At 69.2% G+C, this 56,944-nt stretch carries 48 protein-coding genes (1 of these 48 cut by a window edge); 23 read left to right on the top strand and 25 right to left on the bottom strand.

Annotated elements, in window-relative coordinates; translation table 11 throughout:
• The 4 genes from Q7T09_RS02480 to Q7T09_RS02465 form a co-directional block, all read left to right on the top strand.
• Positions 1 to 1,014: part of an LLM class flavin-dependent oxidoreductase coding region (locus Q7T09_RS02480; RefSeq protein WP_304697386.1), annotated on the top strand (this coding region is incomplete at its 5' end). Its footprint begins 258 nt before the window's first position; the window shows 1,014 of its 1,272 annotated nt.
• Positions 1,015 to 1,025: 11 nt separating this feature from the next.
• Positions 1,026 to 1,802: an alpha/beta fold hydrolase gene (locus Q7T09_RS02475; protein ID WP_304697385.1), complete on the top strand. Its 777-nt coding sequence runs from the start codon at positions 1,026 to 1,028 to the stop codon at positions 1,800 to 1,802.
• Positions 1,803 to 1,900: 98 nt separating this feature from the next.
• Positions 1,901 to 2,248 carry a cytochrome c5 family protein gene (locus Q7T09_RS02470; protein WP_304697384.1) on the top strand — a complete coding sequence of 116 codons (348 nt, stop codon included), beginning with the start codon at positions 1,901 to 1,903 and terminating at the stop codon, positions 2,246 to 2,248.
• Complete coding sequence (locus Q7T09_RS02465) at positions 2,245 to 3,639, top strand: D-arabinono-1,4-lactone oxidase (RefSeq protein WP_304697383.1); 1,395 nt, start codon at positions 2,245 to 2,247, stop codon at positions 3,637 to 3,639. Before Q7T09_RS02470 ends, Q7T09_RS02465 begins: the two co-directional genes overlap by 4 nt.
• Before the next feature lie 113 nt (positions 3,640 to 3,752).
• Here the strand turns inward: Q7T09_RS02465 and Q7T09_RS02460 are convergent, their stop codons facing one another.
• The 3 genes from Q7T09_RS02460 to Q7T09_RS02450 form a co-directional block, all read right to left on the bottom strand.
• Positions 3,753 to 4,814, bottom strand: coding sequence for a GDSL-type esterase/lipase family protein (locus tag Q7T09_RS02460; protein WP_304697382.1), 1,062 nt, complete (start codon positions 4,812 to 4,814; stop codon positions 3,753 to 3,755).
• A 262-nt stretch (positions 4,815 to 5,076) separates the two neighbouring features.
• Positions 5,077 to 6,279: an acetyl-CoA C-acyltransferase gene (locus tag Q7T09_RS02455; protein WP_304697381.1), complete on the bottom strand. Its 1,203-nt coding sequence runs from the start codon at positions 6,277 to 6,279 to the stop codon at positions 5,077 to 5,079.
• 170 nt (positions 6,280 to 6,449) lie between these two features.
• Positions 6,450 to 8,531: a 3-hydroxyacyl-CoA dehydrogenase NAD-binding domain-containing protein gene (locus Q7T09_RS02450; protein ID WP_304697380.1), complete on the bottom strand. Its 2,082-nt coding sequence runs from the start codon at positions 8,529 to 8,531 to the stop codon at positions 6,450 to 6,452.
• Positions 8,532 to 8,704: 173 nt separating this feature from the next.
• On the opposite strand from Q7T09_RS02450, the gene Q7T09_RS02445 reads away from it, so the two are divergent.
• The 5 genes from Q7T09_RS02445 (at position 8,705) to Q7T09_RS02425 (ending at position 14,603) form a co-directional block, all read left to right on the top strand.
• On the top strand, positions 8,705 to 9,481 hold the full coding sequence (locus Q7T09_RS02445; protein WP_304697379.1) for an SDR family oxidoreductase: 777 nt from the start codon (positions 8,705 to 8,707) through the stop codon (positions 9,479 to 9,481).
• A 191-nt stretch (positions 9,482 to 9,672) separates the two neighbouring features.
• Complete coding sequence (locus Q7T09_RS02440) at positions 9,673 to 12,717, top strand: YdbH domain-containing protein (protein ID WP_304697378.1); 3,045 nt, start codon at positions 9,673 to 9,675, stop codon at positions 12,715 to 12,717.
• Positions 12,718 to 12,727: 10 nt separating this feature from the next.
• On the top strand, positions 12,728 to 12,913 hold the full coding sequence (locus tag Q7T09_RS02435) for a YnbE family lipoprotein (protein WP_304697377.1): 186 nt from the start codon (positions 12,728 to 12,730) through the stop codon (positions 12,911 to 12,913).
• A gap of 11 nt (positions 12,914 to 12,924) precedes the next feature.
• A complete protein-coding gene (locus Q7T09_RS02430) occupies positions 12,925 to 13,281 on the top strand; it encodes a YdbL family protein (protein WP_304697376.1) in 357 nt (118 codons plus the stop codon).
• 92 nt (positions 13,282 to 13,373) lie between these two features.
• Positions 13,374 to 14,603: a TetR/AcrR family transcriptional regulator gene (locus Q7T09_RS02425; protein ID WP_304697375.1), complete on the top strand. Its 1,230-nt coding sequence runs from the start codon at positions 13,374 to 13,376 to the stop codon at positions 14,601 to 14,603.
• 60 nt (positions 14,604 to 14,663) lie between these two features.
• Here Q7T09_RS02425 and Q7T09_RS02420 read toward each other — a convergent pair whose 3' ends face one another.
• The 4 genes from Q7T09_RS02420 to Q7T09_RS02405 all read right to left on the bottom strand — a co-directional run bounded on the left by Q7T09_RS02420 (position 14,664) and on the right by Q7T09_RS02405 (position 22,261).
• Positions 14,664 to 16,112, bottom strand: a complete 1,449-nt coding sequence (locus Q7T09_RS02420) for an MFS transporter (RefSeq protein WP_304697374.1) — start codon at positions 16,110 to 16,112, stop codon at positions 14,664 to 14,666.
• A gap of 98 nt (positions 16,113 to 16,210) precedes the next feature.
• Entirely contained in the window at positions 16,211 to 17,659 is a 1,449-nt protein-coding gene (locus Q7T09_RS02415; protein WP_304697373.1) for an MFS transporter, read from the bottom strand.
• A gap of 134 nt (positions 17,660 to 17,793) precedes the next feature.
• Entirely contained in the window at positions 17,794 to 19,317 is a 1,524-nt protein-coding gene (locus Q7T09_RS02410) for an MFS transporter (protein WP_304697372.1), read from the bottom strand.
• Positions 19,318 to 19,651: 334 nt separating this feature from the next.
• A complete protein-coding gene (locus Q7T09_RS02405; protein WP_304697371.1) occupies positions 19,652 to 22,261 on the bottom strand; it encodes a TonB-dependent receptor in 2,610 nt (869 codons plus the stop codon).
• 430 nt (positions 22,262 to 22,691) lie between these two features.
• Here Q7T09_RS02405 and Q7T09_RS02400 point away from each other — a divergent pair, with 430 nt between their 5' ends.
• From Q7T09_RS02400 to Q7T09_RS02380, 5 genes are all read left to right on the top strand, one after another.
• A complete protein-coding gene (locus Q7T09_RS02400; protein ID WP_304697370.1) occupies positions 22,692 to 23,570 on the top strand; it encodes an SDR family NAD(P)-dependent oxidoreductase in 879 nt (292 codons plus the stop codon).
• Between the two features lie 402 nt (positions 23,571 to 23,972).
• Positions 23,973 to 25,337, top strand: a complete 1,365-nt coding sequence (locus tag Q7T09_RS02395) for an alginate export family protein (RefSeq protein WP_370689188.1) — start codon at positions 23,973 to 23,975, stop codon at positions 25,335 to 25,337.
• Between the two features lie 14 nt (positions 25,338 to 25,351).
• Entirely contained in the window at positions 25,352 to 26,626 is a 1,275-nt protein-coding gene (locus Q7T09_RS02390; RefSeq protein WP_304697369.1) for a CmpA/NrtA family ABC transporter substrate-binding protein, read from the top strand.
• A 56-nt stretch (positions 26,627 to 26,682) separates the two neighbouring features.
• Complete coding sequence (gene ntrB, locus Q7T09_RS02385; RefSeq protein WP_370689189.1) at positions 26,683 to 27,513, top strand: nitrate ABC transporter permease; 831 nt, start codon at positions 26,683 to 26,685, stop codon at positions 27,511 to 27,513.
• Positions 27,514 to 27,524: 11 nt separating this feature from the next.
• Positions 27,525 to 28,310, top strand: coding sequence for an ABC transporter ATP-binding protein (locus Q7T09_RS02380; RefSeq protein WP_304697367.1), 786 nt, complete (start codon positions 27,525 to 27,527; stop codon positions 28,308 to 28,310).
• A 6-nt stretch (positions 28,311 to 28,316) separates the two neighbouring features.
• Here the strand turns inward: Q7T09_RS02380 and Q7T09_RS02375 are convergent, their stop codons facing one another.
• Positions 28,317 to 29,294, bottom strand: coding sequence for an NAD(P)H-quinone oxidoreductase (locus Q7T09_RS02375; protein WP_304697366.1), 978 nt, complete (start codon positions 29,292 to 29,294; stop codon positions 28,317 to 28,319).
• 84 nt (positions 29,295 to 29,378) lie between these two features.
• On the opposite strand from Q7T09_RS02375, the gene Q7T09_RS02370 reads away from it, so the two are divergent.
• Positions 29,379 to 29,582: a DUF1192 domain-containing protein gene (locus Q7T09_RS02370; protein ID WP_304697365.1), complete on the top strand. Its 204-nt coding sequence runs from the start codon at positions 29,379 to 29,381 to the stop codon at positions 29,580 to 29,582.
• A 177-nt stretch (positions 29,583 to 29,759) separates the two neighbouring features.
• Entirely contained in the window at positions 29,760 to 30,272 is a 513-nt protein-coding gene (locus Q7T09_RS02365; protein ID WP_304697364.1) for a DUF1465 family protein, read from the top strand.
• Between the two features lie 131 nt (positions 30,273 to 30,403).
• On the opposite strand, the gene rpmE is transcribed toward Q7T09_RS02365, so the two are convergent.
• Positions 30,404 to 30,628: a 50S ribosomal protein L31 gene (rpmE, locus tag Q7T09_RS02360; RefSeq protein WP_293495507.1), complete on the bottom strand. Its 225-nt coding sequence runs from the start codon at positions 30,626 to 30,628 to the stop codon at positions 30,404 to 30,406.
• Positions 30,629 to 30,746: 118 nt separating this feature from the next.
• Here rpmE and Q7T09_RS02355 point away from each other — a divergent pair, with 118 nt between their 5' ends.
• Complete coding sequence (locus Q7T09_RS02355; RefSeq protein ID WP_304697363.1) at positions 30,747 to 32,597, top strand: ABC transporter transmembrane domain-containing protein; 1,851 nt, start codon at positions 30,747 to 30,749, stop codon at positions 32,595 to 32,597.
• An 85-nt stretch (positions 32,598 to 32,682) separates the two neighbouring features.
• Here the strand turns inward: Q7T09_RS02355 and Q7T09_RS02350 are convergent, their stop codons facing one another.
• The 5 genes from Q7T09_RS02350 to Q7T09_RS02330 all read right to left on the bottom strand — a co-directional run bounded on the left by Q7T09_RS02350 (position 32,683) and on the right by Q7T09_RS02330 (position 36,982).
• Entirely contained in the window at positions 32,683 to 33,702 is a 1,020-nt protein-coding gene (locus Q7T09_RS02350) for a glycerophosphodiester phosphodiesterase (protein WP_304697362.1), read from the bottom strand.
• A 67-nt stretch (positions 33,703 to 33,769) separates the two neighbouring features.
• Positions 33,770 to 34,564, bottom strand: coding sequence for an inositol monophosphatase family protein (locus Q7T09_RS02345; RefSeq protein WP_304697361.1), 795 nt, complete (start codon positions 34,562 to 34,564; stop codon positions 33,770 to 33,772).
• A complete protein-coding gene (gene efp, locus Q7T09_RS02340; RefSeq protein ID WP_304697360.1) occupies positions 34,564 to 35,133 on the bottom strand; it encodes an elongation factor P in 570 nt (189 codons plus the stop codon). Before efp ends, Q7T09_RS02345 begins: the two co-directional genes overlap by 1 nt.
• 68 nt (positions 35,134 to 35,201) lie before the next feature.
• Positions 35,202 to 35,849 carry a thiamine phosphate synthase gene (gene thiE, locus Q7T09_RS02335; protein WP_304697359.1) on the bottom strand — a complete coding sequence of 216 codons (648 nt, stop codon included), beginning with the start codon at positions 35,847 to 35,849 and terminating at the stop codon, positions 35,202 to 35,204.
• Between the two features lie 68 nt (positions 35,850 to 35,917).
• Entirely contained in the window at positions 35,918 to 36,982 is a 1,065-nt protein-coding gene (locus Q7T09_RS02330; RefSeq protein ID WP_304697358.1) for a cytochrome ubiquinol oxidase subunit I, read from the bottom strand.
• Between the two features lie 206 nt (positions 36,983 to 37,188).
• Here Q7T09_RS02330 and Q7T09_RS02325 point away from each other — a divergent pair, with 206 nt between their 5' ends.
• From Q7T09_RS02325 to Q7T09_RS02315, 3 genes are all read left to right on the top strand, one after another.
• A complete protein-coding gene (locus Q7T09_RS02325) occupies positions 37,189 to 37,374 on the top strand; it encodes a bacterioferritin-associated ferredoxin (protein WP_304697357.1) in 186 nt (61 codons plus the stop codon).
• Positions 37,375 to 37,475: 101 nt separating this feature from the next.
• On the top strand, positions 37,476 to 37,967 hold the full coding sequence (bfr, locus tag Q7T09_RS02320; RefSeq protein WP_304697356.1) for a bacterioferritin: 492 nt from the start codon (positions 37,476 to 37,478) through the stop codon (positions 37,965 to 37,967).
• A gap of 82 nt (positions 37,968 to 38,049) precedes the next feature.
• The gene (locus tag Q7T09_RS02315) at positions 38,050 to 39,687 is read left to right on the top strand and encodes an MFS transporter (protein WP_304697355.1); all 1,638 of its coding nucleotides are present in this window, start codon (positions 38,050 to 38,052) and stop codon (positions 39,685 to 39,687) included.
• A gap of 164 nt (positions 39,688 to 39,851) precedes the next feature.
• Here the strand turns inward: Q7T09_RS02315 and fba are convergent, their stop codons facing one another.
• The 5 genes from fba to tkt all read right to left on the bottom strand — a co-directional run bounded on the left by fba (position 39,852) and on the right by tkt (position 46,855).
• Positions 39,852 to 40,937, bottom strand: coding sequence for a class II fructose-bisphosphate aldolase (fba, locus tag Q7T09_RS02310; protein WP_304697354.1), 1,086 nt, complete (start codon positions 40,935 to 40,937; stop codon positions 39,852 to 39,854).
• A gap of 30 nt (positions 40,938 to 40,967) precedes the next feature.
• A complete protein-coding gene (gene pgk / locus Q7T09_RS02305; RefSeq protein WP_304697353.1) occupies positions 40,968 to 42,158 on the bottom strand; it encodes a phosphoglycerate kinase in 1,191 nt (396 codons plus the stop codon).
• Between the two features lie 11 nt (positions 42,159 to 42,169).
• The gene (gap, locus tag Q7T09_RS02300) at positions 42,170 to 43,180 is read right to left on the bottom strand and encodes a type I glyceraldehyde-3-phosphate dehydrogenase (RefSeq protein WP_304697352.1); all 1,011 of its coding nucleotides are present in this window, start codon (positions 43,178 to 43,180) and stop codon (positions 42,170 to 42,172) included.
• Positions 43,181 to 43,396: 216 nt separating this feature from the next.
• Positions 43,397 to 44,596: a formate-dependent phosphoribosylglycinamide formyltransferase gene (purT, locus tag Q7T09_RS02295; protein ID WP_304697351.1), complete on the bottom strand. Its 1,200-nt coding sequence runs from the start codon at positions 44,594 to 44,596 to the stop codon at positions 43,397 to 43,399.
• Between the two features lie 291 nt (positions 44,597 to 44,887).
• Positions 44,888 to 46,855, bottom strand: a complete 1,968-nt coding sequence (gene tkt / locus Q7T09_RS02290; protein ID WP_304697350.1) for a transketolase — start codon at positions 46,853 to 46,855, stop codon at positions 44,888 to 44,890.
• A 26-nt stretch (positions 46,856 to 46,881) separates the two neighbouring features.
• Between tkt and Q7T09_RS02285 the strand changes: the two genes are divergently transcribed.
• Positions 46,882 to 47,301 (top strand): DUF4164 family protein, encoded by a 420-nt coding sequence (locus Q7T09_RS02285; protein WP_304697387.1) that lies wholly within the window; start codon positions 46,882 to 46,884, stop codon positions 47,299 to 47,301.
• Between the two features lie 2 nt (positions 47,302 to 47,303).
• Positions 47,304 to 47,630: a cell division protein ZapA gene (locus Q7T09_RS02280; protein WP_304697349.1), complete on the top strand. Its 327-nt coding sequence runs from the start codon at positions 47,304 to 47,306 to the stop codon at positions 47,628 to 47,630.
• A gap of 121 nt (positions 47,631 to 47,751) precedes the next feature.
• Here Q7T09_RS02280 and mutL read toward each other — a convergent pair whose 3' ends face one another.
• Entirely contained in the window at positions 47,752 to 49,596 is a 1,845-nt protein-coding gene (mutL, locus tag Q7T09_RS02275; protein WP_304697348.1) for a DNA mismatch repair endonuclease MutL, read from the bottom strand.
• A gap of 58 nt (positions 49,597 to 49,654) precedes the next feature.
• Between mutL and Q7T09_RS02270 the strand changes: the two genes are divergently transcribed.
• Positions 49,655 to 50,590, top strand: coding sequence for a TraB/GumN family protein (locus Q7T09_RS02270; RefSeq protein WP_304697347.1), 936 nt, complete (start codon positions 49,655 to 49,657; stop codon positions 50,588 to 50,590).
• Positions 50,591 to 50,632: 42 nt separating this feature from the next.
• Here the strand turns inward: Q7T09_RS02270 and Q7T09_RS02265 are convergent, their stop codons facing one another.
• The 5 genes from Q7T09_RS02265 to Q7T09_RS02245 form a co-directional block, all read right to left on the bottom strand.
• Positions 50,633 to 51,190 carry a DUF3035 domain-containing protein gene (locus tag Q7T09_RS02265; RefSeq protein ID WP_304697346.1) on the bottom strand — a complete coding sequence of 186 codons (558 nt, stop codon included), beginning with the start codon at positions 51,188 to 51,190 and terminating at the stop codon, positions 50,633 to 50,635.
• Positions 51,191 to 51,271: 81 nt separating this feature from the next.
• Entirely contained in the window at positions 51,272 to 51,757 is a 486-nt protein-coding gene (lspA, locus tag Q7T09_RS02260) for a signal peptidase II (protein ID WP_304697345.1), read from the bottom strand.
• Between the two features lie 2 nt (positions 51,758 to 51,759).
• Complete coding sequence (gene ileS / locus Q7T09_RS02255; protein WP_304697344.1) at positions 51,760 to 54,672, bottom strand: isoleucine--tRNA ligase; 2,913 nt, start codon at positions 54,670 to 54,672, stop codon at positions 51,760 to 51,762.
• Between the two features lie 172 nt (positions 54,673 to 54,844).
• Positions 54,845 to 55,936: a S1C family serine protease gene (locus Q7T09_RS02250; RefSeq protein ID WP_304697343.1), complete on the bottom strand. Its 1,092-nt coding sequence runs from the start codon at positions 55,934 to 55,936 to the stop codon at positions 54,845 to 54,847.
• An 89-nt stretch (positions 55,937 to 56,025) separates the two neighbouring features.
• Positions 56,026 to 56,944: bifunctional riboflavin kinase/FAD synthetase (locus Q7T09_RS02245; protein WP_304697342.1), on the bottom strand; the 919-nt coding region annotated here is incomplete at its 5' end.

Genomic DNA, 56,944 nt, shown 5'->3' with positions numbered 1-56,944 from the left:
CGCACCAAGGACGCGGCCATCGTGGTCCTGGGCAACTCCATCGCGCTGTACAATCCGCCGATCCGCGTGGCCGAGGAGTTCGCCATGCTGGACTGCATCTCCGGCGGGCGTCTGGTGGCGGGGTTCCCGGTGGGGACCTCCATGGACACCAACTACTGCTACGGCCAGATCCCGTCCCTGACGCGGGAGAAGTACCAGGAGGCCCATGACCTGATCATCAAGGCCTGGACCACGCGGGAGCCCTTCGCCTGGAACGGCCGCTACAACAAGCTGCGGCACGTCAATATCTGGCCGCGCCCGATTCAGGATGCGCCCCACCCGCCGGTCCATATCCCCGGCGGCGGCTCGGTGGAGACCTACGACTTCTGCATCGACAATACCTACTCGTATTCCTACCTCAGCTTCTCCGGCTACCTGCGGGCCCAGGCCCTGATGGACGGCTACTGGCGGCGGGTGGATGAGCGCGGGGTGGACAAGAGCCCCTACCGCGCCGGCTTCGCCCAGACCATCCTGGTGGCCGACACCGACGAGGAGGCCGAGCGACTCTATGCCGAGCACGTCAGCTATTTCTACAATCGCTGCCTGCACGTCTATCCGGGCTTCGCCGATGCGCCCGGCTACCGGACCATCAAGACCATCCAGACCGGGGCCCTGTCGCAATACGCCCCGCCGCGCGGCGGCTACACCCAGCTGACCTGGAAGGAACTGACCGAGCAGGGCCATGTCATCGCCGGCTCCCCGGAGACCGTCCGTCAGCGGATGGAAGAACTGATCAAGGGCCTGAACGTCGGCAACATCTTCTGCCTGATGCACGTGGGCAACATGCCCGCCGACAAGTGCATGTATTCCACCAAGCTGTTCGCCGAGAAGGTCATGCCCAAGCTGCGGAACATGTTCCCCGACTGGGGCGACGACAACCGCTTCTGGACCAGCCCGCTCGACAAGCGGCTCGCCGCCGGCCGCCTGCCGAAGGAGGCGCCCACCAGCGCCGAACTCGCCAAGACCTACGCGTGAAGGAGGCGATCATGGACCTCAAGACCGTTCAGACCCAGCACGTCCCCGTCCGCTACCTGGAGGGGGGCTCGGGCCCCGACCTCGTCTTCCTGCACGGCGCGGGCGGCGTCACGGCCGAGGACCCCTTCCTCAACGCCCTGGCTGAAAGGCACCACGTCTACGCCCCGCTGATCCCCGGCTATGGCGACAGCGACGAGTGCGCCGAGATCCGCGACATGCTGGATTTCACCCTCCACACCTGGGACGTGGTGGAGGCCCTGGGCCTGAAGAATCCGATCCTGGTGGGCCACTCCATGGGCGGCATGATCGCCGCCGAGATGGCCGCCATCGCGCCAAACGACGTCACCCGCCTGGGGCTGATCTGTCCGGCGGGGATGTGGAACGACGACCATCCCGTGGCCGACATGTTCTCGCTGATGCCCTACGAGATGCCGCAGTACCTGTTCCACGACGCCGCGGCGGGCGCGGCCATCCTGACCGCCGGCCGCAATGTCGAGGACCCCAACTTCCTGCAGACCTATCTGGTGACCAACGCCCGCCAGTTGGGCATGGCCGGCCGCATCCTGTTCCCGATCCCCGAGCGGGGTCTCTCGCAGCGGCTGTACCGGATCAAGGCCAGGACCGTGGTGGTCTGGGGCGACTCCGATCGCATGGTCCCGCCCTTCTACGCCCACGGATTCAAGAAGGGGATCAAGGGCGCGGAACTGGTCTCCATCCCCGAGGCCGGCCACATGGTCATCCTCGAGAAGACCGCCCAGGTGGTGGAGGCGATCGGTAGGTTAGGCTGACTGTGGCCCGGGCGGCCATCCCCCCCTGACGCCGCCCCCGAGTCGCGTCTAAGCTCCCCCTTCTCGAAAAGAGGGCATCGCGCCCCGGGGGAGGACGCTTGAGACACCTGTTGCTGCCGGCCGCGCTGCTGGCCCTGACCGCCTGCGCCAAGCCGGCCGGGCCGCCCGCCGACTATGCCAGCCTGGCGCCCGCCGACCCGCGTCTCGCCTCCCTCTACGAAGGCGCCTGCAAGACCTGCCACACCAACCCGGCCGCCGGCGCGCCCCTGACCCACGACGCCCGGGCCTGGCGGCCCCGGTGGCATCAGGGGGAGGCCGTGCTGCTGGACCACGTGGTCCAGGGCTACCGCGCCATGCCCGCCGGCGGCCAGTGCGCCGCCTGCACGCCCGACGACTTCAAGGCCCTGATCGCCTTCATCGCCGGCCACGAAGGAGACAGGTCATGATCAGCCGTCGCAACGCCCTGCTGGTCGGCGCCGCCGGCGTGGTCGTCGCCGGGACCGGGGGCGTCTTCCTGGCCACCCGCGAGAAGCCCGAGCCGGCTTCGCCCCCCAGCGTCAATCCGCAAGGGCGGATGCTGTGGCGCAACTGGTCGGGGATCGAGAGCGCCTATCCCGCCGTCCGCAGCGCGCCGAAAACCGAGGCGCAGGTCGCCCAGACCTTGAAGACCGCCGCGGCCCCCATCCGCCCCGTCGGCGCCGGTCACTCCTTCACCGGCCTGGTCCCCACCTCCGGCACGCTGATGACCCTCGACCAGGTGGCCGGGATCGACCGCTGGGAGGGAGACGAGGCCGTCGTCTGGACCGGCACCCGCCTGGGCGCCCTCGGCCCCGCCCTGGCCGCCAGGGGCCGGGCCATGCCCAACCTGCCCGACATCAACAAGCAGTCCCTGGGGGGCGCCATCGGCACCGGCACCCACGGCACGGGGACGGCCTTCAAGGCCATCCATGGCGACATCACCGCCCTGCGCCTGGCCACGGTGGGCGGCGAGATCCTCGACTGCGACGCGACCCACAACACCGATATCTTCAACGCCGCCCGGGTCTCTCTCGGCGGCCTCGGCGTCATCACCCAGGTGCGGTTGAAGACCGCCCCCAACCCGCGCCTGCACCGCCATGTCTGGCTGGAGCCCCTGGAACAGACCCTCGCCCAGGCCGAGACGCGCTGGGCCAAGCACCGCAACTACGAGTTCTACGCCGTCCCCTTCACCGACCTGGCGGCCAACATCACTCACGACGAGACCACCCTGCCGGCCACCCCGCCAGGCGCCTCCAGCGACGACGCCTTCCTCGAGGCGCTCAAACAGCTGCGCAACCTGCTTGGGTTCTCGACGCCCCTGCGCAAGGCCGCGGCCAAGGCCCTGCTGGGCTCCACCAAGCCGGAGGAGGCGGTGGGCGAAGGCTGGAAGCTGCTCTCCACCGAGCGTCCGGTGCGATTCAACGAGCTGGAGTTCCACCTGCCGCTACAGACCCCGCTGACGGCGCTGAAAGAGGTGGTGGCGGCCCTGGAGACCCACCGCAAGGACGTCTTCTTCCCCATCGAGGCCCGCCGCATCGCCGGCGACGACGCCTGGCTCTCGCCCTTCAACGGCGGCCCCAGAGGCTCGGTGGCTGTCCACTGTCACTACAAGGACGACTACAAATTCCTGTTCGAGCTGATTCAGCCGATCTTCCTGGCCCACGGCGGCCGCCCCCACTGGGGCAAGCTCCACAGCCTCAAGGCCCCGCAGCTTTCCAGGCTCTATCCGGACTGGGCCGCCTTCCAGGACGTCCGCCGCCGTCTGGACCCGCAGGGCAAGATGCTGAACTCGTATCTGAGGGAGTTGTTCGGGGCCTAACCCTCTACGTCATCCCGGCCGCAGCGAAGCGAAGAGCCGGGACCCAGGGGCCCAGCCCGCCGCCCCTGGCTCCCGGGTCTCCCCGCGGTCGCCCGGGATGACGGGATAAGGAACTACCCCCGCACCAACGCCCCATCTCCGCTCAGCATAAGCGCGTGGAACCGCTCCCCCATCAGCCGATAGCCCTCGGTGTTGGGGTGCAGGTCGTCGGGCAGCAGGGCGGCGTCGGCGGGGCCGAACAGTTCCAGGCCGTCGAGATAGCGGATGGCGGTGTCCCCCGTCGCGGCCCGAGCGGCGACGACATCGGCCAGCAGCTGACGCATCCGCTGCAGGCTGGGCCCGTCGCCGACGCTCTCGCGCGGCGGCGACCAGATCGGCGAGACGATCAGCAGCGGCGTGGTGGGGTGTTTCTCGCGGATGATCGAGATCATGGCGTGGGCTGAATCGAGGAAGGTCCGCTCCTTCAGCTGCCCTTCGCCATGCACATTGATCCCCAGCTTCAGGACGATGGCGTCGGCCCTCTGGTCGCGGAGGATCCGCGCCGCCTGACCGCTCAGCAGGCAGGACCCGGCCCAGCCCAGGTTCAGGTGATCCAGGTTCGCCAGCCGGCTGGCCACGGCGGGCCAGTTGGCCGTGGCGCCCTCGGCCTCCATGCCGTGGCTGATGGAGCTGCCGTGGAACAGGACGCGCCTGCGCCGCTCGGAGGCGGGCTCCAGGCCGGCGCGGTCGTCGATGGCCAGGCCGGTGATCGCCACCGTCGCGGCCTGGGGCAGCCACAGCTCCACGGTCTTGGTCCTGGCCGGCAGGCCGGTGAATTCGATGGTGAAGGCCGGGTCCCCGCTGAGCTTGCCGTCGGCCTCCATGACAGCGCCGCCCTCGCCCCAGCCTCGGCCGAAGAAGGCGCCGTCCACATAGAGGTCATAGGCGCCCCGCTTCTCCCCGTCATTGGCCTGGGCCAGCAGGTGCTGGGTGGCGGAGAGCCGCACCGTGGTGCTGTCGGTGGAGAACCGCAGCCGGCACCCCGTGGCGCAGGACCCCACCCAGCGGGTGAAGGCGTCATAGAAGGGCAGCTCCTTCACCGGCAACCGCATCGGCTGCAGCGACCCCTCGCGGCGGCGGATGTCGATCTGCCCATCCATCAGGGTCTCGATGGCGGTGAGGGGGACGGCTTGCATGCGGGACTCCGACGTTGAGCGGCCAGTCTAGGACATTCGCTGACCGTGACGAGACTCCTCCTCGCCCCCGCTTGCGGGGGAGAGGTTGGGTGAGGGGGCCTCCGCGCAGCGGAGGTCTTTCGGCGCCCGGAGCGACGACGGCCTTTCAGCAAGAGCCCTCACCCTACCCTCTCGCAGGCGGGAGAGGGGGAGCCTCCCGAACGCGCCCACGAAAAAGGGCCGCCCTCGCGGACGGCCCTTCGTCAGTCTGAAGCGATGAGGCTTAGAAGATCTCGAACAGCCCTGCGGCGCCCATGCCGCCGCCGACGCACATGGTCACCACGCCGTACTTGGCGCCGCGGCGCTTGCCCACGTGCAGGATGTGGCCGGTCGCCCGGGCGCCGGTCATGCCGTAGGGGTGGCCGATGGAGATGGCGCCGCCGGAGATGTTGTACTTGGCCGGGTCGATGCCCAGCTTGTCGCGGCAGTAGAGGCACTGCGAGGCGAAGGCCTCGTTGAGCTCCCACATGTCGATGTCGTCGATCTTCAGGCCGTTACGCTCCAGCAGCTTGGGGATGGCGAAGACCGGGCCGATACCCATTTCTTCCGGGCCGCAGCCGGCCACGGCCATGCCGCGATAGGCGCCCAGCGGGGTGAGTCCAAGCCGCTCAGCTTCCTTCCGCTCCATGAGCACCACGGCGGCGGCGCCGTCGGAGAGCTGTGACGCATTCCCGGCGGTGACGTACTTGCCTTCCTTGACATAGATGCCGCCCTTGAAGACGGGGGCCAGCTTCTGCAGGTCGGCCAGGGTGGTCGACGGACGGTTGCCCTCGTCCTGGGTGAGCGTGACTTCCTTTTCGGAGAACTCACCGGTCTCCTTGTTCTGCACCATCATGATCGAGGTCAGCGGCGCGATCTCGGCATTGAACACCCCGGCGGCCTGGGCCGCGGCGGTGCGCTGCTGCGACTGGAAGGCGTATTCGTCCTGGGCCTCGCGGCTGACGCCGTAGCGCTCGGCCACGATCTCGGCGGTCTCCAGCATCGAGGTGTGGATTTCCGGAACGTGCTCGTTCAGCCACTTATCGCTGGTGCGATAGCGGTTCATCTTGTCGTTCTGGACCAGGCTGATGCTCTCCAGCCCGCCGCCGACCGCGACATTGGCGCCATCGTTGATGATGTACTTGGCCGCCGTGGCGATGCCCATCAGGCCCGAGGAGCATTGGCGGTCCAGGGTCATGCCCGAGACGGTGTTGGGCAGGCCGGCGCGCAGGGCGGCCTGACGGGCGATGTTGTTGCCGGTGGTGCCCTGCTGCATCGCCGCCCCCATCACCACGTCGTCGATGGTGGCCGGATCGATGCCGGCGCGCTTGACGGCCTCGGCGATCACGTGGCCGCCCAGCTCGGCGCCGGAGGTGTTGTTGAACGCGCCGCGATAGGCCTTGCCGATCGGCGTGCGGGCGGTGGAGACGATGACGGCTTCACGCATGAAGAAGATGTCCTTGGTTGGGGAGGAGGGGCGACCGAAGACCGGGCCTCAAGTCCGCTCACCCCGGCGAAGGCCGGGGCCCAGATCCTAAAGCTCGGTCTTGGCGCGATTGTCCTGAATTCGGTTGGTGGAGCTGGGTCCCGGCCTTCGCCGGGATGAGCGGTGAATACCTAGAGGTCGGAGAACTTCTTGCCGTCGGCCACCAGCTTTTCCAGCAGCGGCGAGGGCTTGAACGTATCGCCCATGGTGGCCTGGAATTCCTTCATCTTGGCCAGCACCTTGGCCGGGCTGACCTGGTCGCCGTACCACATGGGGCCGCCGCGATAAACCGGCCAGCCGTAGCCGTTCTGCCAGACCACATCGATGTCCGACGAGCGGATGGCCTTGCCCTCCTCGAGGATCTTCACGCCCTCGTTGATCATCGGGAAGATGCAGCGCTCCAGGATCTCCTCGTCGCTGATCTTACGCGGATTGGCGCCCGACTTGACGATGAAGTCGTGGATCACCTTCTCGGTGAAGGGGCTGGGCTTGGCGTTGCGGTTCTCGTCGTAGTCGTAATAGCCGGCGCCGGTCTTCTGGCCGCGGCGGTCGGCTTCGCAGAGTACGTCGCGGATGCTCTCGCCGTTGGACTTCTCCTTCACCCAGCCGATGTCCAGGCCGGCCAGGTCGCTCATGGCGAAGGGGCCCATGGGGAAGCCGAAATCGTAGAGCACGCGGTCGATGTCCCAGGGCATCGCCCCTTCCATCACGAGCTTCTGGGCCTCGCGCTGGCGCTGGCCGAGGATGCGGTTGCCCACGAAGCCGGGGCAGACGCCCACCAGGACCGCGACCTTGCCGATCTGCTTGGCCAGCTTCATCGAGGTGGCGATGACGCTGTCGCTCGTATGGTCGGCGCGGACGATCTCCAGCAGCTTCATGACATTGGCCGGCGAGAAGAAGTGCAGGCCGATGACGCTCTCGGGGCGCTTGGTCACCGAGGCGATCTCGTCGATGTTCAGGCCCGAGGTGTTGGTGGCCAGGATCGCGCCGGGTTTGCAGATGGCGTCCAGCTTGGCGAAGATGTCCTTCTTGATGTCCATCCGCTCGAACACCGCCTCGATGACCAGGTCGACGTCCTTGAAGCTGTCCTCCATGGACAGCGAGCCGGTGATCAGCGCGCAGCGCTCCTCGACCTGGGCGGGCGTGATGCCGCCGCGCGAGGCGGTCCGCTCGTAGTTCTTGCGGATGATGCCAAGGCCCTTGTCCAGGGGCTCCTGCTTCTGCTCGACGATCACCACCGGGATGCCGGCGTTGGCGAAGTTCATGGCGATGCCGCCGCCCATGGTGCCGGCGCCGATGACGCCCACCTTCTTGATGGGGATCAGCGGGACATCGTCGGCGATGCCGGGAATCTTCTGGGCCTGGCGCTCGGCGAAGAAGGAATAGCGCTGGGCGGCCGACTGGCTGCCGCTCATCAGTTCGCCAAACAGCTTGCGCTCGACGGCCAGCCCCTCCTCGAAGGGCAGGTTCACGGCGGCCTCGATGGTCTGGATGTTGTATTCCGGGGCCAGGAAGCCGCGGAACTTGCGCGCATTGGCCTTGCGGAAGTCGGCGAAGATCTCGGGCTTGCCGCGGGCGGCTTCGACCTTGGCGTTCTGGTCGCGGATACGGGTCAGCGGCCGGCCCTCGGCCACCACCTTGCGGGCGAAGGCCAGGGCGCCCTCGCGAAGCTTGCCTTCCTCCACCAGTTCGTCGGCCAGGCCGCCGGCAAGGGCCTCCTTGGCCGGCACATGGCGGCCGGTGGTCATCATTTCCAGGGCGCGCTCGGGACCCACCACGCGGGGCAGGCGCTGGGTGCCGCCGGCGCCCGGCAGCAGGCCGAGATTCACTTCGGGAAGACCAAACTTCGCGGACGGGACCGCGACGCGGAAGTGGGCGCAGAGGGCCACTTCCAGGCCGCCGCCCAGCACCGTGCCGTGGATGGCGGCGATCACCGGCTTGGGCGAGTTCTCCATCATGTCCTGCACGTCGGTCAGGCTGGGGCCGGCCATGGCGCCGCCGAACTCGGTGATGTCGGCTCCGGCGATGAAGGTGCGGCCCTCGCAGATCAGCACGATGGCCTTGGCGGCGGGATCGGCGCCGGCGGCCTTGAAGCCTTCGAACAGGCCCTCGCGGACCTTCGCCGACAGGGCGTTCACCGGCGGCGAATTCAGGGTGATGACGGCGATGTCGCCATCGAGCGTGAGGTCGGTCACGGAGTTGACGGCGGTCATGGGCGCATCCTCGGCTTGTCGTTTCAGGGCCGCTTCTAGGCAGGGCGGCTGGAGAGATTCAAACGGGTGTTACAGGCCACGCCGACCCGGTGCGAGTCAAATGTGCGTAGGGTTTTCGTGACGGAAACACGGGTCTATGACCCAGCTTCAACGCTGAAAAAGGGAAGCGCCTGATGGCTCTGGATCTGTTCTCTCTGAAGGGCCGCGTGGCCCTGGTCACCGGCGGCTCGCGCGGCATCGGCAAGATGATCGCGGCCGGCTTCATCGAGCAGGGCGCCAAGGTCTATATCTCCTCGCGCAAGCCCGGCGCCTGCGACGAGACCGCCGCCGAGCTGGGTCCCAACTGCATCTCCCTGCCGCAGGACGTCTCGACGGTGGAGGGCTGCCAGGCTCTGGCCAAGCGCTTCGGCGAGCATGAGGCCAAGCTCGACATCCTGGTGAACAACGCCGGCGCCGCCTGGGGGGCGCCCTTCGACGAGTTCCCTGAGAGCGGCTGGGACAAGGTGATGAACCTGAACCTGAAGTCGCCCTTCTTCCTGACCCAGGCCCTGCACGGCGCCCTGAAGGCCGCCGCCAGCCACGAGCAGCCGGCCAAGGTGATCAACATCTGCTCGATCGACGGCATCCGCCTCAATCCGCAGGAGACCTATTCCTACCATGCCAGCAAGTCGGGCCTGATCTACCTGACCCGCCGGATGGCCGCGACCCTGATCGAGGACAGCATCAACGTCACCGGCATCGCGCCGGGCGCCTTCGCCTCGGAGATGAACCGGGTGGCCCGCGACCAGGGCGACGAGATCGCCAAGCGCATCCCCTCGCGCCGCATCGGCCGCGACGAGGACATGGCCGCGGCCGCCATCTACCTGGCCAGCCGCGCCGGTGACTACGTCGTCGGTGAAACCATCGCCGTCGATGGTGGCGTCGCGCTGGCCTCCCTCGGAGGCCTCTGAAGTCGATGATTTTATATATATATCAAATAGATAGTTGAAGGCCTCACCCCGGCGGTCGCCTGACCTGCCGGGGTGATGTCGACGAAGGTGGGGTTTGGTCTCTCACGGCCGACCGACATGTGCAGGGAACGGCCCTGCCCGCGCCGCTTTTGCGCTAGAGTCTTGCCTTCCCGCGGCAACAACGGCGCCCCTTGACCGACCCAGCGATCATCCCCCGGCGAACCTGGCGCACCGTCCTGATCCTGGCCGTCGTCGCCCTGGTCCTGGTCATGGCGCTGGCCTATGCCGGCCGCCGGATCATCGCCCGGGAGGCGCTGACCGGCTGGCTGCGCTCCCAGGGGGTGGAGTCCGAAGTGCTCTTCTCCACCTTCGGCCCCGGCGGCTTCACCGGGACCCTGCGCATCGGCCCCGCCGCCAACCCCGACCTCACCGCCCAGGTGGCCGAGGTCCGCTACGGCCTCACCGGCTGGTGGGTCGGCAAGCCCTTCGGGGTCACGGTCACCTCGATCCGCCTGGCGAGCCCGGTGATCCACGGCCGCTGGAGGGCCGGCCGCCTCACCCTGGGCGAGCTCGACCCCCTGATCGAGGCGCTTCGCAAACGCCCCCCGCGCCCCGACATCCGCCAGCCGGCCATAGCGATCGAGAACGCCCGCCTGCGCCTGGACACCGACTATGGCGCCCTCCTGGCCCGCGCCAGCGCCCGGCTGGACAACGGCCGTCTGCTGCGCCTGGACGCCATCTTCGCCCCCGCCGAGCTCAAGGGCGCCGACCGCGCGGTCCGCCTGGGCCCCGGCGAGCTGCACCTGGTGACCGTCGGCGACCAGCTGGTCTCGGCCCTGGAGGTCAGCGTCCGCGACCTGACCCTGGGCCAGATCGCGGCCCAGGACGCCATCCTGCGGCTCACCGCCCGCACCGCCTATCCCGACCTCAAGGCCAGGCGCGGCGACGGTGGCCTGACCCAGACCCTGAAGCTCGAGGCCCGCCGCCTGGCCTATGGCGCGACGGCCCTGCGGGACGCCAGCCTGCAGGCCAGCTTCACCGGCCAGTCCGCCGGCTGGATCGACACCCTCTCGGTGACCGGCGATGGCGCCGCGGTCCTGGGGGCGGCCCGCGCCGATCTGGCCGGGGCCCAGATCCGGACCTTGCGCGTCGCCGCCGATGTGAAGGGCCTCAACTGGACCCGGCGGGGCGGGGACCGGGTCGCCGCGGGCCTGACCACGCGGATCGGCGCCGAGGCCCTGACCCGCGACAAGCTCGCCCTGACGCGGCTTAGCGGCGACCTGCGCGGCTCGGCTGTCCTGGCCGCCAAGGGGGGCGACCTGGCCCTGGCCGGATCGGTCTCCACCCACGGCGACTGGTCGGGCCTGGGCGCCGCCAGCGCCAGTGACGCCCCGGAGATCGCCGCCCTGAAGCGCGCCGCCCGTAGCTTCGGCGCCGCCACCAAGGGCCTGTCCCTCACCGCCCGCGACGGCGGCCTGACCCTCGCCCTGACCGCCCCCCTGACCGTACGCCCCGCCGCCGGCGGCGGCCTGGCTGTCGTCCAGGCCCTGGGCCGGGCGCCCCTCTACGCCAAGGGCGCCGGCGCCCTGAAGCTGGCGGTCAGTGGCGGTGGCCTGCCGGAGCTGGACCTCGCCGTCGACCGCTACCACCTGACGCCTGGCGGCCTCACCGCCCAGACCCGTCTGAGCGCCGTCACCGGCGTCGGCCCGGTCCGCGACGGCCACGTCGCCGCCCAGGGCGAGCTGCGCCTGGCGGGCGGGGCTCTGGCCTTCACCGCCAGCCGCTGCGCCCCGGTCTCCGGTCGGCTTGAGCTCGGGACCAACGACGTGGAGGCGATCGCCGGCGAGCTCTGCCCGACGGCCGCCCCGCTCTTCACCCTGGCCCACGGCGACTGGCGTATCCGGGCCGGCGCCAAGGGCCTGTCGGCCAAAGTCCCCTTCCTGCAGGCCGCGCTGAGCGAGGGCGCCGGCGGCCTCGACCTGGGAACCACCAACGGGCGTCTGACCGGAACCCTCGACCTCGCCGCCGGCCAGGTGGCCGACACCAGCCCCGACCGCCGCTTCCATCCGGTCCGCGCCACCGCCAGCGCCCGGGTGGCCGGCGAGGTCTGGCGCGCCCAGATCGCCGCCGCCGATCCTGCCGGCCACGCCCTGGGCCAAGGCGACCTGACCCACGACGGCGCCACCGGAATGGGCGCGCTCACCTTCGACACTGGGCCGCTGGCCTTCGCCGAGGGCGGCCTGCAGCCCGCGGCCCTGTCCCCCCGCGCCGCCCTGGTGGGCTCGCCGGCCACGGGCCAGGCCCGCTTCCATGGCGAGGTCGCCTGGACCAAGTCCGGCTCGACGAGCGGCGGGGTGCTGGACATCCCCGGCCTGGATTTCCGCAGTCCGGCCGGCCAGGTCACCGGCCTGGCGGGTCAGGTCGCTTTCACCAGCCTCTCGCCCCTCACCGCCGCCCCCGGCCAGCGCCTGACCGCCCGGAAGATCGACGCCCTGGCCGGCCTGACGGAGGCGGAGGCGACCTTCGGCATCGCCGGCGAGGCGGTGAACGTCGCGGCCCTCGACATGGCGCTGGGCGGCGGCCAGGTGCGGCTGGAGCCCTTCAGCCTGCCCTTCGTCGGCGGCAAGAGTTGGAAGGGGATCATCGCCTTCACCGACGTCCAGCTCTCGGACCTGGTGGAGGCCTCCCCCTTCGCCGCCCGCATGGACCTCACCGCCAAGGCCAGCGGGACCATCCCCTTCCTGGTCACTCCCGATGGCGTGCGGGTCTCCGGCGGGACCCTGCACGCAGTCGGTCCCGGTCGCCTGTCGATCCGCCGCGACGCGCTGAGCGCGGTGGTCGCCGACGGCGCGGTGGCCGCGGGTCCTCTGGGGGACAAGACGCCGCCGCCCACCACCGACACCTTCACCGACTTCGCCTACCAGGCCATGGAGAACCTGGCCTTCCAGAGCCTGGACGCCCAGATCAACAGCCTGCCCAAGGGCCGCCTGGGGGTGCTGTTCCACATCAAGGGGGAGAACGCCCCCCCGACCCACCAGGAGATCTGGCTGACCCCGCAGGAGGTGCTGACCCGCAGCTTCCTGAAGAAGAAACTGCCCCTGCCCTCGGGCACCAAGGTCGACCTGACCCTGGACAGTTCGCTGAACCTGGATCAACTGCTGGGGGACTTCGCCGAATATCAGAAGCTGCGCGGTTCAGACCCCGTTCAGCCGCCGCCTGCGACAACCAGACCATGAGGCCGCTGAGATGACATCGCCCCGTTCCTTCGCCGCGCTCGCGGCGCTCGGCGTCGCCCTCAGCTCTTGGGGATGCGCCACCGTGCATGTCGATGTGAAGCCGATCACGATCTACGCCAAGCTCGACGCCGATGTCCGCCTGCGGCTGGACGACGACGTCAAGGCGCTGATCAAGCAGAATCCGGACCTGTTCTAGGGGCCATGACCATGACCTTCCAAAAGATGCTGATCCCCCTCGCCGCCATCGTCGGGACGATCATTGCGGGCCCGGCGCTGGCCGCCAGCGCCAAGGCCACCGTCGACGCCGCCAAGTCCGCGGGCGTCGTCGGAGAGCAGAACGACGGCTATCTGGGCCTCGTCCAGGGCGAGGGCGGCGATCCCACGGTCGAGGCCGCCGTGGCCGAGATCAACGCCGGCCGCGCCCAGCTCTACCGGCAGGCCGCCGCCCGGAACGGGGTGACCCCGGAAGCCGCCGGCGCCGCGACCTATGCCAGCGTCGTCCAGCTCAAGCTGCGCCCCGGCGACTACTACCAGACCCCCGAAGGCGCCTGGGTCCAGAAGTAGCTTCCCCGCCGACCATTGGCCCCTTCGCGACGTTCCGATAGAGAGGGATGTTCGCGACGCGCCGGAACCGGCCGCGCGGGGCTGGAGGGGAGATGGCTGACCGCAACGTCGCCCGGTCGACGGACCGCTTTGAGAAGAAGCGCGACGCCATCCTCGACGCCTCCACCGTGATCCTCAACACCCAGGGCGTGAAGGGCCTTACCCTGGGCGTGGCCGCCGCCGCCGTGGGCCTCTCCACCACCAGCGTCACCTACTATTTCAAGCGCAAGGACGACCTGGCCGCCGCCTGCCTGATGCGCGGCGTCGAGTGGCTGACCCAGGCCGCCGAGACCGCCCTGCGGGAGCCCACCCCGACCCTGCGCCTGCGCCGCCTGCTGGACCTCCATCTGGAGCGCCTGCGGCTGACCGCCACCGGCGAGCTGCCGCCCCTGCCGGTGCTGTCGGACATCCGGGCCCTGAACAATCCGCGCCGCACCGAGGTGTTCGACGCCTTCATGAAGCTGTTCCGCAAGGTGCGGAACCTGTTCGAGGCGCCGGAACTGGCCTGGCTCGGCCGCGGCCGCCGCACGGCCCGCACCCACATGCTGATGGAGCAGCTGTTCTGGGCCGCGGCCTGGCTGCCGAAATACGATCCCGAGGACTATGGCCGCATCGGCGACCGGATGTTCGACATCCTCACCGGCGGCCTGGCCATGCCCGGCGCGCAATGGGCCCCGGCGCCCGCGCCCCTGGCCGAGCTGGCGGCGCCCGACTCAGGCGAGCTCTCCCGCGAGACCTTCCTGCTGGCCGCCACCCGCCTGATCAACAGCCGCGGCTACAAGGGCGCCTCGGTGGACAAGATCTCCGCCGAGCTCAACGTCACCAAGGGCTCCTTCTACCATCACCACGAGGCCAAGGATGATCTGGTGGTGGCCTGTTTCGACCGCACCTTCGAGGTGATGCGCCGGGTCCAGCGCCTGGCCATGAGCCTGCCGGGGGACCAGTGGGCCAAGCTCTCCAGCGCCGCCGCCGCCCTCGCCGAATATCAGCTTTCCGAATACGGCCCCCTGCTGCGCACCTCGGCGCTGTCGGCCCTGCCCGAGGCCATGCGCGAGGAGCAGGTGGCCCACTCCAACCGGGTCTCCGACCGGTTCGCCTCGATGATCTCCGACGGCATCGCCGAGGGCTCGATCCGCCCGGTGGATCCCTTCATCGCCGCCCAGATGCTCAACGCCACCCTGAACGCCGGCGCGGAACTGGGCTTCTGGGTCCCCGGCGTCACCCAGAAGGCCGCGCCCTCGGTCTTCGCCCGGCCGATGCTGATGGGAATCTTTGCGCGGTAAGCGTGACAGTCGGAAGTGGACGCCGGTTCCGGCGCCCGTCACGCGCCAAGCAAGAAGGCCTCAGCCCAGTTTGCCGGTCTCGCTGGCGGGCTCGCCCTCGTTGACCAGGTCGGCGGCCGCGGCCAGCTGGCGCAGGGATTCTGCGTGGCTTTCCCGGGTGATGCGGTAGCCGTTCATGAAGGTCACGCACAGGCCGTAGAGCACCACCAGGACCGGGACGTAGATCATCCCGAGCCGGGCGATGATCTCCGGGTCCACCTCACCGGGCTTGGCGCCCTGCGGGAAGGCGGCGGCCTTGAGCAGCATGGCCGAGGTGAAGATGCCGATGCCGGTCACCGCCTTGGCCACGAAGGCCGAGGCCGCGAAGAACAAACCCTCCGACCGGCGGCCGGTGCGCAGTTCACTGTCCTCCACCACGTCGGCGATCATCGAGGAGGTCAGGATGTTGGCGGTGATTGTGGCGCCGGTGGAGACCACGTTCTGGGCGAACAGCAGCGGGAAGAGCAGCGGGCTGCCGTTCTCGGGGAACAGCCCCAGCAGCCGCAGGACGATCGGCGTGCAGCCCACGGCGAGCCCGATCAGCAGCAGGGTCATGGCCGAGCGCTTCTTGCCGAACTTCCGGGAGAAGGCCGGCGCCGCGGCGAAGGCGAACAGGGCCGAGGTCAGGCTGGCGAAGGTGAACAGCGCGATCTGGGCCGAGCTGAACTCCCAGAAGAAGGTCGTGAAATAGAGGCTGATGGACAGGGTCAGGCCGCCGGCCATGGCGGCGAACAGGTTGGCCGTCAGGATGCGCAGGAAGGAACGGTGGGACAGGGTGCCGAACATCTCCCGGGCCAGCATGGGCAGGGAGAGCTTGCGGTGCGGCGCCTCCCGCAGGAACGGGATCTGGCTGTGGGTGCCGCCGGCGGAGACCAGGATGGCCAGCAGCATGAGCAGGGCCGCGGCGATCCCGTAGTGGGCGTAGCCCTCGACATTGAGCTGACCCACCTTGTGGCCGGCGTCGGGGCGCAGGAAGATCTTCAGGGCGGCGAAGTACATCACCAGGCCGCCGATCCAACCGAACAGGAAGCGGTAGCTGAGCAGCTTGGTGCGCTCGTCGTAGCCGGTGGTCAGCTCTGCGGCCAGCGCCGAGGAGGGGATCTCGTAGCAGGTGATGAAGCTGCGGATCAGGATGGCCGTGCCGATCAGATAGAAGAACAGCCCCTGGTGATCCAGCGACTTGGGCGGGTTCCAGAGCAGCAGGTAGGAGACCGCCACGGGGATCGCCGCGGCGTACATGAAGGGATGCCGGCGGCCCCACCTGGAGCGCAGATTGTCCGACAGCTGGCCGACGATGGGGTCGAGGAAGGCGTCGACGAACAGGGCGATCATGATCGCTAGGCCCACCGTCTGGGCGGGCAGGCCCATGACCTGATTGTAGAAGATCAGCAGGAAGTAGGAGAAGCCGTTGTCCTTCACCCCGAAGGCCACCGAGCCGAAGCCGTAGAACAGCTTGGTGGGCAGGCTCAACCGGCGTCCGGTTTGAGCGTCTGGTACGGCCTGCGTCATTGGTCCTCCGGGACTTCTGTTCTGTTCTGCAAACCTAGCCCGGTTTTTGAAAGCCGTCTCTAGATGCTGGAAGCGCCGTCGACGACGGGTCGCGCCTCCTCGATCCGCGCCCGCTCGGCCACCGCCGCGGCCGCCGCCAGGGTGGCGACATTGGAGGCGTGACGGCTCTCGTCGATCTTGTAGGGCAGCAGGACGGCGATGGAGAGCAGGCTCATGCCGGTGTTGATGGGCAGGAAGATCAAGGCCAGGCGGCGCATGATCTCCGGGTCCACGGTTCCGGCCGCCGCATGGGTGGGGAAGGCCACCACGGTCAGCAGCACCCCGGAGAGGAAGACCCCGATGCCGCCCGTGAACTTGGGCAACAGGCCGTTGGCCGCCAGCAGCAGGCCCTCGGAGCGGACCCCGGTCTTGACCGCGGCGTCCTCCACCACGTCGGCGATCATCGAGGAGATGATGATGAAGCCGGAGATGGCCAGGGTGGTGGCGATGAAATAGTCCACCAGCAGCAGGGTGAGCACCATGCCGCTGTCGGCGGGCGCCAGGTTCAGCAGTTTCAGCGACAGGGGCACGGCCGAGGTGAAGACCGAGCAGACGAAGAGCGTCAGCATCGCCCGCTTCTTGCCCCAGATCCGCGCCGCGGGACCGGCCACGGCGACGCCGGAGACGGAGGCCAGCACCCCGGCCATGGAGATGAAGGAGATCGAGGCGGCGCTGACCCCCCAGAGCTCGATGTAGAAGTACTGGCTGAGTGCGCCGCTCAGACCGCCGGCGACGCCGGAGCAGAGGCCCGAGATCATCACCACCACCAGGGAGCGGTTGCCGATGGTGCCGATCACCTCCTTGACCACCTGGCTCAGGGGGACCTGGCGCACGGGCGGCTGGTACAGGCCCTTGATGTGGCGGTGGGTGCCGAGCGCCGAGACGATGATGGAGGCGGCCATCACCCCGCCGGCCAGGATGCCGAAATTGGCGTAGCCGGTGCGGTTGAGGATCCCGCCCGCCGCCGGCGACAGGAAGACCTGGTAGAGCACCACGTTCATCCCCAGGCCGCCGACCACCCCGAAGAAGAAGCGGTAGCTGAAGAGGGTGGTGCGCTGGTGGTAGTCGCTGGTGAGTTCCGGGGCGAGCGCCGCCGAGGGGATCTCGTAGAGGCTGACGCACAGGCGCAGCAGCACCAGCATGCCGATGACGAACACCCCGGTGGTGGCGGGCGGCCAGGTGGCCGGTGAGTTCCAGAAGGCGATGCAGGCCGCAGCGATCAGGGGCGCGGAGGCGTACATCAGCGGATGGCGCCGGCCCCACCTGGTCCGCAGCTTGTCCGACCACTGGCCGATGGCCGGGTCGATCACCGCGTCGAGCATCAGGGTCAGCATGATCGCCGTCCCCACCCACATGGCCGGCAGGCCGATGACCCGGTTCAGATAGGGCTGCAGCAGGGACGAGGAGAGGCCAAGCGTGGCCACCCCCACGGCGATGGAGCCCACCCCGTAGGAGAGCTTGGTGGACATGCCGAGCCTCGGCGTTTCTCGAAGGGTCGGTATGTCGTCGGACAAGGTGGTGCTCTTGGGCTTGAGGGGCGGAGACTAGGTCGTGCGAATCGGCGGCAGGTTAGGGTGGGAACGGCGTGCGTCGATCATGCCCGTCACCCGCGCGGGGCGATGGGGGCCGCGCCGCCGGCCACGCCGGGCAGGCCGCCGATCTGGTCGTCGGCGCCCGACAGCTCGGCCAGGGCCGCGGCGTCCTTCAGCTTGGTGAGGTTGGACTCGTGGGTCGCCTTGTCGATCTTGAAGGCGAACAGGCAGAGGATGGCCGAGCCGTACAGCGCCGTGGCGAGCGGCAGGTAGATCAGGGCCAGCTCCCGCAGGATGTCGGGATCGACCTGGCCGCGCTTGGCGTTGGCGGGGAAGTTGACGAAGGCCAGCAGGCTGCCGGAGACGAAGATCCCCATGCCCGAAACGATCTTCTTGAACAGGTTGTCGGCGGAGAACAGCAGGCCCTCGGACCGTCGCCCGGTCTTGACCTCGGCGTCCTCCACCACGTCGGCGATCATCGAGGAGAGCAACACCCCGGTGGCCACCGCCATGGCCCCGTTGAAGAAGGTCTCCACGAAGATGATGTAGAACATCGCGTCCGAGCCCGGGGGCGGGGCGATCCCCATCAGGGTGATGGTCAGCGGGGTGATGCCGGTGGCCAGCGCGCCGGTGAACAGGGTGATCGCCGCTCGTTTCTTGCCGAACAGGGCGCCCGCCCGGGGCGCCAGCATCACCCCAGCGACGCTGGCGGCCACGCCGACGATGGTCAGGAGCGAGAGCTGGCCCTGGGTGAGCTGGAAGAAGTAGAGGGCGAAATAGAGCTCCAGCCCGTTCTTCAGTCCCATGGCCACGGCGATGAACATGCCGGCCACCGCGGCCACCACGAAGGAGCGGTTGTTCAGGGTCGCGGCCACTTCGCGCGCCATCAACCGGAAGCCGATCTTCCGCACGGTCGGCTGGCGCAGATAGGGGATCTGCTTGAAGGTGCCGGTGGTGGAGACGATGATCACCGTGAAGATCAGCAGTGCGGCGAACACCGAATAGCCGAAATAACCCGCCCGCTCGGTGATGCCGCCGGAGCCGTCCGGCCCCTCCTTCATGAACACCTGGTAGACCATCAGGGTCATGCCCAGGCCGCCGATCACGGTGAACAGGCCGCGGATGGCGATCAGGCTGGTGCGCTCGTTGTAGTCGTGGGCGAGCTCCGGCGCGAGGGCGGAGGAGGGCAGTTCGAAGAAGGTGTCGAACAGCCGGATCACCAGCAGGCAGGCCAGCATGTAGCCGAACAGCTCGCCCTGGCTCCAGCCGCTGGGCGGGTTCCAGATCAAGAAGAAGGCCAGGCTGACCGGCAGGGCCGCGGCGTACATGAACGGGTGTCGCCGGCCCCAGGGGGAGCGGAAGTTGTCGGAGATCTGCCCCACCAGCGGGTCGCAGAAGGCGTCGAAGATCAAGGCGATGAAGATGGCCGTGGAGACCATCTGCGGCGGCAGCCCCACCACCTGATTGTAGAAGATCAGCAGGAAGGTCGAGAGACCCCGCGCCTTCACCGCATTGGCCACGGCCCCCAGGCCGTAGAGCACCTTGGTGGTCAGCCCGACCGGGGGACGCGCGCCCGTAGCGAGAGTGGCGCTCATCGAAGGCCCCGGAGAGCGCCGCGGGAGACGGGAAGGGGAGAGGCCGGAAACGCCGTCGAGAGTCCGCGCGTCATCGGCGCAGGGGGGCCGCGATCCACCGTCTTCCTCCCGCCGCGTCGTAGGTGCGCGGCCTGTTTATGGTCTCTTTGGAATGAACCGTGCGGGAGGTCCGCCATGGCGTCAACGGCTTTGATCTTACAGTTCTGACACAATGCAAGCCCTTGCCAGCCAAGGGTTTGACGCAGGCGTTCGCAGCGTTCGCGACCTGTTCCCTCGGCCGCCTTTCGATCGTCGGGGATGGCGGGCGCGCCACGAAGGGCGCGCCCGGTCCGCCCTACCAGCGGTACTGCAGCTCCACCCCATAGGTCCGCGGCGGGACCAGGACATAGGTGCGGTTCAGGTTGTAGGCCCCGCCGGCGTTGAAGCCAGTCTGGCGGGTCGCCGTCAGGGTGTCGAAGTCCTGCTCGTCGGTCAGGTTCTTGCCGTAGAGGATCACCGTGTAGCGGTCCGCCGCGTCTTTCCAGGCCAGGCGCGCGTCGATCTGGCTGCGGGCCGGCGCCTGGTAATAGGGCCGGTCGAAGATCGAGGAATAGACCTTGTCGCGCCAGACATAGCTCACCGATCCCGTGATGGAGCCGGGCTCGAACTCCCAGGTGTAGTTGGCGTTGAAGCTGATCTTATTGCGCGGCGCCACCGGCAGGTGATTGCCCGAAAGGTCCTGGCCCCGGGAGGTCGGCGCACCGGTGATCGGATCGACCGCGCCGAGCGCGCTCACCGGCTTTGCGCCGGGCGCCACGGCGGCCGGATCGGCCCCGTCGGTGATGCAGCAGGACTCCCGGATGGTGGCGTCGAGATAGGAGTAGTTGAACAGGAGCTGCAGGTTGGCGATCGGCTGCCAGATGCTCTCCAGCTCGAAGCCGAGACTGCGGGCCTTGGGGATGTTGTAGAAGATCGAGGTCGACGGTCCCACCGGCGGCTGGGTGCTCACGGGCACCTGGGCGTCCTGGTAGTCGTAGTAGAAGGCCGAGACATTGGTCTGCAGCGCGCCGCTCCAGTCCTTCTTCAGCCCCAGCTCGTAGGCGTTCACGTGCTCGGAGTCGGTCTCCGGGAAGGCGGTGATGGTGCCCGAGTTGAAGCCGCCGGCCTTATAGCCGCGGCTGTACTTGGCGTAGGCCAGCGTATTGGTGTCCGGCTGCCATTCCAGGCCCAGCGTTCCGGTCCAGGCGCTCCAGGTGTCGTGGAGCCCGCGGCGGCGGACGCCGGTGGCGGCGTCGGTGACGGCGGGGCCGACGACACCCTTCTGCGGGTCGGTGACGCCGGCGGGCCGGGCCCCTGAGAAGGTCGAGGTGGTGATGTCCAGCACGGGGGTGAAGGACCCGAGGACGCGCGGATCCACCGCCGCCGAGCAGCCGAAGCAGAAGAGGCGGCCGGACTCCACGCCCTTCTTCTTGTCGGCGGTGTAGCGCAGGCCGGCGGTGAGCTTCAGGGTCTCGGTGAACCGCCAGTCGATCTGGCCGAAGGCGGCCTGGGACCAGGCTTCCATCGCCTGGTCGGTATAGTAGATGATCCGCCTGGGATTGGCCGCGGCGGCCGACGGCGTGGCCAGCTCGGCCTGGTCGGGCAGGGTGATCTCGAAGGGCTGCTTGTACTTCTCGTTGTAGAGATAGGCCCCGACGATCCACTGCAGCGGCCCATCATTTGTGGAGGCCAGGTTCAGCTCGTGGCTGAACCACTCCTTGTTCTCCTGATAGAGGCTGACCACGTTGGGCCGCGCCACCAGGGGCCGGCAGATTCCAAGCGCCACATAGGTGGGGTTGCAGGCGCTGGGCGAGGTCAGGCCGGGGTTCAGCGGGATCGTGTAGGACTTGATCGCGGTCCCGTCGAAGTCGCTCTGCAGGGCGTACCTGTAGTGCTGGAAGCCCCCCACATACTTCAGGTCCATCCCATCGAGATGGTAGGTGACGTTGGCGGCGATCTGGTCGTTGTAGTCGGTCAGCCGGTTGAAGGTCTCGCCGTTGGTGGAGAAGGCCGTCAGGTCGCCGGTGGTGACGAAGGCGCCGTTCCGGGCCGGGCCCAGGGTCACCAGGTTCTGGCCGAAGGCGAAGCCATAGCCGGCGCCGGGCGACAGGCTGCCGGGCGTGATCAGGGCGGTGTCCAGCGGTGTCAGGCCGCCGCCGGTGCGTCCGCCCGGCGCCGAACGGTTGTCGTACTTGCTCCTGGCCACCTTCAGCCAGAAATCGGCATGGTCCCCCAGCTCGCCCTCGAACTGAGCCTCGAAGTATTTTTCGTCGCGGATGTCCCCCTCGTCGGGGCCGCCGGAGATGTTGTGGAACCAGCCCTCGTCCTGTTTGGTCATCGAGGCGCCGAGGCGGACGCGCAGGCCGTCCGTGATCGGACCCGACACCGTGCCCTCCAGGACGCGCCGATTGTAGTTCCCGTAGCTGCCGCGGATCTCGCCGGAGAAGGCGTCGGTGGGGCGCTTGGAGATGGCGTTGATCGCCCCGCCGATGGAGTTGCGGCCATAGAGCGTGCCCTGGGGCCCGCGCAGCACCTCCACCCGGCCGATGAACAGGGGCGAGCGGCCGACCTCGACGGTCGATGAGGTGTAGACCCCGTCCACATAGGTGGCGACGCCGGGCTCGGAGGCGAGGTTGTTGGTCAGTCGGCCGATGCCGCGCAGGCTGATCCGGTCGTTGCCGGCCGAATAGGCCAGGCCCGGCGTGAAGTTGGTGATGTCCTGGACCGTGCTGATCCCGATCAGGTCACGCTTCTCCGAGGTGAAGGCCGAGACCGCCACCGGTACATCCTGCAGGCTCTGCTCGCGCTTCTCGGCGGTGACCACCAGCTCCTCGATGGTGGTGGCGCCGCTCTGGGCCTGGGCGACGCCCGTGAGCGCGACGGAGACCAGGGCGGTGGCCGCCAGCAATTGGAATCTACGATACATCCTAGGAATCCTCCCCCTATGGCTCTTCGGCCTGACGCGGCTTCCACGTCATCTTCGAATTTGCGGTACGCATTCCGCGCCGTCAATCTCTGACATTCCCTTCAGTTCTGGCTGGGGAATGAGTCTCCACGCTCGGAAGGCGTGAAATATTTCGAACTTAGGGTGCGCAGAGTCGGTCGCCGGATAACCCGTTACGCCTTATAAATACTAGGATTGAGTATTGTCCTGATGAGTCCGGGGCGCCCCTTGGCCATGGCCGCCAGCGCAAGCCTGACCTATCCAAAATATATCGTTGATGGGGCAGGTCGCCCGGTGAGGCGAGGGCTCGGAGACGGCCCGCCATTCTTCGAAGAACGGGTTTGCGCCGAGGGTGGGCGAGGCCCATTCTCCGCCGCAGGGATCGCCTGATACGGCTCGTGGGGAAGCGCATATGGACCGCCTGAACAAAAAAATCGCCGTCATCACCGGCGGCTGCTCCGGCATCGGCCTGGGGACGGTGGAGCTCTTCGTGGCGGAGGGCGCCAAGGTTCTGGTGGGCGACATAGACGACGCGGCGGGCGCGGCGCTGGAGGCCCGCTTCGACGGCCAGGTCCGCTATCGCCACTGCGACGTGATGCAGGAGAGCCAGATCGAGGGGCTCATGGCGGCTTGCGCCGAAACCTTCGGGGGGCTGGATATCTTGTTCAACAACGCCGGCGCCGGCGGCTCTCCCGCCCGGCTGGAGGACATGACCGGCGAGGCGTGGGATCTCAGCCAAAACCTGCTGCTGCGCTCGGTGGCGCTGGGCATGCGCTACGCCCTGCCGCACATGAAGGCCCGCGGTGGCGGCGCGATCGTCAATACCGCCTCCATCGCCGGGACCCAGGCCGGCGCCGGGCCCATCGCCTATTCCGTGGCCAAGGCCGGCGTCATCCACCTGACCAAGGTCGCCGCCGCCGAGCTGGCCCGCGACGGGGTTCGGGTGAACGCCATCTGCCCGGGCCTGATCCTCACCAACATCTTCACCCCCAGTTCGGTGATGCCTGCGGGTCTGGCCACCATGGTCAAGCAGGGCATGGCCCAGACCGCCCCAGACGCCCAGCCCATCGCCAAGCCCGGCCTGCCGGAGGACATCGCCAACGCCGCCCTGTTCTTCGCCAGCGACGACAGCGCCTTCGTCACCGGCGTCAGCCTGCTGGTGGACGGCGGCATGCATGTGGGCCCCCGCACCGCCTGGGATCCCGCCCTGCGCGCCGAACGCCTCGCCCAGATGGAGGCCCGCCGCGCGGCGTTCGAGGCCGGCCAGGCCGAGGCCGCCCAGCCGGGGTGAGCCTTCGCAGGTGCGGCGAAAATGGCGTTCACACCTCGGGCCGGAGCCTCGCCGCCGGACCCTCGGCGCGCGCCAGATCCGTCGGAAGCCCCACACACACGGGCCTCCAACGCACCTCAAGCGTCGAAAACGCGCGAAATGCGGGCAGAGGCGCCGGTCATCCTGCTTTGCTGCTGTGCAATATGACCCTGATCGCGGGCGATCCCCCCAGATAGCGCTGTTTTCCGATTGCCGACGCGATCAGCCGGCCCCCTCCTGAGGGCGACACGCGGGACAACGAGGTTCCGCGAGGGCCCGAGAGGGCCGCCGACGGCGACCGTCGGATGCATGGACAACGACGTCCGGAGAGGCCGCTCAGCGGCTTCGCCGGGCGTCTTTTTTTTGGCCTTGGGGGATTGAGGCATGACGAGAACCAAGACGAGGCTCGCCCTGGGAACGGGCGTTGCGGCCCTGCTCTGGGCGGGACTGGCCCAGGCGCAGACCGCCGAACCACCGCTGGAGTCGGAACCGGCGGCCGAGGTGGCCGAACCGCCGGCCCCGCCGGCGCCCGAGCCGACGCTCAGCGACCAGATCGCCGCCGGCAAGCTGCTGCTGGAGGTGCGGGCCCGCTACGAGACCGTCGACCAGACCCGCACCGCTACCCTGCGCGACGAGGGCCGGGCCTTCACCGTCCGCACGCGGCTCGGCTGGGAGACCGCCGACTTCAAGGGCTTCAAGGGCCTGATCGAGTTCGAGGATGTCCGCCAGATCGGGCCCGAGCACTTCGCGGTCAACGTGCCCGGGGCGGCGACCCCGCCCCTGAACGGCGCCGACAAGGCCCGCTATCCCATCATCAACGACCCCGACGTCACCGAGCTGAACCGAGCCCAGCTCACCTGGACCCCCAGCGCCGCCCTGCAGGTGACCGCCGGACGCCAGCGCATCCTGCTGGATGACCAGCGCTTCGTGGGCAATGTCGGCTGGCGCCAGGATGAGCAGACGTTCGACGGCGTGCGCGCCGACGTCGCGCTCGGCCGGGTCAAGGCGACCTACGCCTATGTCACCGATATCAACCGCATCCTCGGCGAGCTGAAGGACTGGGACAGCGACAGCCACCTGCTGAACGTCACCTGGTCCCCGGGCGAGGCCCTGCGCCTGCAGGGCTTCGTCTACGCCCTGGATTTCGGCAATTCGGCGATCAATTCCTCGATCACCAAGGGGGCCAAGGTCTCCGGCAAGACCTGGGTCGGGCTCTACCAGCTGGCCTACAACGCCACCTACGCGGTGCAGAGCGACTATCGGGGCAATACGCCGGCCTTCGACCTGGCCTATGTCGGCGCCGACCTGGCAGGGACCTTCGACATCTACAGCCTCAAGCTCGGCTACGAGTCCCTGGAGGGGGACGGGGCCCGCGGCTTCACCACCCCGCTCGCCACCGTCCACGCCTTCCAGGGCTGGTCGGACGCCTTCGTCTCGGCCGGCGGCAACAAGAGCTTCGCCGACGGGATCGAGGACAAGAACCTCAGCTTCAACGTCAAGCCGCGGTTCAAGAAGACCTACCTGTTCAACAGCGACATCCTGGTCCGCTACCACGACTTCGACGACCAGAGGACGGGGGCCGACCTTGGTCACGAGTGGGATGTCCAGGTCACCGCCGCCATCACGCCCAAGCTGTCGATCCAGCTGAAATACGCCGACTTCCAGCGCGAGGCGGCCGTCCCGATCGGCACGCTGGCGCCCCCGCCCTCGCGCGCCAAGGCGTGGCTCACCCTCGAATACAAGCTCTAGGGGACTTGCAGATCATGACCCACAAGACCGACCTGACCCGCCGCAACGCCATCCTGGCCGCCACGGCCACCCTGGCGGCCGCCAAGGCCGCCTTCCCCTCCGGGGCGCATGCCGCCGGGGCCGGGCCCGAGGTGGCCAAGGCCCGCCTGGGCTTCATCGCGCTCACCGACTCCTCGCCGATCATCATCGCCAAGGAGCGGGGCCTGTTCGCCAAGCACGGCCTGCCCGACGTGGAGGTGGTGAAACAGGCCTCCTGGGCCGCGACCCGCGACAACCTGGTGCTGGGCTCTGGCGGCGGCGGCATAGACGGCGCCCACATCCTGTCGCCCATGCCCCTGCAGTTCACCCTGGGAGTCCAGACGGGCGGCAAGCCCCTGCCGATGTACATCCTGGCCCGCCTCAACACCAACGGGCAGGCCATCTCGGTGGGCAATGACCTGAAGGCCGTGAAGGTCGGGCTCAACGCCGCCGGCGCCAAGGCCAAGTTCGCCCAGCTCAAGGCCGCCAAGAACCCGGCCAAGATCGCCATGACCTTCCGGGGCGGGACCCACGACCTGTGGATCCGCTACTGGCTGGCGGCGGCCGGCATCAATCCGGAGACCGACGTCTCCACCATCGTCATTCCGCCGCCCCAGATGGTGGCCAACCTCAAGGCCGGGACCCAGGACGCCTTCTGCGTGGGCGAGCCGTGGAACGGCCAGACCGTCAACCAGAAGATCGGCTACACCGCGACCACCACCAGCGAGATCTGGATGAACCACCCGGAGAAGGCGCTCGGCATGCGCGCCGACTGGGTCGACCGCTATCCCCGCGCCGCGCGGGCGCTCACCGCCGCGGTGCTGGAGGCTCAGATCTGGTGCGACAAGATGGGCAATCGCCCGGCCATGTGCTCGATCGTCTCGGGCCGCCAGTACATCAACGTGCCCATGGGCGACATCCTGCCCCGGCTGCAGGGGACCATCGACTACGGTGACGGCCGCAAGGTCACGGGCTCGCCCCACGTCATGAAGTTCTGGGCCGACAACGCCAGCTTCCCCTTCAAGTCCCACGACCTGTGGTTCGCCACCGAGAACGTCCGCTGGGGCGTCCTGCCCCAGGCCGCCAACACCAAGGCCCTGGTGAACAGGGTCAACCGCGCCGACATCTGGCGCGCGGCGGCGGCCTCCATCGGCCAGGCCGCGCCGGCCGCCGACAGCCGGGGCGTGGAGAGGTTCTTCGACGGCAAGGTCTTCGATCCCGCCAATCCGGCCGCCTACCTGGCCAGCCAGTCGATCAAGAAGCTGGTCTAGGGGGTGGTGCGATGAGTTTCCCCAAGCCTGCCTTCACCGCCAGCGAGCCGATCGCCATGGACCTCCGCGAGCCCCCGCCCAGGCCCTTCGCCGGCCTTGCTCGCCGCGCCAGCGCCACGGCGGCCGCCGTCCTGCCGCCGGCCCTGACCCTGTTGATCATCATGGTGGTCTGGCAGCTCCTGTGCGGCGACTCCTATGAGGGCCTGCCCTCGCCCTCGCGCATCTGGGCGGAGTCCCGCGAGCTGATCGTCGATCCGTTCTTCGATCGGGGCGGGGTGGACAAGGGCCTCTTCTGGCACATCGCCACCAGCCTCAAGCGGGTCGCGCTCGGTTTCTCCATCTCGGCGGTCTGCGGTGTGCTGCTGGGGGTGCTGATCGGCGCCAACCGCTGGGCTCACCGGGGCCTGGATCCCATCTTCCAGGTGCTGCGGACCGTGCCGCCGCTCGCCTGGCTGCCGATTTCGCTGGCGGCCTTCCACGAGGCCAATCCCTCGGCCCTGTTCGTGATCTTCGTGACCTCGATCTGGCCCATCGTCATCAACACCGCCGTCGGCGTGCGCAATATCCCCGACGACTATGTCAACGTCGCCCGCGTCCTGCGGCTGTCGCCGGTGGAATACTTCTTCAAGATCCTGCTGCCGGCCACCACCCCCTACATCTTCACCGGCCTGCGCATCGGGGTCGGCATGAGCTGGCTGGCCATCGTCGCCTCCGAGATGCTGCTGGGGGGCGTCGGCGTCGGCTTCTTCATCTGGGACCAGTACAACGCCTCGCGCATCTCCGACATCGTCGTGGCCCTGGCCTGGGTGGGCCTCACCGGCTTCCTCCTCGACCGCGTCGTGGCGCTGGCCGGCCGCATCGTCTCGCGCGGCAGCGCGCTGAGCTAAGGAACCTGACCATGGCCAAGGCCTATCTTTCCATCGAGGGCGTCGGCGTCACCTTCCAGAAGGGGGCGAGCACGTCCGAGGTGCTGCGCGACATCAACCTGCAGGTCGACCAGGGGGAGTTCGTCTCCATCATCGGCCACTCGGGCTGCGGGAAGTCGACCCTGCTCAATGTGGTGGCTGGCCTGATCCCGGTGACCACCGGGGCGGTGATCCTCGACCGCGAGGCCGTGGAGGCGCCGGGGCCGGAGCGGGCGGTGGTGTTCCAGAATCACTCCCTGCTGCCCTGGCTGTCGGTGCAGGAGAATGTCCGCCTGGCGGTGGACAAGGTGTTCGCCGGCAAGAAGTCCGCCGCCGAGCGCCGCGACTGGACCCTGCACAACCTGGACCTGGTGAAGATGACGGAGGCCCGGGACAAGCGGCCCTCGGAAATCTCCGGCGGCATGAAGCAGAGGGTGGGCATCGCCCGGGCCCTGGCCATGCAGCCCAAGGTGCTGCTGCTGGACGAGCCCTTCGGCGCCCTGGACGCGCTCACCCGCGCCCACCTGCAGGACAGCGTCATGGAAATCCAGACGGCGCTGAAGAACACGGTCCTGATGATCACCCACGACGTCGACGAGGCGGTGCTGCTGTCGGACCGCATCGTGATGATGACCAACGGGCCGCGGGCGACCATCGGCGACATCCTGGCCGTCGACCTGGCCCGGCCCCGCGATCGGCTCGCCGTGGCCGGGAACCCGACCTATGTCGGAGCCCGGGCCTCGGTGATCGAGTTCCTCTACGCCCGCCGCGCGGCCTGACGCCCGTCAGGCCGTCAGCATCACCTTGCCCACATGGGCGCCGTCCTCGAGGTGGGCGTGGGCCTTGCCGGCCTGCGCCAGCGGGAAGGTGGCGTCGATGCGCGGGCGGATCTTGCCAGCCTCGATCCAGGGCCAGACGGTGGCCTCCACGGCGGCGGCCAGGCGCGCCTTCTCGTCGGGCGCCCGGGGCCGCAGGGTCGAGCCGGTGATCACGGCGCGCTTCATCATCATCCTGCCGATCGGCAGGGTGACCTCGCCGCCCCCCTGGCTGGCGATGAAGACAATGCGGCCGCCCGTCTTCAGCGCGTCCAGGTCCTTGGCGAAATAGTCGCCGCCGACCATGTCCAGGATGACGTCGCAGCCGCCCTCGCGCTTGGCGACCTCGGCGAAGTCCTCGGTGGTGGCGTCCACCGCCACGTCGGCGCCCAGCGCCTTGGCGGTGGCGGCCTTGTCGGCGCCGCGGGCCGTGGCGATCACCTTGGCGCCGGCGGCCTTGCCCATCTGGATGGCCATGACCCCGATGCCGGAGGTCGCGCCGTGCACCATCAGGGTCTCGCCGGCCTTCAGGCCGCCGTGCTCGAACACATTGGCGAAGACGGTGAAGACGGTCTCGGGCAGGGCCGCGGCCTCCAGCAGGGACAGACCTTTGGGGATCGGCAGGGCGTGCCGGGCGTCCACGACGGCATATTCCGCATAGCCGCCGCCGCCCAGCAGGGCGGTGACCTGGTCGCCGGCCTTCCAGCGACCGGCGCCGGTGACCACCTCGCCTGAGACCTCCAGGCCCATGGTGTCGGGCGAGCCGGGGGGCGGCGGATAGAAGCCCATGCGCTGGATCAGGTCGGGGCGGTTCACCCCGGCGTGGGCCACCTTGATCAGGATCTGGCCCGGGCCCGGCACGGGACGGGGAAGCTGCACGGCCTTCATGTCGGCCGCCGAGCCCTTGCCGCCCTCGACGGCGATCGCCGTCATGTCCGTCTGGCTCATCCTGTGGCCTCCCTGGTCTTGCGCGCTGGTGTCGTTGGGGGTTCAGATAGGCGCAGAAACGGAACCGGCAAAGGGAGGTCTTCGATGGAGGAGCCCGCAGAGGTTCGGATCGGCCGCGGCCAGCGGCTGACGGAAGCGGTCCGCGAGGACCTGGAGCTCTATGGCGTCGCCGAGCTTGAGGAGCGCATCGAGATGCTGCAGGGCGAGATCGTCCGCTGCCAGGCGCAGATCGAAAGGAAGCGGGCGGGGCGCGAGGCCGCCGACGCCCTGTTCGGATCGAAGGGGTGACAGCCTGAAGGGGAAGCCGGTTCGGGCGTCCGGCCCCGGTTAGGGGGCGGTTAGGGGCTGGTTAGGCATAAGGGGGCGTATCTGTCGCATCAGGACGGTGTTTGGCACGGCGGTTGCAACGGCTAGGACCAGACGGCGCATCTGTGCGCGGACGAATTTGTCAGGGACTGTAGGTTCATGAGCGACGGGACTTTGCTGGCGGGAGCGTGGCGGGCGGACGTGATCCAGGACTTCGCCCGTTCGGAACTCTTCGACCGCACCTTCCAGGAGGGCATGGACCTCGTTGAGGAGACCGCCGGCTATCTGGACGGCTCCGGACGACAGGAATCCAAGCTGCTCTCCCGCAATGCGGCGCTGGCCTATGCCGGCGAGAGCATGCGGCTCACCACCCGGCTGATGCAGGTGGCCTCCTGGCTGCTGGTGCAGCGGGCCGTCCGCGAGGGCGACATGCCCCCCGAGGGCGCCTGCGACGAACGCTACCGCCTGGGCGCCGAGGATGTCTGCCGGGCGCCGCCGGAGACCAACGAGGACCTGCCCAGCGGTCTGCTGCTGCTGCTGGACCGCTCCGAGCGCCTCTATGAGCGGGTCCGCCACCTGGATCGCCGCATGTATGTCGAGGACACCGACGTCGAGACGCCGAACCCGGTCCAGACCCAGTTCGACCGCCTGCGCACCGCCTTCGGCGGCTAGATATTCTGAGGTGAAGGCCTCCGCCGGGCGGAGGCCTTTCGCCGATCACCAGACAGCAAAAAACGCCGCGTGATCCACGCGGCGTTTTTCGTGACCCAAGTCGCGCGCGCCGGCGAGCCGGCGCGGCGCTCTTACTTGCGGGTGAAGGCGCCGAACTTGGCGTTGAAGCGCGAGACGCGGCCGCCACGGTCCAGCAGCTGCTGGTTGCCGCCGGTCCAGGCCGGGTGCGTCTTCGGATCGATGTCCAGGTTCAAGGTCGCGCCTTCCTTCCCGTAGGTGGAGCGCGTGCGGTAGGTGGTGCCGTCGACCATCACCACATTGATGAAGTGGTAGTCGGGGTGGGTGTCTTGTTTCATCGCGCGGGCATCCGACGTAAAGGAGCGGCCATATAGAAATCGCTCCGCCGGCAGGCGGATCGAACGGAGCCGCGCCTATACAGGAAAAGGCGGGGCAAGAGCAAGGGCGTGGGTTTTCATGAGTGATTTTGGGTCCGGGCCGGCTGTCGATGGCCGACCGACCGTGGGCGCCTCCCTGGCCCAGGATATCTCCGAGGCCGCCGAGCGCCGGCCCAAGAGTCGCAACATCAAACCCCTGGCGGCCCTGACCCCCTTTCTGAGGGCCCACCTGGGCGATGTCGGCCTGGCCGGGGTCTTCCTGATCACCGCGGCGGCCTCGACGCTCGCCCTCTCCGGCGCCGTGCGGCTGCTGGTGGACCACCTGACGGACGCCCGGACCACCGGGGCCTCGGTGGATCAGTGGTTCTGGCTGATGGGGGTGGTGGCCGTCGCCCTGGCCGCCTCCTCGGCCCTTCGCTACTTCTTCGTCACCAAGCTTGGCGAACGGATCGTGGCCGATCTGCGCAAGGCTGCCTACGCCCACATCCTGACCCTCGATCCCGCCTTCTTCCTGCACATGCGCACCGGCGAGGTGCTGTCGCGCCTGACCACCGACATCCAGATCGTCGAGAGCCTGATCGGCACCTCCATCTCGGTGGCCCTGCGCAACCTGCTGATGCTGATCGGGGCGCTGATCCTGATGGTGATCGTCAGCCCGCACCTCACCGGCATGGTGGTGGTGCTGATTCCGGTAGTCCTGGCGCCGCTCTTCCTGTTCGGCCGCAAGGTGCGCAAGCTGACCGCCTCCACCCAGGACCAGTTCGCCCAGGCCGTGGGCCACGCCGGCGAGACCCTGGACGCCCTGGAGACCGTCCAGGCCTTCGGGCGCGAGGCCGCGGGCGCGGCGGTGTTCGGCGGGGCCGTGGAGGCCTCCTTCCGCACCTCCCTGCGCCGCATGACCGCCCGGGCGGGGATGATCGCCGCGGTGATCACCCTGGTGTTCGGCGGGGTGGTGGGAATCTTCTGGCTCGGCGTCCATGCCGGCCTGCGGGGCGACATGACCTGGGGCGCGCTCTTCCAGTTCGCCTTCCTCTCTGTGATGGCCGCCGGCTCCGTCGGCGCGCTGGGCGAGACCTGGGGCGACGTCCAGAAGGCGGCCGGCGCCATGGAGCGGATCAGCGACCTGCTGGCCGCCCGACCGGGCATCGCCGCGCCCGCCGTGCCCAAGCACCTGCCGGCCCCGCCGCGGGGCGAGATCGAGTTTTCCAACATCACCTTCGCCTATCCCGGCCGCCCCGACCTGCCGGCCCTGCAGGGCTTCGACCTGCGCGTGGCGCCCGGCGAGCGGGTGGCCCTGGTGGGCCCCTCCGGCGCCGGCAAGAGCACGGTCTTCCGCCTGCTGCTGCGCTTCTACGATCCCCAGTTCGGCACGGTGAAGGTCGACGGCGTCGACCTTCGCCAGGCCGATCCCGCCGAGGTGCGCGCCCGCATGGCCCTGGTGGCCCAGGACTCGCCGCTGTTCTCCGGCTCGGCCCTGGACAATATACGCTTCGGCCGCGAGGGGGCCGACCTCGAGGCGGTCCGCGCCGTGGCCCGCGCCGCCCAGGCCGACGGCTTCCTCGACGCCCTGCCGCAGGGCTTCGACACCCCGCTGGGGGAACGGGCCCGCAGCCTTTCCGGCGGCCAGCGCCAGCGCCTGGCCATTGCGCGCGCCCTGATCCGAGAGACCCCGATCCTGCTGCTGGACGAGGCCACCAGCGCCCTCGACGCCGAGAACGAGCGCCTGGTCCAGAAGGCGTTGGAGGAGGCCATGGAGGGCCACACCACCCTGGTCATCGCCCACCGCCTGGCCACCGTGCTCAAGGCCGACCGCATCGTGGTCATGGACAAGGGCCGGGTGGTGGAACAGGGCTCCCACCACGAGCTCCTCACCCGCGGCGGCCTCTATGCGCGGCTCGCCTCCCTGCAGTTCGGCAACGCGGCCGCTTAGCCCCTAAGTCTCAGTGTCATCCCGGTCTTCCGCGTGCCGCGGAAACCGGGATGACACTCTAGGGGGCGGTCGAGAAGCTGGGCAACTAACCTCGCGCCTTCACGGCCAGCCCCGGGAAGTCGCTGAACAGGCCGTCGACGCCGGCGGCGTAGAGGGCCTTGTAGACCGCCGCCACGTCGCCATGGGCGGCCTTGTCGGTCCCGTGGCGCAGCGCCTCCGGCAGGAAGCGGTTCTCGGCCCGCACAGTCCAGGGATGCACCAGCAGGCCCGCCGCATGAGCGTCGGCCACCAGGGTCGTGGCGGGGCCAAGGCCGCCCTCCACGGCGGGGATCACCAGGGACCAGTCTGGGCCCACCCCGTCGGCATAGGTCGCCATCTCCCTCAGGCCCGCGGCCGTCACCAGGTGCTTGGAGTCGTCGGCCACCAGCCGCACCCGCCGCGCCGAGGATAGCCTGGCGAAGGTCTTGAGCGGCGCGGTCTCGAAGCACTGGACGAAGACCGGGGCGGTTCGGCTGTCGAGCCCATTGGCCTTCAGCGCGTCGGCCAGGCGCTGTTCGATGGGCAGGCCGATGCTGGCCAGGAAGCTCGGGTGCTTCATCTCCGGATAGACGCCGATCGTCCGGCCGACCCGTTTGGTTTCGGCGCTGGCCAGGTCCACGACCTCCTGGAAGGTGGCGATGGCCTCGCGGCCGTCGAAGGCGGCGCTGGCCGGACGCAGGTCCGGCAGCCGCTCGCGGGCCCGCAGGGTCTTCAGTTCGGTGAGCGTGAAGTCCTCGGCGAACCAGCCCTCGACCGTCTCCCCGTCGACGATCTTGGTGGTCTTGCGGTTGGCGAACTCCGGACGGGCGGCCACGTCGGTGGTGCCGCCGATCTCGTTCTCGTGGCGGACCACCAGCACCCCGTCCCTGGTGAGCACCAGGTCCGGCTCGATGAAGTCGCAGCCCTCCTCTATGGCCAGGCGATAGGCCATGGGGGTGTGCTCGGGCCGCTCGCCGCTGGCGCCGCGATGGGCGATGACGATGGGGCGGGCGGCGCCGGCGGCGAGGGCCGGGGTGGCGGCGAGCGCGGCGGCGGCGGCGGAGAAGGCGCGTCGGGTCAGGGTCATGGCTCCGATCTAGCCGGCGCCTGTGACGGTATCGTCAAGCCTGGACCAGGACGAGTCGAAGCCGGGGTCAGGCCGCCGCGCGCAGGCGCTGCAGGATCAGGGGGTGCAGTTCCAGGTTCGAGGCGCAGATGCTTCCCGAGCCCAGCACATCCTCGTCGCCCTCGGCGCTGGTCACCTTGCCGCCGGCCTCGCTGACCAGCAGCAGGCCCGCCGCCAGGTCCCAGGGCTTCAGGTCGCGCTCCCAGTAGCCGTCGAAGCGGCCGGCCGCCACGAAGGCCAGGTCCAGGGCCGCGGCGCCGAACCGGCGAACGCCGGCCACCCGCTGGCTGATCTGGTGCAGCTCCTTCAGGAAGGTGGCGTGCTGGCCGTGGCCCAGGAAGGGGATGCCGGTGGCGAGCACGCTCTCGTTCAGGTGCTGGCGGGCGGCGACCCGCAGGCGCTTGTCGTTGACGAAGCAGCCCTTGCCCTTCTCGGCCCAGAACAGCTCGTTGGTGACCGGGTTGTAGGTCACCGCCGCGACGATGGCGCCCTCGCGCTGCAGGGCGATGTTGATGGCGAAGTGGGGGATGGCGTGCAGGAAGTTGGTGGTGCCGTCCAGGGGGTCGACGATCCAGGTGTGGGTCTTGTCGGTGCCCTCGATCAGGCCGCGTTCCTCGCCGAGGAAGCCGTAGCCGGGACGGGCCTTCTGCAGCATCTCGAAGATGGTCTGCTCGGCCTTCAGGTCGGCGGCGGAAACGAAGTCGGCGGCCCCCTTCTTGGAGACCTGCAACTCGGTCAGTTCGCCGAAGTCGCGGTTGAGGCCGCGGGCCGCCTTGCGGGCGGCGTCGGACATGACTTTCAGGAGGGCGGTTTGGGTGGACATCAGTCGGCCCGCCGCACGTATTCGCCGGTCTCGGTGGCGACCAGGACGCGTTCGCCGGCCTCCATATAGGGCGGGATCAAGATGCGCATGCCGTTGTCCGCCTTGGCCGGCTTGTAGGAGGAAGAGGCCGTCTGGTTCTTCACCACGGCGTCGGCCTCGACGATGGTCAGGACCACGTGGTCGGGAAGGGTGATGCTGATAGGGCGCTCCTCGAAGAGCTGCAGCTTCACCACCATGCCGTCCTGCAGGAACCGGACCTGGTCATCGCCGACGAAATCCTTGGCCAGTTCGATCTGCTCGTAGTTTTCCTGGTCCATGAAGACCAGCATGTCGCCCTGCTCGTAAAGGAAGGAATAGTCCTTCTGGTCGAGGTGGATCTGCTCGACCGTGTCGGAGGTGCGCCAGCGTTCGTTGAGCTTGCGGCCATCCTCGATGTTCTTCAGTTCGCACTGGGCGAAGGCGCCGCCCTTGCCGGGCTTCACGTGCACGACCTTCACGGCCACCCACAGTCCCCCGTCATGCTGCAGGATGAATCCCGGCTTGATCGAGACGGCGTTGATTTTGGACATGGGGTTCTTTGCGAAAATTCGAGGCGCGGAACCTAGTGGGAGCGGCCCCCTAAGGCAAGGCGAGGGGGTTAGGCCCTGTCGGCGACGCCGAGCGCGATCTGCGCGTTCAGCGCCTTCACCGCCGCCGCCGGTCCCTCCGGATGGCTCCACACGCCGGCCGAGACCGCCAGGAAATCCGCCCCGGCGGCGGCCAGGCCCCTCGCGGTGTCCACCGTGATCCCGCCGATGGCGACGCAGGGGGTCTCCATCACCTCCTGCCAGATGGACAGGATCTCCGGCTCGGCGCGGGTCGGCGCCTCCTTGGTGTTGGTGGGGTAGAAGGCGCCGAAGGCCACATAGTCGGCCCCGGCCTCGGCGGCCTCCATGGCCAGATGCCGGCTGTCGTGACAGGTCACCCCGATCATGGCGTCCGGCCCCATGACCTTGCGGGCCTGGGCCAGCGGCATGTCGTCCTGGCCGATATGGACCCCGTCGCACTTGAGCCTGGCGGCCAGGGCCGGGTCGTCATTGAGGATCACCGCGGCTCCGCGGGCCAGGATGATGGGCGAGAGCACGTCCACCGCCGCGGCGATCACCTCTTCGGGCTGGTCCTTCAGCCGGATCTGCACCGCGGCCACGTCGCCGGCGTCCAGGGCGTGGGCCAGGGTCCTGCCGAAGTCGGCCAGGTCGTCGATGCGGGGCGGGGTGATCAGGTAGAGGCGGCAGGGCGGGGTCATGGGCTGTCCAATACCCCATCCCATCCCGTCATGGGGAGGGGCAGATCGCCGGGGCGTTTGGCGGGTGCTCAGGGACGGGCGGCGTCGGGCGGTTGGCCGCTCACCGGGCCCTGGCCGATCAGGCGCAGGACGTACAGGGCGCCGAGACCAAGAACCAGGCCGTGCAGGGCCAGGACACCCAGCAGGGCGAGCGGAGCCATGGCCGAGGCGGTCCCGCAGGGCGCGCGCCACAGGTCGTGGACCGCGAAGGCCTGGCGCCCCCGTTCCGTGACCGCCCAGCCGGCGACGAGGCAGACAAATCCGCTTGGCGCCATGGCCATCGCCGCGATCAGATAGGTGCGGGTCCGCTCCAGGCTGTTGCGCCAGGAGAGCCAGGCGCCCCAGGCGCCCAGGCCGATCATCGCGACGCCGAGCCCGACCATCACCTGGTAGGCCCGGGAGGCTTCGAGGATCGCCGCGTCGCCGCCGTCCCAGCCGCCGCCTGTCACCAGCTGCAGGGGCGCGGCTATGGCCACCAGGCCCACCCCCATGCGCAGGGCGGTGGAGGACTCGACCTCCTCCGGATCCCTCACCACACGCCAGGCCGAGGCCGCCCCGACCACCAGGGCCGTGGTCAGGTAGGAGGCCAGCGCCAGGTGGGCGAAGCGGGACGGGAAGCCCGGCGACAGTATCGCCGCCCTCCAGCCGGCGGCCGAGACGAGCCAGAAGGAGAGCAGCAAGGCGCCGATGGCCGCCAGGACGGTGGCGGCGAGATGCAGCCGTGGGTCCATCTTCCGCCAGCCCGACAGCATGATCGCCAGCAACCCCGTCTCCAGGAAGGCGGCGGTGAGCAGGGCCGAGGCCTGCCGCGGCGCCGTCATCGGGGCGAGGGTCGCCGAGAGCAGGCTCCAGTTGGCGGCGATTTCACAGCCCAGCCCCGCCAAGGTCACCACGCACATGCCCAACGAGACGGCGAAGATCCTCAGCCAGAAGGCGTAGAGCGTCTCGAAGACCCTGTTCCCGGAACCCAGCCACAGGCCCTCCAGCACCGCGAGGTAGGCGGCCAGCCCCACGGTGAAGCCTGGGAAGGCGATATGGGAGGCGGTCAGGGCGGCGGCCTGCAGCCGTGACAACAATAGGGCGTCGACCTCCATGCTCGCGGCCCCTTCGCGAGGTGGCGGTGACATGTCTCCGCCAGCCCGGGCGCGCACTCTCATCCCGGATAACGTGTGACGCCAAGCGCGGGCGCAGCGACAAACCGTCGCGCCCGTTCCGCGAGACCTCGAATCTAGATGATAATGAGTTGCAACGGCGTTCGCATCTGATAGAGGTGGAGGCGTAGTCGGAGGGAAGAGTCCCCGTGTACGTCTGTAACTGCAACGGCATCCGCGAGCGCGACGTCCGCGCCGCCATCGAGGGGGGCGCTCAGCGCCCGGCCGAGATTTTCCGCGCCTGTGGGGCCAGGCCCCAGTGCGCCCGCTGCGTCTGCGACATGAAGCAGATGGTCGACGAACAGGACGAGGCCCTGCGCTACGCCGCCGAATAGCCCGCCGCTGGCGGGGCCGTATCACGATCGAACATAGGCTTTGACAGGTCCCGCCGCCCGCCTGAGGTTGCGCGCCTGGCGGGCATTTCACGGAGGCTCACATGCAGGGCGACAAGGCGATCATCCAGCTGCTCAACGCGGTCCTGACCAATGAGCTGACCGCGGTGAACCAGTACTTCCTGCATGCGCGGATGTACCAGAACTGGGGTCTGGCCCGGCTGGGGGCGGTGACCTACGAGGAGTCGATCGGCGAGATGAAGCACGCCGACAAGCTCATCAAGCGCATCCTGTTCCTCGACGGCCTGCCCAACCTGCAGGACCTGCACAAGCTGAAGATCGGCGAGACCGTGCCCGAATGCCTGGCCGCCGACCTGGCCGTCGAGGTGGGCGGTCGCGCCGACCAGGTTCGCGGCATCAAGCTCTGCGAGGACTCGGCCGACTATGTCAGCCGCCAGATCCTGCGCGAGATCCTCACCGACACCGAGGAGCATATCGACTTCCTGGAGACCCAGATCAGCCTGGTGCGCCAACTGGGCGAGCAGAACTATCTGCAGAGCGCCATGGGCGAACTCGCCGGAGGCGAAGGCCACTAAGTCGGCCCGGGTTCTCCCGGACGGTCGACAGCCGCGCAATTGAAGCTAGGCTCCCGGCTCGAAACTTCGGGGGAAGGGCGGCATGGCTCAGGAAAAGCGCGCGAGCGGCAATGGCATGGTGATCGCCGGGGCCTCGGTGGGCACGGTGTTCGAGTGGTACGACTTCTACCTCTACGGCTCGCTGGCCGGCTTCATCACCCAGCACTTCTTCTCCGGCGTCAACGAGACCACCGGCTACATCTTCGCCCTGCTGGCCTTCGCCGCGGGCTTCGCGGTGCGTCCCTTCGGAGCCCTGGTCTTCGGGCGCCTGGGCGATCTCTGGGGCCGCAAGAACACCTTCCTGGTCACCATGCTGCTGATGGGGCTGTCGACCTTCGCCGTCGGCCTGCTGCCCGGCTATGACCAGATCGGCGTCGCCGCCCCGGTGGCCCTGATCGTCATGCGCCTCATCCAGGGCCTGGCCCTGGGGGGCGAGTACGGCGGGGCGGCCACCTATGTCGCCGAGCACGCGCCGCCCGGAAAGCGCGGCCTCTATACGAGCTGGATCCAGACCACCGCGACTCTGGGCCTTTTCCTCAGCCTGATCGTCATCCTGGCGGTGCGCTCCAGCCTGGGGGAGGAGGTGTTCAAGGCCTGGGCCTGGCGCATCCCCTTCCTGGTCTCGGCCCTGCTGCTCGGCGTCTCGCTGTGGATCCGCCTGAAGCTCAACGAGAGCCCGGTCTTCCAAAAGATGGTCGACGAGGGCACGACCTCGAAGAAGCCGCTCACCGAGGCGTTCGGCGAGTGGGGCAATCTCAAGCTGGTGCTGCTGGCCCTGGCGGGGCTCACCGCCGGCCAGGCGGTGGTCTGGTACACCGGCCAGTTCTACGCCCTGTTCTTCCTGGAGAAGATGCTCAAGCTCGACGGGGCGCTGGCCAACACCCTGGTGGCCTTCGCCCTGATTCTGGGCGTGCCCTTCTTCGTGGTGTTCGGCTGGCTGTCGGACAAGATCGGGCGCAAGCCGATCATCCTGCTGGGCTGCCTGCTGGCGGCCCTGACCTACTTCCCGATCTTCAAGGCCCTGACCGCGGCCGCGAACCCCGCCCTGGCCGCCGCCACCGCCAGCGCCCCGGTCACCGTGATCGCCGACCCGGCCGACTGCGCCTTCCAGTTCGATCCCGTCGGCAAGACCGCCTTCACCTCCTCCTGCGACGTGGCCAAGTCGGCGCTCGCCACCGCCGGGGTCTCCTATTCGAACCAGGCCGCCCCGGCCGGGACGCTGGCCGTGGTGAGGATCGGCGCCGTCGAGGTCGCGAGCCTGGACGGGACCAAGCTGCCCAAGGCGCAGTTCGCCGCCGCCAAGACCGCCTGGGCCAAGACCCTGACCGCCGCCCTCTCCGACGCCGGCTATCCGGCCAAGGCCGACTCCGCCCTGGTCCACAAGCCCGCCGTGGTGGGGCTGCTGTTCCTGCTGATGTTCTATGTGACCATGGTCTACGGGCCCATCGCCGCGGCCCTGGTGGAGATGTTCCCGGCCAAGATCCGCTACACCTCGATGTCGCTGCCCTACCACATCGGCAACGGCTGGTTCGGCGGCTTCCTGCCCACCACCGCCTTCGCCATGGTCGCCGCCACGGGCAATATCTACTACGGCCTCTGGTACCCCATCGTCATCGCCGCCGTGACGGTGGTGGTGGGCGTCTTCTTCGTGAAGGAAATGCGCGGGGCCAACATCGACTAGGCGCCCCAAATTCCTCCCCCAGCGCGTAGCGCGTTTCGGGGGAGGTGGATCGTGGCCGAAGGCCGCGAGACGGAGGGGGCTTCGGCCGTTGAAGCGGCAAAGCCCTAACCCCCTCCACCGCTACGCGGTCCCCCTCCCCCGCAGGGGGAGGAAGTAGCTCAGTGCTACTCCGCAGCCTGGCGCGTGACGCCGATCTTCGGGGCCAGTTCGCCCGAGGCGTAGCGCTTGGCCATGTCGGAGAGCGGGATCGCCTTGATGCTCGAGGCGTGGCCGGCGGTTCCGAACTCCTCGAAGCGCTGGACGCAGACCTTGCGCATGGCTTCCTTGGCGGGCTTCAGATAGCTGCGCGGATCGAACTCACCGGGCTTCTCGGCGAACACCTTGCGGATCGCGCCCGTGATGGCCATCCGGTTGTCGGTGTCGATGTTGATCTTGCGGACGCCGTGCTTGATGCCGCGCTGGATCTCTTCCACCGGCACGCCCCAGGTCTGGGGCATCTCGCCGCCGTACTGGTTGATGATGTCCTGCAGGTCCTGCGGCACCGAGGAGGAGCCGTGCATCACCAGGTGGGTGTTGGGCAGGCGGCGGTGGATCTCCTCGATCACCCCCATGGCCAGGACGTCGCCGTCCGGCTTGCGGGTGAACTTGTAGGCGCCGTGGCTGGTGCCCATGGCGATGGCCAGCGCATCGACCTCGGTGGCCTTCACGAACTCGACGGCCTGGTCGGGATCGGTGAGCAGCTGGTCGTGGCCGAGCTTGCCCTCGAAGCCGTGGCCGTCTTCCTTGTCGCCCATGCCGGTCTCCAGGCTGCCCAGCACGCCCAGCTCGCCCTCGACGCTGGCGCCGACCCAGTGGGCCATGTCCACCACGTTGCGGGTGACCTTGACGTTGTAGTCGTAGTCGGCGGGCGTCTTGCCGTCGGCCTTCAGCGAGCCGTCCATCATCACCGAGGTGAAGCCGTACTGGATCGCCGTGGCGCAGGTGGCCTCGTTGTTCCCGTGGTCCTGGTGCATGCAGATCGGGATGTGCGGGTACATCTCGGCCATGGCGTCGATCAGGTGCTTCAACACGATGTCGTTCGCATAGGACCGGGCGCCGCGCGACGCCTGCATGATCACCGGCGAGTCGGTGGCCTCCGCGGCCTCCATGATCGCCAGCGCCTGTTCCATGTTGTTGATATTGAACGCCGGCACGCCGTAGCCATGCTCGGCGGCGTGATCCAGAAGTTGTCTCAGTGTGACCCGGGCCATGTGTCCCCGCGCTCCATCAAAATCGTTAGTCTAATTGGCCAGGGCCGCCACGCCGGGCAGCTCCTTGCCTTCCATCCATTCAAGAAACGCGCCGCCCGCCGTGGAGACGAAAGTAAAGTCATCCGCGCAGCCGGCTGCATTCAGAGCCGCGACTGTATCACCGCCGCCGGCCACCGCCACCAACTTGCCGGCCTTGGCCAGGCCTGCCGCGTAACGCGCCGCGCTCACCGTGCCCTTGTCGAAGGGCGGCATCTCGAACACGCCGAGCGGGCCGTTCCAGATCAAGGTCTTGGAGTTCTCCATGGCCCGGCAGAGCCGCTCCACGGTCTCGGGGCCGGCGTCCAGGATGCGCTCGTGCTCATCCACCTCGCCCAGGCCGCGCACGCGGGCCGCAGCGCCGGGGGCGAGGGCCTCGGCCACCACGATGTCCAGCGGCAGGAAGAGCTTGCAGTTGTTCTGGCCGGCCAGGCGGATGATATCCCGCGCCGTCTCGGCCAGGTCCTTCTCGCAATAGGACAGGCCCACGTCGTGGCCCTGGGCGTAGAGGAAGGTGTTGGCCATGCCGCCGCCGATGGCCAGCTTGTCCAGCCGGGTCACCAGGTTGCGCAGCAGGTCGAGCTTGCTGGAGACCTTGGAGCCGCCGACGATGCCCATCACCGGCCGCTCGGGATGGCCGAGCGCCTTGTCCAGGGCGGTCAGTTCCAGCCGCATCTGCTCGCCCGCATAGGCCGGCAGCAGGTGGGCCAGGGCCGCCGTGGAGGCGTGCGCCCGGTGGGCGGCGGAGAAGGCGTCGTTCACATAGAGATCGCCGTTGGCGGCGAGCGCCTTGGCGAAATCGGGATCGTTGCTTTCCTCGCCCGCATGGTAGCGGACGTTTTCGAGCAGCAGGACATCGCCCGCCTTCAGGGCCGCGATCGCCGAGGCCGCCGCCGGACCCACGCAGTCGGGACCGAAGGCGACGGGCGCTCCCAGCACCTTGGCGAGCGCCGGGGCGATGGGCTCCAGGCTCATGGAGGGCACCACCTTGCCCTTGGGCCGGTCGAAGTGGGCCAGCAGGATCACCTTGGCCCCGCCGGCCCGCAGCTTCTCGATGGTGGGGACCGCGGCGCGCAGGCGGGTGTCGTCCGACACCTGCCCGTCGTGCATCGGCACATTGAAGTCCACGCGAACCAGGGCGCGTCGGCCCTTCAGGTCGGCGTCGTCGAGGGTCCGGAAGGTCATGATCTGATCTCTTAGATCAGTTTCGCCATGGCCATGGCGGTGTCGCTCATGCGGGTCGAGAAGCCCCACTCGTTGTCGTACCAGGACAGCACCCGGCAGAGGCCGCCGTCGACGATCTGGGTCTGGGGCAGGGCCACGGTCGAGGAGGCCGGGGCGTGGTTGAAGTCGATGGAGACCAGCGGGTCCTTGGTGACGGCCAGGACGCCCTTGAGCTGGCCCGAGGCGGCGGCGGCCTCGAAGGCGGCGTTGATGGCCTCGACGGTGGTGGTCCTGCTGGGCACGAAGGTCAGGTCCACCACCGAGACATTGGGGGTGGGCACGCGGATGGAGGAGCCGTCCAGCTTGCCCTTCAGGGCCGGGATCACCAGGCCCAGCGCCTTGGCGGCGCCGGTGGAGGTGGGGATCATCGACATGGCCGCGGCCCGCGCCCGGTAGAGATCCGAGTGCATCGTATCCAGGGTCGGCTGGTCGCCGGTGTAGGAGTGGATCGTCGTCATGTAGCCACGCTCGATGCCGCACAGGGCCTGCAGCACATGGGCGACCGGCGCCAGGCAGTTGGTGGTGCAGGACGCGTTGGAGACCACCAGGTCCTCGGCGGTCAGGGTGTCGTGGTTCACGCCATAGACGATGGTCTTGTCGGCGTCGGTGCAGGGGGCCGAGACCAGGACGCGCTTGGCGCCGGCGGTCAGGTGGGCCGAGGCCTTTTCCTTGGTGGTGAAGAGGCCGGTGCACTCGAAGGCGATGTCGACGCCGAGATCCTTGTGCGGCAGTTCGGCCGGGTTGCGGATCGCGGTGACCTTGATCTTGCCGTGGCCGAGATCGATGGTGTCGCCGTCGACGGTCACCACGCCCGGGAAGCGGCCATGCACGCTGTCGTAGCGCAGCAGGTGGGCGTTGGTCTCCACCGGGCCCAGGTCATTGATGGCCACGACCTCGATGTCCGTGCGGCCATGTTCGACGAGCGAGCGCAGGATGTTCCTGCCGATGCGGCCGAACCCATTGATGGCGACGCGGACGGTCATGGAGATCTCCTCAAGAGCTGAACCGATACTTGGATTTGCGCGCGGTTTTTCGGGTTGGGGGCGCTTGAGTCAACCCCTGGACCGATCAAGTCTTGCCGCAAAGTGTGTCCGACCCTGGATTTCCGACCGCCGAGGCCGCAACAGCGTCCCTCGGGCGGCCGATCCGGCTAATTATATGATCTTGAGGCGTTTCCTCCGCGGAAGGCCGCGGTGGGGTCAGCCCTTGACCACCGCCACCCGGTCGGCGGCCAGCTTGGCGTTGGCGCGCGCGGTGTCGGTGTCGGCGGCGCGGGCCAGGGCCACCCCCATGCGGCGTCGCTCGAAGGCCTCCGGCTTGCCGAACAGGCGCAGGTCCGCGCCGGGCACGCTGAGCGCCTCGGCGACGCCCTCATAGGCCACGCCCCGGGCCTCCATCCCGCCATAGATCACCGCGCTGGCCCCAGGCTCGCGCAGGCTGACGTCCACCGGTAGGCCGAGAATGGCGCGGGCATGCAGGGCGAACTCGCTCTGCACCTGGGTGGCCAGCGTCACCAGGCCGGTGTCGTGGGGCCGCGGGCTGACCTCGGAGAACCACACCTCGTCGCCCTTCACGAACAGCTCGACCCCGAACAGGCCCAGCCCGCCCAGGGATCCGGTCACCACCTGCGCGATCTCCCGGGATCGCGCCAGGGCGGCCGGGCTCATCGCCTGGGGCTGCCAGCTCTCCACATAGTCGCCCTTCACCTGCCGGTGGCCGATGGGGGCGCAGAAGGCGGTCAGGGTGGTCCCCTCGGGACCCCGATAGCGGACGGTGAGCTGGGTGATCTCGAAGTCGAAGGCGACCCGGCCCTCGACGATCACCCGGGGCTGCTCCACCCGGCCGCCCTCCAGGGCGTATTTCCAGGCGGCGGAAATGTCCTGCGGCCGTTCCACATAGGACTGGCCCTTGCCCGAGGAGCTCATCACCGGTTTCACGAAACAGGGGAAACCGGTGACCGCCTCGGCGGCCGCCGCGAGTTCGGCCTCGCTGGAGGCGAAGGCGTAGGCGCTGGTGGGCAGGCCAAGCTCCTCGGCCGCCAGCCGGCGGATTCCCTCGCGGTTCATGGTCAGCTGGGCGGCCCGGGCCGTGGGGATGACGGTGGCCAGGCCCTCGGCCTCGATCCGCACCAGCTCGTCGGTGGCGATGGCCTCGATCTCCGGCACGATCAGGTGCGGGCGCTCAAGCTCGACGAGCGCCCGGAGCGCCGCCGCATCGGTCATGGCGATCACGTGGGAACGGTGGGCCACCTGCATGGCCGGGGCGTCGGCGTAGCGGTCCACCCCGATCACCTCGCAGCCCAGTCGCTGCAGCTCGATGGCCACCTCCTTGCCGAGCTCCCCGCAGCCGAGAAGCATCACCTTGACGGCGGAGGGCGAGAGCGGCGTGCCGAGGCGCATGGTGGTGGCTCCGTCAAAGGGTCGAAAGAAGACTAGACCACGAACCACACGAACCACACGAACAAGGGTGCCGCGCTCAAAACCTTCTCCCCTTGCGGGAGAAGGTGGCCCTGCGGAGCAGGGTCGGATGAGGGGTCGATAGGCCTCTCGGGTTAGGCCTTCGCCATTCGCGCGGAGAAGGGAGCGCGACCCCTCATCCGGCGCGCTCTTGCGCGCCACCTTCTCCCGCAAGGGGAGAAGGAAAGCTGCTTACTTCATTCGTGTGGTTCGTGTGGTTCGTGGATAAATCTTTTACAGCTTGCCCTTCGCCGCCGCCGCCACGGCCTCGGCGGTGATGCCGAACTCCTTGTAGAGCCGCTCGGCGGGCGCGCTGGCGCCGAAGCCGGTCATGCCCACGAAGACTCCGTCCTCGCCGATGAACCGCTCCCAGCCGAAGCCGACCTGGGCCTCGACGGCGACGCGGACCGGCGCCTGGCCGATGACCTGCGCGCGGTAGGCCGCCGGCTGGGCGGCGAACAGCTCCCAGCACGGGGTGGAGACCACCCGCGTGGCGATCCCCTCGGCTTCCAGCAGGCCGCGGGCGGCGACGGCCACCGAGACCTCGGTGCCGGAGGCGAAGAGGGTCACCTGGGCCGGGCCGCCTGCGGCGACCAGCTCATAGGCGCCCTTGGCCGACAGGTTCTCCGCGGCGCTGTCGCGCACGGCCGGGACCTTCTGGCGCGACAGGGCCATGACCGACGGCGTGGTCTTGGTGGACAGCGCCAGCTTCCAGCACTCGGCTGCCTCGATGGCGTCGGCGGGGCGATAGACGTTGAGGTTGGGGATCATCCGCAGGGCGCCGACATGCTCCACCGGCTGGTGGGTCGGCCCGTCCTCGCCGACCCCGATGGAGTCGTGGGTCATGACGTGGATCACCCGGGTCCCCATCAGGGCGCCCAGGCGAATCGCCGGGCGGCTGTAGTCGGAGAACACCAGGAAGGTGCCGGAGAAGGGGATCACCCCGCCGTGCAGGGCCATGCCGTTCATCGCCGCGGCCATGCCGTGCTCGCGCACGCCGTAGTGGACGTAGCGGCCGGAATAGTCGGGCAGGTCGAAGGCCTTGGCGCCCTTCACATAGGTGTTGTTGGAGCCGGTGAGGTCGGCCGAGCCCCCCACCATCTCCGGGATCGCCGGCACGAGCTGCTCCAGCGCCGAGCCGGAATGCTGGCGGGTGGCGGCCGCGGGCTTGGAGGTGGCGGCCTCGGCCATGTAGGCGTCGATCCGCTCGAAGGCGCCGGCCGGCAGGTCGCCATTGATGGCGCGCTCGAACTCGGCCTTCAGGTCGGACTTGTCCAGCTTGCCCTGCCAGGTCTTGCGGGCCTTGCCGCCCTTGCGGCCGGCCGAGCGCCAGGGCTTCAGCACCGCGTCGGGCACAACGAACGGTTCTTCCTTCCAGCCCATGGCCAGGCGGGCGTCGGCGATCTCGTCGTCGAACAGGGTGTAGCCGTGGCTGTGGGGGTCGCCTTCCTTGCGGCCGGCGCCCTTGGAGATCTTGGTCTTGCAGGCGATCAGGGTCGGCCGGTCCTGGCGGGTCGCCCAGCGCAGGGCCGCGGCGATCTTGCCAAAGTCGTGGCCGTCGACGGCCTTCACCGCCCAGCCATAGGCCTTGAAGCGGGCCAGCTGGTCGCCGGTCTCCGAGATGGTGGCCTCGCCGTCGATGGTGGTGTTGTTGTCGTCGAACAGCACCGTCAGCTTGTTTAGGCCAAAGCGCCCGGCGATGGAGGCCGCCTCGTGGCTGACCCCTTCCATCAGGCAGCCGTCCCCGGCGATCACCCAGGTGCGGTGGTCCACCAGGTCCTCGCCGAAGCGGGCGGCCAGGTGGCGCTCGGCCATGGCCATGCCGACGGCGGTGGCGATGCCCTGGCCCAGGGGCCCGGTGGTGGTCTCGACGCCGGGCGTGTGGCCGTATTCCGGGTGGCCGGGGGTGTTGGAGCCCCACTGACGGAAGTTGCGGATCTGATCCATGGTCACCGCCTTGAAGCCGGTGAGGTGGAGCAGCGCGTAGATCAGCATCGAGCCGTGGCCCGCCGACAGCACGAAACGGTCGCGGTCGGCCCAGTCGGGCTTGGCGGCGTCGTACTTCAGGAACTTGGTCCAGAGCACCGTGGCGACGTCGGCCATGCCCATCGGCATGCCCTGGTGTCCTGATTTCGCCTTGTGGACGGCGTCCATGGAAAGGACACGGATCGCGTCGGCCATGGTCTGGAGCGGTGCGGGCATGGGGCTTCCGGTGAGTCTGAACGGGAATTGCGGGCGGGGTCGCACGCACGCAACATCGGGTCAAGGAACGTGACGGGTTCCGGCGGCCGCCCGGCCCGGTCTATAGATTAACAGTCACACCTTCGGAGCGTCGAATGAACCGGGAGTCTGCGGGCGATAGCGCCCTCGACCAGGCCGCAAAACGGCTGGATCGCGCGGTCGCCCAGCTGGAACAGCGTCTGGCGGCCCGTGCGCCCCAGGCCGGCGAGGAGCCTGGCGGCCTGTTCGATCAGGACCGCGCCCAGCTTGCCGACCAGCTCGACCGGGCCCGCGCCCGCGAGCGCGCCCTGGAGGAGGCCGGCGCCGAGGCTTCCGCGGCGCTGGGTCGCGCCATCGCCGAGATCCAGGCGGCGCTGGCCGAGGCGCCGCAGGACGAGGTTCCCGCCCCCGAGAGCGAGGAAGCCTAGCCATGGCCCAGATGATCATCGAGGTGAACGGCCGGCCCTATTCGGTGGGCTGCGAGGATGGCCAGGAACAGCACCTGCTCGAACTGGCGAGGCTGTTCGACCGCCAGGTTCGCCAGGTCTCCCAGGACATGGGGCAGCTGGGCGACACCCGCCTGTTCCTGATGGGCGCCCTGCTGTTGGCCGACGAACTGTCCGACGTGAAGGCTCGGCTCGCCACCGTCCAGGCCGACCTGGCCCGCATGCAGTCGGATCAGGCCCGCATCGAGGTCCGCGCGACGCTGGCCCTCGACAACGCCGCCAAGCGCATCGAGAAGCTGGCGGCGGAATAACACTTCCGCTCACCCCGGTGAAGGCCGGGACCCAGGTCGTAGGTCACATCCTGAGCCAGGAATCCTGAATTCGGCAGATGTAGCTGGGCCCCGGCCTTCGCCGGGGTGAGCGGCAGGTTTGCTACCGCCGCCCGAACAGCCGCTCGATGTCGGCCAGCTTCAGTTCGACGTAGGTCGGCCGCCCGTGGTTGCACTGGCCGGAGTGGGGGGTGGCCTCCATCTGGCGCAGCAGGGCGTTCATCTCCGGGGCCGAGAGCCGCCGGCCGGCGCGGACCGAGCCGTGGCAGGCCATGGTGGAGCAGACCTCCGCCAGCCGTTCCTTGAGCGCCAGGGCCTGGCCGTTCTCCGACAGGTCGTCGGCGATGTCGCGGATCAGTCCGGCCACGTCGGTCTCCCCCAGCAGGGCCGGGGTCTCGCGCACCAGCACCGCCCCGGGACCGAAGGCCTCGACGGAAAGGCCCAGCGCCATCAGTTCGTCGGCCCTGGCGATCACCCGCTCGGCCTCGGCGGGATCGAGCTCCACCACCTCGGGCAGCAACAGGGCCTGACGGGTCACCCCGCCCGCGTCCATCTGCAGCTTCATCGCCTCATAGACCAGCCGCTCGTGGGCGGCGTGCTGGTCGACGATGACGACGCCGTCGCGGGTCTGGGCGACGATATAGGTCTCGTGCACCTGGGCCCGGGCCGCGCCCAGCGGGAAGTCGACGGGATCGAACACCACCGAGGCGGCCGGCGCCTCCCGCAGGCCTGGGCCGGGAACATAGCTGGAGGGCTCGTAAGCGACCTCGGCGCGGGCCGAGACCTCGGTCAGGCCCGGGATCGCCTGGGCCGCCGCCTGCGCCCAGCCGCCCATCCGCCAGGCCGAGAAGCCCTCCGCCGAGGGCTGCGGCGCGTAGCCGGGACGGAAGCCCGAGAGCGCCTCGCTGGCCACCGAGGTCGAGGCCCGGTGCCCGGCGCCGGCCAGGACGTGGCGCAGGCCACTGACGATCAGGCCGCGCACCATGGCCGGGTCGCGGAACCGCACCTCGGCCTTGGCGGGATGGACGTTGACATCCACCTGGCTGGGATCGAGCTCCAGATAGAGCGCCACCAGGGGATGGCGGTCGCGGGCCAGGAAGTCGGCATAGGCGCCGCGCAGTGCGCCCTGCAGCAGACGGTCGCGCACCGGCCGGCCGTTGACGAACAGGTACTGGTGGGCGGCGTTGCCGCGATTGTAGGTGGGCAGGCCGGCGAACCCCGACAGCCGGATACCGTCCCGCTCCTGGTCGATGGCGAGCGCATTGTCCTGGAATTCGCGGCCCATGATCGAGGCCAGGCGGGCCAGGCGGCCCTCGGGCCCCTTGCGCTCGGCGGGCAGGCGCAGGGTGCGGCGGCCGTCCAGGTCCAGGGCGAAGCTGACAGCCTCGTGGGCCATGGCCTGGCGCTTGATCTCCTCGGCGATGGCCATGGCCTCCGAGCGCTCGGACTTCATGAACTTCAGCCGCGCGGGCGTGGCGTAGAACAGGTCGCGCACCTCCACCCGCGCCCCGTGCGGGCCGGGGAAGGCCGAGGGCGAGACCGCCCCCATGGCGCCGCCCTCCACCAGGATGGCGTGAGCGTCGGCCGATCCACGAGCGCGGGAGGAGATGGACAGCCGCGCCACCGAGCCGATGGAGGGCAGGGCCTCGCCCCGGAAGCCCAGGGTGTGGATGTGCAGCAGGTCATAGTCCCCGTCGTCGTCGGGGCTGAGCTTGGAGGTGGCGTGGCGCTCCACCGCGAGCGGCAGCTCCAGGGGCGACAGGCCCGAGCCGTCGTCGGCCACCAGGATGCGGGTCAGGCCCCCGCCGTCGGCCTGGACCTCGACGTTGGTCGCCCCGGCGTCCAGGGCGTTCTCCACCAGCTCCTTGACCGCGCTGGCAGGCCGCTCCACCACCTCGCCGGCGGCGATGCGGTTCACGGTCTCGGGCGGCAGGCGGCGGATGGTCATGGTGAAGCCTAGATCCTCAGCTTCGATATATAGGACGATTCCAGCCGGTATGAGGCCCATGACCTTCGCAAGAACCCTGGTCCTCGCCGCCCTGGTCCTGGCGGCGCCCGCCGGCGCCCAGACGCCGGACCCCGACGCGACCCTGGTGGAGGAGCTGGTGGTCACCGGCCGCCTGCCGGGGCCGGCCTGGTGGCGGGTCTCCGACGCCGACACCACCGTCTATGTCCTGGGCGCCCCCTCGGTCATGCCCAAGTCCCTGCCCTGGGACCAGAGCGTGCTCGTCCGCCGGCTGGAGGGCGCCAATCGGGTGATCCTGCCCTTCAACCAGGTCAGCGTCAGCCTGCTCACCGTCCCCGGCGCGGCCTTCAACCTGCTGCGCCTGAGATCGAAGACCCCCTATGAGGAGACCCTGGCGCCGCCCCTGCGGGCCCGGTTCGCCGCCGTGCGGACCCAGGCCGGCAAGCCCGCCGACCGCTATCGGGTCAAGAACGGCCTGGCCGCCGGCCTGATCCTGGTGGACGACTACCGCCAGGCCGCCCAGCTCACCGCGGCCGACCCGGCCAAGACCATCCGCCGCCTGGCCAAGGCCCGCCGGCTGAAGGTGGAGGAGAAATCCTATGACGGCGCAGCCCTGCTGGGTCAGGTGGTGAAGACGCCGCGCGCCGCCCAGCAGGCCTGCCTTGACGACGCCCTCGATGAGGCGGAGGCCGGTCCGGGCGGGGCGCGTCGCGCCGCCCAGGCCTGGGCCGAGGGCGATGTCCGCGGCGCCCTGTCGGCCGAGCGCGGCTTCGAGAAGTGCCTGGCCGCCGCGCCCGGCGCGCTCGCCCTCGACACCCGCTTCAAGGCCGACCAGGCCGCCGCCATCGCCCGGGCCCTGAAGACCCCGGGCCACGCCGTGGCCGTCGTGCCCCTGCGCCCCCTGCTGGCCCAGGGCGGCGTGCTGGACCAGCTGCGGTCCCAGGGGTTCGAGGTGAAGACGCCGGGAGAAGAATAGGGCCCCTTGATCGCGGTCAAGGCGGTCCCGACCGTCAGGGTCCTACAGACCGGGAAGCTTGATTCTTGAGCTCTTTTCGCGGGCGATGATCACCGGCTTGTCGCCGGTCACTTCGCGGATCTTGGCGGCTTCGGCGGCGGGATCGATCGGGGCGGCGACATTGTCGCCCGCGCCGGCGGCGGCCGCGGCGTTGGCCTTGTTGTCCTTCCAGAACATCACCTTGTCGGCGAAGCTCTTTTCCTTGTGGGCCAGGTCGCCGCCCTCGTCGTCGACGACGTAGCGGATCAGCGGGTCGGCCTTGTCGGCGCCGGCCTTGGCCACCAGCAGCTTCTCGCCGTCGGTGCGCGCCTCGGCGTCGCGGCGGCCCAGCAGGGCGGTCCGCGCGGCGCTCTCGGGCTGCAGTTCCTGCGGACGGGGCTCACCCGGCGCCGGCGGGCGCAGGGAATAGTCGGGCGGCACCACCAGGGGGGCCTTGGACACCACGCGGAACTCGTCGGGGGTCACCTTGGTCATGCCCAGGGCCTTGCGGCTCGAGGCGCAGCCGGTGAGACCCACCATCCCGATCAGGGCGGTCGCGACGATCACTCGGTTCAAGCTCATGAACTATAGGCTCCGATAGGCCGCCCCCGGCCGGGATGGATAGGTGAGATACCGCAAACGGCGATGAGCGCCAACGCGCTTTCAGGCCGCAGCTTCCTTGCGGGTGGAATCGAGCAAAAGGAAGACCACGCCCACGGTGATGGCCGCGTCGGCCACGTTGAACACCCAGGGGAAGAAGCCCAGGCGCTGGAAGTCCAGGAAATCCACCACCGCGCCGAAGCGGATGCGGTCGATGGCGTTGCCGATGGCCCCGCCGATCACCAGGCCCAGGCCCAGTCCCATGGCTAGGCGCTCCGTGCGGCGCGCCCAGCCGGTCAGCAGCACCGCGACGATCAGGGAGAAGGCCACCAGCAGCCAGCGCACCAGGTCGTGCTCGGCCCGGAACAGGCCGAAACTGACCCCCTGATTCCACACCAGGGTCAGGCTGAAGGGCCCGCCCACCGGCACGCTGGAGCCCGCCTGGGTCCCCAGCAGGTTGAGAATCGCGGCCTTGGCGATCTGGTCCAGCACGATGACGGTGGCGGCCAGGCCATAGGCCAGCCACCCCAGCTTGGAGACGGATTTCACGTTCAGGCCCTTTCAGCGTCCCAGGCGGCGACAGCTTCGGCGTCCCGCAGGGAGAGTTCCGGATAGCGCGGGTCTGATCCCACCTCCGGCAGGATGCGCCAGGAACGGGCGCACTTCTTGCCTTCGGCCTTGAGGGGTTCGACGGCCACGCCTGGGGTCTCGGCCAACCGGAAGGCGCCGGCCGGGCCGTCGCCGGGCGCTAGGGTCGCCTGGCTGGTGCGGAACAGTTCGGCGGGATCCAGGCCCTCGAAGGCCGCCATCAGGGCGGGATCGGCCAGGTGGACGCGCGGGGCGGCCTCCAGGGCGGCGCCCATGCGCTTCTCGCGGCGTTCCACCTCGAGCGCGCCGGTGACCACCGAGGTCACCGACTGGATCTTCGCCCAGCGTTGGGCCTCGGCCGGATTGGCCCAGGCCGTTGGAGTCACCGGGAAGACCCGCAGGCAGTTGGACGGGCTCTCGGGGTGACGCGTGGTCCAGGCCTCTTCCATGGTGAAGGGGATCAGCGGCGCGAGCCAGATGGTCAGGCGCTCGAACACCGCGTCCATCACCGTGCGCGCGGCGCGGCGGCGCAGGGACGAGGGCTGGTCGCAATAGAGGGCGTCGCGGCGGATGTCGAAGAACAGCTGCGACAGCTCCACCTGGCAGAACTCGGTGATCGGCCGGCTGACGTCCTGGAACAGGTAGCCCGCATAGGCGTCGCGCACCTGGCCGTCCAGCTCGTGCAGGCGGTGCAGGATGAACCGCTCCAGGGGCGGCATGTCCTCCAGCGCGACGCGCTCGCTCTCCTCGAAGCCGGCCAGGGCGCCGAGCAGGTAGCGGACGGTGTTGCGCAGCTTGCGATAGGCGTCGGTGGTGGTGGCCAGGATGGTCTTGCCGATCCGGCTATCGTCGGAATAGTCGATCATCGAGGCCCAGAGCCGGATGATCTCGGCGCCGGACTCGCGGATCACCACCTCGGGGTCGACGGTGTTGCCCTTGGACTTGCTCATCTTCTCGCCGTTCTCGTCCATGGTGAACCCATGGGTGAGGATGGCGTCGTAGGGCGCGCGGCCTCGCGTGCCGGAGCTTTCCAGCAGCGAGGACTGGAACCAGCCGCGGTGCTGGTCGGAGCCCTCGAGATAGAGGTCGGCGGGCCAACGGGTGTGCTCGCGGTTCTCAAGCGTGAACGCGTGGGTCGAGCCGCTATCGAACCAGACGTCGAGGATGTCCTCGACCTTCTCGAAGCGCTCGGGATCGTGCTCGCCCAGGAAGTCGCTCACCGGCCGGGTGAACCAGGCGTCGGCGCCCTCGGCGGCGATCAGGTCGACGATCCGCTTGTTGATGTCGGCGTCCACCAGGGGCTGGTTGGTTTCCTTGTCGACGAACATGGCCAGGGGCGCGCCCCAGGCGCGCTGACGGCTGATCAGCCAGTCGGGGCGGCTCTCCACCATGGCGCGGATGCGGTTCTTGCCGCCGGCCGGATAGAAGGTGGTGGCCTCGATGGCGTCGAGCGCCGTCTCCCGCAGGGTCTTGCCGTCGTGGACCCTGTCCTCGATGGGCTCGTCCATGCGGATGAACCACTGGGGGGTGTTGCGGAAGATCACCGGCGCCTTGGAGCGCCAGGAGTGGGGATAGGAGTGCTCCACCCGGCCGCGCGCCAGCAGGCGGCCGGCCTCGATCAGCCTGTCCTGCACCGCGGCGTTGGCCGGGCCGAACTTGCCGACCTTCTTGCCCTCGGTCTCCAGCACCTTCAGGCCCGCGAACAGGGCGACGTGGTCGTAATAGGCGCCGTCCGGATCGACGGTCTCGGGGATCTCGCGATGGCCGTGGGCTAGCCAGACCAGGTAGTCGTCGGCGCCGTGGCCCGGGGCGGTGTGGACGAAGCCGGTCCCGGTGTCGTCGGTGACATGGTCGCCGTCCAGCAACGGCACGGCGAACTGGTAGTAGGAGTCCAGACCCGCCAGCGGGTGCTCGGCGGTGACGCCTTGCGGGTCGAAGGTCTCGATCCGGCGGGTGGCGGCGATCTTGGCGGCCTTGAAGACGTCGCCCGCCAGCTTGTCGGCCACGATCAGCTTGTCGCCGGCCTTGGCCCAGGGCTCGAACTCCAGGCCCTCTTCCATGGCCTCGACGAGATAGACGCCATAGGCGATGTCGTTGTTGTAGCTGATCGCCCGGTTGGCGGGAATCGTCCAGGGCGTGGTCGTCCAGATGACGATGCTGGCGCCGCGGGCGGCGTCGCTGCCCTCCACCACCGGGAACTTCACCCAGATGGTCGGCGAATTGACGTCGGCGTATTCCACCTCGGCGTCGGCCAGGGCCGTGCGCTCGACCGGGCTCCACATCACCGGCTTGGAGCCGCGATAGAGCTGACCTGAGGTCACGAACTTGTGGAACTCCGCGACGATGGCGGCTTCCGACGAATAGTCCATGGTGGCGTAGCGGTGCTCCCAGTCGCCCACCACGCCCAGGCGCTTGAAGCCCTCGCGCTGGACGTCGATCCACTGGGCGGCATAGGCGCGGCAGCGCTCGCGGAACTCGGCCTTGGAGACCTCGTCCTTGCGGCGGCCCTGGCTGCGCAACTCCTCCTCGATCTTCCACTCGATGGGCAGGCCGTGGCAGTCCCAGCCCGGCACGTAGTCGACGTCGTAGCCCATGGCGAATCGTGAGCGGACCACGAAGTCCTTCAGGGTCTTCTGCAGGGCGTGGCCGATGTGGATGGCCCCGTTGGCGTAGGGCGGGCCGTCGTGCAGCACGAACAGGGGCGAGCCTGCCGCCTGCCGTTCCCTGCGCATGGTGTTGTAGAGGTCGATCCGCGCCCAGCGGGCCAGGATCTCGGGCTCCTTGACCGGCAGGCCCGCCCGCATGGGGAACGGGGTGTCGGGAAGGAAGACGGTTTCGCGATAGTCGCGCGCGGGCTTGTCAGCGTCGTCGGCCATGGGGCTTTCCAGCAGGGTTCGGAACGAGTGTGCGGGTGATCCCGGCGCGCGCTGGAGCTTCGTCCGGCGGCGTCACGCCGGGCGGGTAATTCGCGACATTGTCCGAACCAGAGTCATAGCGGGCGGCAATAGCAGAGGGCGCCGCGTGGGGCGAGCCCTTTGGTTTGTCGGACTACCGCCGCCGTTCCCTTGGCGTGATGGTGACGGTCATGCGCCGGCCCTGGCGGATCACCTCGAAGGCCATGGCCCGGCCGATGGTGTCGGTCCCCAGCACCCGCATCAGGTCGTCCAGGCCGGTCAGGGCCGCCCCCTCGGCGGCCACCAGCAGGTCGCCGGGCAGCAGGCCGGCGCGGGCGGCCGGGCCGTTCACCTCGCAGGTGGCGATCCAGACCCCGAAGGGCTGGTCCAGGCCGACGGCGCGGGCCAGGTCGCGGGGGATCGGCGCCTGCTGGGCGATGATCCCGATGGAGCCCCGCCGCACCCGCCCGTGCTTGATCAGCTCCCCCACCACCAGGGCCGCGGTGTTGGCCGCCACCGCGAAGCACAGGCCCTGGGCGCCGGCGATCACCGCGGTGGCGATCCCCACCACCTCGCCGGCGGAATTGACCAGGGGCCCGCCCGAGGAACCGGGATTGAGCGAGGCGTCTGTCTGGATCAGGTCCTCGATCAGCCGTCCCCGCTCGCCGCGCAGGGAACGGCCCAGCGCCGAGACGATCCCGGCCGTCACCGTGGCCTCGAACCCCAGGGGCGCCCCGATGGCGATCACCAGCTGGCCCCGGCGCATGGCCTTGGAGTCCCCCAGCTTGGCGTAGGGCAGGGTGACCCCGCCCTCGATGCGCAGCAGGGCCAGGTCGGTGTCGGGGTCGTCGCCGATCAGCCGGGCGCGGAACACCCGCCCGTCGAGGCCGACGATCTCGGAGAGGGTGGAGCCGCGGACCACGTGGCTGTTGGTGAGGATCAGGCCGTCCGGCGCGATGACCACCCCCGAACCCACGCCTTCGGGGCCCTCCGGCCCGCGCCAGGGGTGGACGCTGACCACGGCGGGCCCGACCCGCTCCACGGCGCTCACCACGGCGTGGGAATAGGCGTCCAGCAGACCCGCGTCGCCGCCGGGCGCGGCGATGTGGCCGGGCGGCTGCGGCGGCAGTTCCGAATAGGTGAAGGTGGCCCCCGGCGCGAAGGCATAGGACGGCGGCCGCTTGCGCCGGGGTCGGCGCGCCGCGGCGAAGGCGGCGTATTTGAAGCCCTTGATCTGGGTCGCCATCGGCCCCTCGCAGTCCTGGCCAACAGCAAACCCCACCCGTTAACCAGGAGTCCAGGGCTGTCGCGCGTGGGGAGAGGTGGGCGCCGCGCCTAGATCTCCGGCAGCAGCATCGCCCGGGCCTGGGCGGCGTCGGCCATGATCTGGGCGGTCATGGCGTCCATGCTGTCGAACCGGGCCTCGTCGCGCAGGAAGGCGATCAGGTCGGTCTCGATGACCTGGTCGTAGATGTCCTCGTCGAAGTCGAACAGCCAGACCTCCAGCCGCGGGGCGATGACCCCGTCGACCGTGGGATTGACCCCGATATTGGCCACGCCGGCGATCTCGCGGCCGTCCGGCAGGCGGGTGCGGGTGGCGTAGACCCCGAACCGGGGCTGGACATAGTCCCTCAGGTCCACATTGGCGGTGGGATAGCCCAGGGTGCGGCCCAGCTGGCGGCCATGCTCCACCACGCCCTCGATGGCGAAGGGCCGGCCCAGGATCGCCGCGGCGTCCTGCGGGCGGCCGTCGCGCAGGGCGTCCCGCACACCGGTGGACGAGAACTTGCTGATCCCGTCCCCCACCGCCTGGGCCACCGAGACGCCGAACCCCAGTTCCTGGCCGTAGCGGGTCATGGTCTCCGGACTGCCGGTGCGGTCCTTGCCGAAGGAGATGTCGAACCCCAGGGCCACGTCGCGGACGCCCAGGCCCTGGTGCAGCACGTCGATGGCGAACTCGCGGTCGGTCATCTGGGCCAGCTCGGGGGTGAAGGGCAGGACGTAGAAGATATCGACCCCCAGGCCGGCCAGCGCCCGGGCCTGCTGCTCGGCGTTCATCAGCCGGAAGGACGGCGCGTTGGGCTGGAAGATGCGGCGCGGGTGCGGCTCGAAACTGATCACCCCCAGGGGCGCCTTGAGCTGGCCCGCGGCCTTGGCGGCCAGCGCGATGACGCTCTGGTGGCCGCGATGCACGCCGTCGAAATTGCCCAGCGCCACGGCCGCGCCGCGGTCGCTCTCCGCCAGGTCCTTCCAG

It is taken from the genome of Phenylobacterium sp. (assembly GCF_030645195.1).
GTDB lineage: Bacteria > Pseudomonadota > Alphaproteobacteria > Caulobacterales > Caulobacteraceae > Phenylobacterium.
This window is presented reverse-complemented; position numbering and strand designations above follow the sequence as displayed.

What these genes read in the sequence shown, in the direction of transcription:
- Q7T09_RS02425 (WP_304697375.1), top strand. Translation starts at nt 13,374, where the DNA reads ATGGCTGACCGCAACGTCGCCCGGTCGACGGACCGCTTTGAGAAGAAG.
- Q7T09_RS02435 (WP_304697377.1), top strand. Translation starts at nt 12,728, where the DNA reads ATGACATCGCCCCGTTCCTTCGCCGCGCTCGCGGCGCTCGGCGTCGCC.
- bfr (WP_304697356.1), top strand. Translation starts at nt 37,476, where the DNA reads ATGCAGGGCGACAAGGCGATCATCCAGCTGCTCAACGCGGTCCTGACC.
- Q7T09_RS02375 (WP_304697366.1), bottom strand. Translation starts at nt 29,294, where the DNA reads ATGAGCCAGACGGACATGACGGCGATCGCCGTCGAGGGCGGCAAGGGC.
- Q7T09_RS02430 (WP_304697376.1), top strand. Translation starts at nt 12,925, where the DNA reads ATGACCTTCCAAAAGATGCTGATCCCCCTCGCCGCCATCGTCGGGACG.
- Q7T09_RS02265 (WP_304697346.1), bottom strand. Translation starts at nt 51,190, where the DNA reads ATGAGCTTGAACCGAGTGATCGTCGCGACCGCCCTGATCGGGATGGTG.
- thiE (WP_304697359.1), bottom strand. Translation starts at nt 35,849, where the DNA reads ATGACCCCGCCCTGCCGCCTCTACCTGATCACCCCGCCCCGCATCGAC.
- ntrB (WP_370689189.1), top strand. Translation starts at nt 26,683, where the DNA reads ATGGACCTCCGCGAGCCCCCGCCCAGGCCCTTCGCCGGCCTTGCTCGC.
- Q7T09_RS02445 (WP_304697379.1), top strand. Translation starts at nt 8,705, where the DNA reads ATGGCTCTGGATCTGTTCTCTCTGAAGGGCCGCGTGGCCCTGGTCACC.
- Q7T09_RS02450 (WP_304697380.1), bottom strand. Translation starts at nt 8,531, where the DNA reads ATGACCGCCGTCAACTCCGTGACCGACCTCACGCTCGATGGCGACATC.
- Q7T09_RS02455 (WP_304697381.1), bottom strand. Translation starts at nt 6,279, where the DNA reads ATGCGTGAAGCCGTCATCGTCTCCACCGCCCGCACGCCGATCGGCAAG.
- Q7T09_RS02465 (WP_304697383.1), top strand. Translation starts at nt 2,245, where the DNA reads ATGATCAGCCGTCGCAACGCCCTGCTGGTCGGCGCCGCCGGCGTGGTC.
- efp (WP_304697360.1), bottom strand. Translation starts at nt 35,133, where the DNA reads ATGTCCAAAATCAACGCCGTCTCGATCAAGCCGGGATTCATCCTGCAG.
- Q7T09_RS02415 (WP_304697373.1), bottom strand. Translation starts at nt 17,659, where the DNA reads ATGTCCACCAAGCTCTCCTACGGGGTGGGCTCCATCGCCGTGGGGGTG.
- Q7T09_RS02390 (WP_304697369.1), top strand. Translation starts at nt 25,352, where the DNA reads ATGACCCACAAGACCGACCTGACCCGCCGCAACGCCATCCTGGCCGCC.
- purT (WP_304697351.1), bottom strand. Translation starts at nt 44,596, where the DNA reads ATGCGCCTCGGCACGCCGCTCTCGCCCTCCGCCGTCAAGGTGATGCTT.
- Q7T09_RS02365 (WP_304697364.1), top strand. Translation starts at nt 29,760, where the DNA reads ATGAGCGACGGGACTTTGCTGGCGGGAGCGTGGCGGGCGGACGTGATC.
- Q7T09_RS02330 (WP_304697358.1), bottom strand. Translation starts at nt 36,982, where the DNA reads ATGGAGGTCGACGCCCTATTGTTGTCACGGCTGCAGGCCGCCGCCCTG.
- rpmE (WP_293495507.1), bottom strand. Translation starts at nt 30,628, where the DNA reads ATGAAACAAGACACCCACCCCGACTACCACTTCATCAATGTGGTGATG.
- mutL (WP_304697348.1), bottom strand. Translation starts at nt 49,596, where the DNA reads ATGACCATCCGCCGCCTGCCGCCCGAGACCGTGAACCGCATCGCCGCC.
- pgk (WP_304697353.1), bottom strand. Translation starts at nt 42,158, where the DNA reads ATGACCTTCCGGACCCTCGACGACGCCGACCTGAAGGGCCGACGCGCC.
- Q7T09_RS02400 (WP_304697370.1), top strand. Translation starts at nt 22,692, where the DNA reads ATGGACCGCCTGAACAAAAAAATCGCCGTCATCACCGGCGGCTGCTCC.
- Q7T09_RS02355 (WP_304697363.1), top strand. Translation starts at nt 30,747, where the DNA reads ATGAGTGATTTTGGGTCCGGGCCGGCTGTCGATGGCCGACCGACCGTG.
- gap (WP_304697352.1), bottom strand. Translation starts at nt 43,180, where the DNA reads ATGACCGTCCGCGTCGCCATCAATGGGTTCGGCCGCATCGGCAGGAAC.
- Q7T09_RS02460 (WP_304697382.1), bottom strand. Translation starts at nt 4,814, where the DNA reads ATGCAAGCCGTCCCCCTCACCGCCATCGAGACCCTGATGGATGGGCAG.
- Q7T09_RS02270 (WP_304697347.1), top strand. Translation starts at nt 49,655, where the DNA reads ATGACCTTCGCAAGAACCCTGGTCCTCGCCGCCCTGGTCCTGGCGGCG.
- Q7T09_RS02350 (WP_304697362.1), bottom strand. Translation starts at nt 33,702, where the DNA reads ATGACCCTGACCCGACGCGCCTTCTCCGCCGCCGCCGCCGCGCTCGCC.
- Q7T09_RS02280 (WP_304697349.1), top strand. Translation starts at nt 47,304, where the DNA reads ATGGCCCAGATGATCATCGAGGTGAACGGCCGGCCCTATTCGGTGGGC.
- Q7T09_RS02370 (WP_304697365.1), top strand. Translation starts at nt 29,379, where the DNA reads ATGGAGGAGCCCGCAGAGGTTCGGATCGGCCGCGGCCAGCGGCTGACG.
- ileS (WP_304697344.1), bottom strand. Translation starts at nt 54,672, where the DNA reads ATGGCCGACGACGCTGACAAGCCCGCGCGCGACTATCGCGAAACCGTC.
- Q7T09_RS02395 (WP_370689188.1), top strand. Translation starts at nt 23,973, where the DNA reads ATGACGAGAACCAAGACGAGGCTCGCCCTGGGAACGGGCGTTGCGGCC.
- tkt (WP_304697350.1), bottom strand. Translation starts at nt 46,855, where the DNA reads ATGCCCGCACCGCTCCAGACCATGGCCGACGCGATCCGTGTCCTTTCC.
- Q7T09_RS02380 (WP_304697367.1), top strand. Translation starts at nt 27,525, where the DNA reads ATGGCCAAGGCCTATCTTTCCATCGAGGGCGTCGGCGTCACCTTCCAG.
- Q7T09_RS02345 (WP_304697361.1), bottom strand. Translation starts at nt 34,564, where the DNA reads ATGTCCACCCAAACCGCCCTCCTGAAAGTCATGTCCGACGCCGCCCGC.
- Q7T09_RS02475 (WP_304697385.1), top strand. Translation starts at nt 1,026, where the DNA reads ATGGACCTCAAGACCGTTCAGACCCAGCACGTCCCCGTCCGCTACCTG.
- Q7T09_RS02250 (WP_304697343.1), bottom strand. Translation starts at nt 55,936, where the DNA reads ATGGCGACCCAGATCAAGGGCTTCAAATACGCCGCCTTCGCCGCGGCG.
- fba (WP_304697354.1), bottom strand. Translation starts at nt 40,937, where the DNA reads ATGGCCCGGGTCACACTGAGACAACTTCTGGATCACGCCGCCGAGCAT.
- Q7T09_RS02315 (WP_304697355.1), top strand. Translation starts at nt 38,050, where the DNA reads ATGGCTCAGGAAAAGCGCGCGAGCGGCAATGGCATGGTGATCGCCGGG.
- Q7T09_RS02410 (WP_304697372.1), bottom strand. Translation starts at nt 19,317, where the DNA reads ATGAGCGCCACTCTCGCTACGGGCGCGCGTCCCCCGGTCGGGCTGACC.
- Q7T09_RS02405 (WP_304697371.1), bottom strand. Translation starts at nt 22,261, where the DNA reads ATGTATCGTAGATTCCAATTGCTGGCGGCCACCGCCCTGGTCTCCGTC.